At 61.3% G+C, this 57,671-nt stretch carries 49 protein-coding genes, 1 tRNA gene and 1 pseudogene (1 of these 51 running past the window's edge); 27 read left to right on the top strand and 24 right to left on the bottom strand.

What is annotated here, in order from left to right; all coding sequences use genetic code 11:
* From P8L30_01570 to P8L30_01510, 13 genes are all read left to right on the top strand, one after another.
* A protein-coding gene (locus P8L30_01570; GenBank protein ID MDG2238887.1) for a methylmalonyl-CoA mutase family protein crosses the window boundary here: on the top strand, positions 1-1,472 show its 3' portion. Its footprint begins 250 nt before the window's first position; only the last 1,472 of its 1,722 coding nucleotides appear in the window; its start codon lies off the left edge, out of view; it ends in the stop codon at positions 1,470-1,472.
* Positions 1,473-1,483: 11 nt separating this feature from the next.
* Entirely contained in the window at positions 1,484-2,167 is a 684-nt protein-coding gene (locus P8L30_01565; GenBank protein MDG2238886.1) for an HAD-IA family hydrolase, read from the top strand.
* Positions 2,168-2,279: 112 nt separating this feature from the next.
* On the top strand, positions 2,280-2,696 hold the full coding sequence (locus P8L30_01560; protein MDG2238885.1) for a cobalamin B12-binding domain-containing protein: 417 nt from the start codon (positions 2,280-2,282) through the stop codon (positions 2,694-2,696).
* Positions 2,697-2,715: 19 nt separating this feature from the next.
* On the top strand, positions 2,716-4,341 hold the full coding sequence (locus P8L30_01555) for an acyl-CoA carboxylase subunit beta (GenBank protein MDG2238884.1): 1,626 nt from the start codon (positions 2,716-2,718) through the stop codon (positions 4,339-4,341).
* 103 nt (positions 4,342-4,444) lie between these two features.
* The gene (locus tag P8L30_01550) at positions 4,445-4,696 is read left to right on the top strand and encodes a hypothetical protein (protein ID MDG2238883.1); all 252 of its coding nucleotides are present in this window, start codon (positions 4,445-4,447) and stop codon (positions 4,694-4,696) included.
* 84 nt (positions 4,697-4,780) lie between these two features.
* The gene (locus tag P8L30_01545; protein MDG2238882.1) at positions 4,781-5,623 is read left to right on the top strand and encodes a hypothetical protein; all 843 of its coding nucleotides are present in this window, start codon (positions 4,781-4,783) and stop codon (positions 5,621-5,623) included.
* Between the two features lie 27 nt (positions 5,624-5,650).
* Positions 5,651-7,147: an ATP-dependent DNA helicase gene (locus P8L30_01540; protein ID MDG2238881.1), complete on the top strand. Its 1,497-nt coding sequence runs from the start codon at positions 5,651-5,653 to the stop codon at positions 7,145-7,147.
* Positions 7,148-7,166: 19 nt separating this feature from the next.
* Positions 7,167-7,337 (top strand): acyl-CoA dehydrogenase family protein, encoded by a 171-nt coding sequence (locus P8L30_01535; protein ID MDG2238880.1) that lies wholly within the window; start codon positions 7,167-7,169, stop codon positions 7,335-7,337.
* A gap of 256 nt (positions 7,338-7,593) precedes the next feature.
* A complete protein-coding gene (locus P8L30_01530) occupies positions 7,594-7,797 on the top strand; it encodes an acyl-CoA dehydrogenase family protein (protein MDG2238879.1) in 204 nt (67 codons plus the stop codon).
* A gap of 304 nt (positions 7,798-8,101) precedes the next feature.
* Positions 8,102-9,682, top strand: a complete 1,581-nt coding sequence (locus P8L30_01525) for an Rne/Rng family ribonuclease (protein MDG2238878.1) — start codon at positions 8,102-8,104, stop codon at positions 9,680-9,682.
* Positions 9,683-9,772: 90 nt separating this feature from the next.
* A complete protein-coding gene (gene rplU, locus P8L30_01520) occupies positions 9,773-10,087 on the top strand; it encodes a 50S ribosomal protein L21 (protein MDG2238877.1) in 315 nt (104 codons plus the stop codon).
* Positions 10,088-10,123: 36 nt separating this feature from the next.
* A complete protein-coding gene (gene rpmA, locus P8L30_01515) occupies positions 10,124-10,378 on the top strand; it encodes a 50S ribosomal protein L27 (GenBank protein ID MDG2238876.1) in 255 nt (84 codons plus the stop codon).
* A gap of 235 nt (positions 10,379-10,613) precedes the next feature.
* Positions 10,614-11,570 carry a lytic transglycosylase domain-containing protein gene (locus P8L30_01510; protein MDG2238875.1) on the top strand — a complete coding sequence of 319 codons (957 nt, stop codon included), beginning with the start codon at positions 10,614-10,616 and terminating at the stop codon, positions 11,568-11,570.
* 19 nt (positions 11,571-11,589) lie between these two features.
* Here the strand turns inward: P8L30_01510 and P8L30_01505 are convergent, their stop codons facing one another.
* The 9 genes from P8L30_01505 to P8L30_01465 all read right to left on the bottom strand — a co-directional run bounded on the left by P8L30_01505 (position 11,590) and on the right by P8L30_01465 (position 19,814).
* Positions 11,590-11,907, bottom strand: coding sequence for a chorismate mutase (locus P8L30_01505; GenBank protein ID MDG2238874.1), 318 nt, complete (start codon positions 11,905-11,907; stop codon positions 11,590-11,592).
* Positions 11,904-13,361, bottom strand: a complete 1,458-nt coding sequence (locus P8L30_01500; protein ID MDG2238873.1) for a sodium:solute symporter family protein — start codon at positions 13,359-13,361, stop codon at positions 11,904-11,906. The genes P8L30_01505 and P8L30_01500 overlap by 4 nt, the downstream gene beginning before the upstream one ends.
* On the bottom strand, positions 13,361-13,582 hold the full coding sequence (locus tag P8L30_01495; GenBank protein MDG2238872.1) for a DUF3311 domain-containing protein: 222 nt from the start codon (positions 13,580-13,582) through the stop codon (positions 13,361-13,363). The genes P8L30_01500 and P8L30_01495 overlap by 1 nt, the downstream gene beginning before the upstream one ends.
* On the bottom strand, positions 13,579-14,526 hold the full coding sequence (locus P8L30_01490; protein ID MDG2238871.1) for a class A beta-lactamase-related serine hydrolase: 948 nt from the start codon (positions 14,524-14,526) through the stop codon (positions 13,579-13,581). The genes P8L30_01495 and P8L30_01490 overlap by 4 nt, the downstream gene beginning before the upstream one ends.
* 88 nt (positions 14,527-14,614) lie before the next feature.
* Positions 14,615-15,412 (bottom strand): enoyl-CoA hydratase-related protein, encoded by a 798-nt coding sequence (locus tag P8L30_01485; protein ID MDG2238870.1) that lies wholly within the window; start codon positions 15,410-15,412, stop codon positions 14,615-14,617.
* 11 nt (positions 15,413-15,423) lie between these two features.
* Positions 15,424-16,278: a 3-hydroxyacyl-CoA dehydrogenase family protein gene (locus P8L30_01480; GenBank protein MDG2238869.1), complete on the bottom strand. Its 855-nt coding sequence runs from the start codon at positions 16,276-16,278 to the stop codon at positions 15,424-15,426.
* The gene (locus P8L30_01475; GenBank protein ID MDG2238868.1) at positions 16,275-17,471 is read right to left on the bottom strand and encodes an acetyl-CoA C-acyltransferase; all 1,197 of its coding nucleotides are present in this window, start codon (positions 17,469-17,471) and stop codon (positions 16,275-16,277) included. The genes P8L30_01480 and P8L30_01475 overlap by 4 nt, the downstream gene beginning before the upstream one ends.
* A 9-nt stretch (positions 17,472-17,480) precedes the next feature.
* Positions 17,481-18,935 carry an aldehyde dehydrogenase family protein gene (locus P8L30_01470; GenBank protein MDG2238867.1) on the bottom strand — a complete coding sequence of 485 codons (1,455 nt, stop codon included), beginning with the start codon at positions 18,933-18,935 and terminating at the stop codon, positions 17,481-17,483.
* 78 nt (positions 18,936-19,013) lie between these two features.
* Positions 19,014-19,814, bottom strand: coding sequence for an enoyl-CoA hydratase/isomerase family protein (locus tag P8L30_01465; protein MDG2238866.1), 801 nt, complete (start codon positions 19,812-19,814; stop codon positions 19,014-19,016).
* A gap of 307 nt (positions 19,815-20,121) precedes the next feature.
* On the opposite strand from P8L30_01465, the gene P8L30_01460 reads away from it, so the two are divergent.
* The 3 genes from P8L30_01460 to P8L30_01450 are packed head-to-tail and all read left to right on the top strand — an operon-like array spanning position 20,122 to position 23,186.
* Positions 20,122-21,477 carry an NfeD family protein gene (locus tag P8L30_01460; GenBank protein MDG2238865.1) on the top strand — a complete coding sequence of 452 codons (1,356 nt, stop codon included), beginning with the start codon at positions 20,122-20,124 and terminating at the stop codon, positions 21,475-21,477.
* Positions 21,478-21,509: 32 nt separating this feature from the next.
* Positions 21,510-22,502, top strand: a complete 993-nt coding sequence (gene floA, locus P8L30_01455) for a flotillin-like protein FloA (GenBank protein MDG2238864.1) — start codon at positions 21,510-21,512, stop codon at positions 22,500-22,502.
* Positions 22,503-22,514: 12 nt separating this feature from the next.
* Positions 22,515-23,186 carry a hypothetical protein gene (locus P8L30_01450; GenBank protein MDG2238863.1) on the top strand — a complete coding sequence of 224 codons (672 nt, stop codon included), beginning with the start codon at positions 22,515-22,517 and terminating at the stop codon, positions 23,184-23,186.
* 10 nt (positions 23,187-23,196) lie between these two features.
* Here the strand turns inward: P8L30_01450 and acnA are convergent, their stop codons facing one another.
* Positions 23,197-26,007 (bottom strand): aconitate hydratase AcnA, encoded by a 2,811-nt coding sequence (acnA, locus tag P8L30_01445; GenBank protein ID MDG2238862.1) that lies wholly within the window; start codon positions 26,005-26,007, stop codon positions 23,197-23,199.
* Positions 26,008-26,258: 251 nt separating this feature from the next.
* Here acnA and P8L30_01440 point away from each other — a divergent pair.
* The 4 genes from P8L30_01440 (at position 26,259) to P8L30_01425 (ending at position 30,930) form a co-directional block, all read left to right on the top strand.
* Positions 26,259-26,341 (top strand) — tRNA-Leu (locus tag P8L30_01440).
* A 270-nt stretch (positions 26,342-26,611) separates the two neighbouring features.
* Positions 26,612-27,922 carry a citrate synthase gene (locus P8L30_01435; GenBank protein ID MDG2238861.1) on the top strand — a complete coding sequence of 437 codons (1,311 nt, stop codon included), beginning with the start codon at positions 26,612-26,614 and terminating at the stop codon, positions 27,920-27,922.
* An 88-nt stretch (positions 27,923-28,010) separates the two neighbouring features.
* Positions 28,011-28,892 carry an MBL fold metallo-hydrolase gene (locus P8L30_01430; protein ID MDG2238860.1) on the top strand — a complete coding sequence of 294 codons (882 nt, stop codon included), beginning with the start codon at positions 28,011-28,013 and terminating at the stop codon, positions 28,890-28,892.
* A 52-nt stretch (positions 28,893-28,944) separates the two neighbouring features.
* On the top strand, positions 28,945-30,930 hold the full coding sequence (locus tag P8L30_01425) for a M1 family metallopeptidase (protein MDG2238859.1): 1,986 nt from the start codon (positions 28,945-28,947) through the stop codon (positions 30,928-30,930).
* A 408-nt stretch (positions 30,931-31,338) separates the two neighbouring features.
* On the opposite strand, the gene P8L30_01420 is transcribed toward P8L30_01425, so the two are convergent.
* Positions 31,339-34,827 carry a DNA polymerase III subunit alpha gene (locus P8L30_01420; GenBank protein ID MDG2238858.1) on the bottom strand — a complete coding sequence of 1,163 codons (3,489 nt, stop codon included), beginning with the start codon at positions 34,825-34,827 and terminating at the stop codon, positions 31,339-31,341.
* 537 nt (positions 34,828-35,364) lie between these two features.
* On the opposite strand from P8L30_01420, the gene P8L30_01415 reads away from it, so the two are divergent.
* The 3 genes and pseudogenes from P8L30_01415 (at position 35,365) to P8L30_01405 (ending at position 36,057) form a co-directional block, all read left to right on the top strand.
* Positions 35,365-35,502 carry a hypothetical protein gene (locus P8L30_01415; GenBank protein MDG2238857.1) on the top strand — a complete coding sequence of 46 codons (138 nt, stop codon included), beginning with the start codon at positions 35,365-35,367 and terminating at the stop codon, positions 35,500-35,502.
* A gap of 90 nt (positions 35,503-35,592) precedes the next feature.
* Positions 35,593-35,787: a hypothetical protein gene (locus tag P8L30_01410; protein ID MDG2238856.1), complete on the top strand. Its 195-nt coding sequence runs from the start codon at positions 35,593-35,595 to the stop codon at positions 35,785-35,787.
* Between the two features lie 21 nt (positions 35,788-35,808).
* Positions 35,809-36,057 (top strand): annotated as a pseudogene (locus tag P8L30_01405) (OsmC family protein).
* Positions 36,058-36,069: 12 nt separating this feature from the next.
* Here the strand turns inward: P8L30_01405 and P8L30_01400 are convergent.
* The 9 genes from P8L30_01400 to P8L30_01360 form a co-directional block, all read right to left on the bottom strand.
* Positions 36,070-36,345: a hypothetical protein gene (locus tag P8L30_01400; GenBank protein MDG2238855.1), complete on the bottom strand. Its 276-nt coding sequence runs from the start codon at positions 36,343-36,345 to the stop codon at positions 36,070-36,072.
* 171 nt (positions 36,346-36,516) lie between these two features.
* Positions 36,517-37,551 (bottom strand): class II fructose-bisphosphate aldolase, encoded by a 1,035-nt coding sequence (gene fbaA, locus P8L30_01395; protein MDG2238854.1) that lies wholly within the window; start codon positions 37,549-37,551, stop codon positions 36,517-36,519.
* Between the two features lie 210 nt (positions 37,552-37,761).
* A complete protein-coding gene (locus tag P8L30_01390; protein ID MDG2238853.1) occupies positions 37,762-38,556 on the bottom strand; it encodes an SDR family NAD(P)-dependent oxidoreductase in 795 nt (264 codons plus the stop codon).
* A gap of 8 nt (positions 38,557-38,564) precedes the next feature.
* Complete coding sequence (locus P8L30_01385; protein MDG2238852.1) at positions 38,565-39,998, bottom strand: sodium:solute symporter family protein; 1,434 nt, start codon at positions 39,996-39,998, stop codon at positions 38,565-38,567.
* Positions 39,999-40,127: 129 nt separating this feature from the next.
* Positions 40,128-41,762 carry an amidohydrolase family protein gene (locus tag P8L30_01380; protein ID MDG2238851.1) on the bottom strand — a complete coding sequence of 545 codons (1,635 nt, stop codon included), beginning with the start codon at positions 41,760-41,762 and terminating at the stop codon, positions 40,128-40,130.
* A gap of 90 nt (positions 41,763-41,852) precedes the next feature.
* Complete coding sequence (locus P8L30_01375) at positions 41,853-42,941, bottom strand: P1 family peptidase (GenBank protein MDG2238850.1); 1,089 nt, start codon at positions 42,939-42,941, stop codon at positions 41,853-41,855.
* A gap of 19 nt (positions 42,942-42,960) precedes the next feature.
* Positions 42,961-44,919 carry a PQQ-binding-like beta-propeller repeat protein gene (locus P8L30_01370; GenBank protein MDG2238849.1) on the bottom strand — a complete coding sequence of 653 codons (1,959 nt, stop codon included), beginning with the start codon at positions 44,917-44,919 and terminating at the stop codon, positions 42,961-42,963.
* Complete coding sequence (locus P8L30_01365; protein MDG2238848.1) at positions 44,919-45,608, bottom strand: hypothetical protein; 690 nt, start codon at positions 45,606-45,608, stop codon at positions 44,919-44,921. Before P8L30_01365 ends, P8L30_01370 begins: the two co-directional genes overlap by 1 nt.
* 292 nt (positions 45,609-45,900) lie before the next feature.
* A complete protein-coding gene (locus P8L30_01360) occupies positions 45,901-47,487 on the bottom strand; it encodes an alkaline phosphatase D family protein (protein MDG2238847.1) in 1,587 nt (528 codons plus the stop codon).
* A 57-nt stretch (positions 47,488-47,544) separates the two neighbouring features.
* Between P8L30_01360 and P8L30_01355 the strand changes: the two genes are divergently transcribed.
* Complete coding sequence (locus P8L30_01355; GenBank protein ID MDG2238846.1) at positions 47,545-48,597, top strand: alcohol dehydrogenase catalytic domain-containing protein; 1,053 nt, start codon at positions 47,545-47,547, stop codon at positions 48,595-48,597.
* A 17-nt stretch (positions 48,598-48,614) separates the two neighbouring features.
* The gene (locus tag P8L30_01350) at positions 48,615-50,255 is read left to right on the top strand and encodes a M28 family peptidase (GenBank protein MDG2238845.1); all 1,641 of its coding nucleotides are present in this window, start codon (positions 48,615-48,617) and stop codon (positions 50,253-50,255) included.
* Positions 50,256-50,264: 9 nt separating this feature from the next.
* On the opposite strand, the gene P8L30_01345 is transcribed toward P8L30_01350, so the two are convergent.
* Together P8L30_01345 and P8L30_01340 are read right to left on the bottom strand one after the other, a co-directional pair.
* Positions 50,265-50,927, bottom strand: coding sequence for a hypothetical protein (locus P8L30_01345; protein MDG2238844.1), 663 nt, complete (start codon positions 50,925-50,927; stop codon positions 50,265-50,267).
* On the bottom strand, positions 50,924-53,251 hold the full coding sequence (locus P8L30_01340; GenBank protein ID MDG2238843.1) for a hypothetical protein: 2,328 nt from the start codon (positions 53,249-53,251) through the stop codon (positions 50,924-50,926). The genes P8L30_01345 and P8L30_01340 overlap by 4 nt, the downstream gene beginning before the upstream one ends.
* A 101-nt stretch (positions 53,252-53,352) precedes the next feature.
* Between P8L30_01340 and P8L30_01335 the strand changes: the two genes are divergently transcribed.
* Both P8L30_01335 and P8L30_01330 read left to right on the top strand, forming a co-directional pair.
* Positions 53,353-55,125, top strand: coding sequence for a GAF domain-containing sensor histidine kinase (locus tag P8L30_01335; GenBank protein MDG2238842.1), 1,773 nt, complete (start codon positions 53,353-53,355; stop codon positions 55,123-55,125).
* Positions 55,122-55,778, top strand: coding sequence for a response regulator transcription factor (locus P8L30_01330; protein ID MDG2238841.1), 657 nt, complete (start codon positions 55,122-55,124; stop codon positions 55,776-55,778). Before P8L30_01335 ends, P8L30_01330 begins: the two co-directional genes overlap by 4 nt.
* 132 nt (positions 55,779-55,910) lie before the next feature.
* Here the strand turns inward: P8L30_01330 and P8L30_01325 are convergent, their stop codons facing one another.
* Both P8L30_01325 and P8L30_01320 read right to left on the bottom strand, forming a co-directional pair.
* Positions 55,911-56,279 carry a nuclear transport factor 2 family protein gene (locus P8L30_01325; protein ID MDG2238840.1) on the bottom strand — a complete coding sequence of 123 codons (369 nt, stop codon included), beginning with the start codon at positions 56,277-56,279 and terminating at the stop codon, positions 55,911-55,913.
* Positions 56,280-56,558: 279 nt separating this feature from the next.
* On the bottom strand, positions 56,559-56,825 hold the full coding sequence (locus P8L30_01320) for a hypothetical protein (GenBank protein ID MDG2238839.1): 267 nt from the start codon (positions 56,823-56,825) through the stop codon (positions 56,559-56,561).
* Positions 56,826-57,671 lie beyond the last annotated feature (846 nt).

Here is a 57,671-nt window from a genome sequence, read left to right as displayed (position 1 = left end):
CACGGGGGCCTTATTCCACGATGTACCGCACTCGCCTCTGGACCATGAGGCAATTCGCCGGCTTCGCTACGGCAGAAGAGACGAACGAGCGGTATCACTATCTGCTTGCGCATGGGCAGACCGGACTCTCAGTCGCGTTCGACTTCCCCACGCTGATGGGGTACGACTCCGACCACCCGCGCTCGCTCGGTGAGGTCGGTGTGTGCGGTGTGGCGATATCGTCGCTGGCCGACATGGAGCGACTGTTCGAGGGCATCCCCCTCGATCAAGTGTCGGTGTCCATGACCATCAATGGTCCGGCGATCATTCTCTTTTGCTTCTACGTTGCGGCTGCCGAGCGGCAGGGCGTGTCGCCTGAGGTGCTTCGTGGGACTGTTCAGAACGACATCCTGAAAGAATACCAGGCACAGCACGCCTGGGTGTATCCACCCGAGCCTGCCTTGCGACTGATCGTCGACATGTTCGAGTGGTGTAGCGAGCACACCCCCAAGTACAATCCGATCTCGATCTCGGGCTATCACATTCGTGAAGCAGGGGCGACCGCAGGCCAAGAATTAGCCTTTACCCTGCGTAACGGATTTGAATATGTGGAGCGTGCGGTCGCAGCGGGCCTCGACATAGATGCGTTTGCCCCGCGGCTCTCGTTCTTCTTTGACGTGCACAATGACTTTTTCGAAGAGATTGCGAAGTTCCGTGCCGCCAGGCGTATTTGGGCGAAGGGCATGCGGGACAAGTACGGCGCGAAGAACCCCGACTCCTGGCGGTTGCGCACACATGCGCAGACGGCCGGTGTGAGCCTCGTGGCCCAACAGCCCGAGAACAACATTGTCCGGGTCGCCTATCAAGCGATGGCGGCGGCCCTTGGTGGTACCCAGTCGCTGCACACCAATTCCATGGATGAGACGCTCGCGCTTCCCACGGAAAAAAGCGTCCGCATCGCTCTTCGCACTCAACAAGTCTTGGCCTTCGAGTCCGGAGTGGCGGACACCATCGATCCGTTAGCCGGATCGTATTACGTGGAAACGCTGACGGACGAGCTCGAACAGGAAGCCATGGAGATCTTCGAACAGATCGACGCGCTCGGAGGTGTGGTGCCCGGTATCCATGAGGGCTGGTTCCAGAAGGAGATCGCGGGCTCTGCGATGCGCCAGCAGCGTGAGATCGAATCAGGCGACCGTGTCGTTGTGGGTGTGAACAAGTTCACCGAGGGGTCGGGTGGTATCGAGATCGACACCCTTCGCATCGATCCTTCGGTCGAGGCAGGTCAGGTCGAAAGCATGGCAGACCTGAGAGAGCGGCGTGATGCCGACGAAGTTGAGAGAACGTTATCGGCCTTACGTCACGCCAGTGGCACCGAGGACAACGTGGTCCCATTCATCCTCGACTGTGCCCGAGCATACTGCACTCTGTACGAGATCCGTGCGGCCATGGAAGACGTCTTCGGTTCGTACAAGGAGCCGGTGTTCTTCTGACCGAGGTTTCCATGGCTGTGCGAGCGGTCTTGTTCGATGCGGGAAACACGCTCGTATACCTGGATCAGGAACGGATGGCCGGCCTGTTTCTAGAGGCTGGGGTGGTGACTGATGCCGAGCAGGTGCGGGAGGCGGAACTCCGCGCTCGCGCGAAACTGCACGAGGGAATCCAGGCTGGCCAAGTCGGTACCGAACCTGAGCTATGGCATCAGTACTTCCTGGCGTTGTTTAAGGGCAGTGGCGTGCCGGATGACAGACTTGAAGACGTCGGCCTTCGGTTACGGGATGAGCACCACCGGGATCACATGTGGACTGGAACCGAGCCGGGCACGCACGAAGCGCTGGAAGAGCTCCGGAGCGCGGGGCTTCGCCTGGCCGTCATCTCCAACGCTGATGGTAGGATGGCCGACGTCCTCGACCGATGTGGCCTCACCACCTACTTCGACTTCGTCATCGACTCAGAGACTGTGGGCGTGGAGAAACCTGATCCTGCGATTTTTCTCGATGCCTGCCAGCGCTTAGAGCTGGAACCGAGTGAATGCCTCTATGTGGGGGATCTGTACCAAGTGGACTACCAGGGGTCGACGGCAGCCGGTCTCCAGGGAGTCCTCTTCGACCCGTTGAGGCTCCATGAAGGTCGCACTCCGCGAGTGTCGGATCTGGCCGAACTGACGACCCAATTGGTGGCGCGTTAACCCGAATCTGCGGTGAGTCGCTGGATCGGCACCTGGCTCCTCCCGGCGTAACGTGTGATCCGGTATCTTTTTAGCCTTCGGAGACACCCATCCGGCCTCTTCAGGAACGACCATGTCCGAGACCGACCGAAAGATTCGAGTACTGGTGGCCAAGCCTGGCCTCGATGGCCACGACCGCGGCGCGAAAGTCATTGCCAGCGCCTTCCGCGATGCCGGGTTCGAGGTCATCTATACGGGGCTTCATCAGACGCCCGAAATGGTGGTCAGCGCTGCGATCCAGGAAGACGTGGACGTCATAGCGATGTCCATCCTTTCGGGCGCTCACCTGACGCTCTTTCCGCGAGTGAAGGCGCTTCTGGATGAGGCAGGCGTGGATCACATGCTGTTGACCGGTGGCGGGATCATCCCCGAAGAGGACGTCGACTCCCTCGTCGATCTTGGCGTGGGGAAGTTGTTTGGTCCGGGAACTCGGACCACAGAAGCCATCGAGTACATCCGCGAGTGGTTCGCAACTCGGGAGACGGTTTGACCGGGACGGATCGCTTGATATGACGGATGCATCCGGGCCCGACCCCTCCGGACGTATGGCCGAACTCGCGTTCGAATTGCGGAAACTGCGTGACACACTTTACGACGGTGGCGGTGCGAAACGCATTCAGCTCCAGCACGATCAGGGCAAACTGACGGCTCGCGAGCGAGTCCACCTGCTTCTCGACGATGGAGAGCCGTGGGTTGAGTTGGGGCTTCTCGTCGCGCACGACCTCTACGACGGTCAGGCGCCGGGCGCCGGCGTGGTCACTGGAGTCGGCAGGGTTGCGGGGAGGGAAGTGGTCGTCGTGGCAAACGACGCCACCGTGAAGGGGGGATCTTGGTGGCCCGAGACGATTACCAAGATGCTTCGAGCTCAAGAAGTGGCCATGCGTTGTCGCGTTCCGATCGTGTATCTGGTTGATTCAGCGGGTGTGAATCTTCCGCACCAGGGAGGTGTCTTTCCGGGTCAGTACGGGGCTGGACGGATCTTCTACTACAACTCGATCATGCGTCGCTATCTACGCATTCCTCAGATCGCAGCTGTTATGGGGCCGTGTATCGCCGGTGGCGCGTACCTCCCGGCGCTGTCTGATGTCATCCTGATGGTCGAAGGGACGTCGTTCATGGGCCTTGGAGGTCCGGATCTCGTAAAGGGCGCGACCGGCCAGACAGTGGGGTCAGAGGAGTTGGGCGGAGCTCGAGTCCACACCGAAGTCGGTGCGGTCGCTCACTACATGCTGAAGGATGACCCTGCCTGTTTAGTGAAGATCCGGCAATTGGTGGCAGATCTCCCCGTTGAGGATCGGTCTGAGAATCGCACCCCGACGCCGCCTAAGCGTCTGGCGTATGAGCTGTATGACCTACTCCCGGACGACCACAGGCAGCCGTATGACATGAAGGAAGTGCTCGAGTGCATTTTGGATGGCGACGCGTTGGATGAATTCCAACCCGGACACGCTCCCGAGATGATTTGTGGCACTGGGTTCATGGACGGTCACCCTGTAGGCGTGATCGCAAATGCCAGGGGGATGTTCAAGAGCGACGACGGGCCCCCACGCTTGGGCGGCATCGTGTACACGGAGAGCGCACGCAAAGTGGCCTACTTCATCGAAACGATGAATCGCCACAAGACTCCGCTTTTGTTCGTTCAGGACGTCTCTGGATTCATGGTAGGACCTGAGGCTGAACACTCCGGCATCATCCGGGCTGGCGCTGAGTTCGTGGAAGCCATGGCCACAGCGACTGTGCCCAAGATCGTACTTACCGTGAATCACGCGTCGGGTGCCGGGTACTACGCGATGGCGGGGCAGGGCTTCGATCCCGACTTCATCATCTCGCTGCCTACTGGGCGCATGGGAGTGATGGAGGGATCAAGCGCGGTCGTCGCGCTGTTCAGTGGGCAACTCGAGAAACTCAAGGAAGCGGGCATGGTCCCGGACGAAGATCTGACCACACGTATGGACGAGGTCCGCGAGGAGTATGAGCGTCAGCTGGACGCGCGATTCGCTGCGGCGCGCGGCTTCGTGGACGAAATCGTGCTCCCTGAAGAGTTACGACCCGCGCTCGGCCTTCTGTACAAGACGGCACGACACAATCCTGGACCTCACATCGGTGCGTTCCAGATTCCCGGAGGGACACTTTGAGCGGCAAGGACGTGGTGCGTGTTGCCAGTGGACAGGGCTTTTGGGGCGATGACCTAGAGGCTCCCGTGCGGCAGGTCGAAGTCGGCCGGTTAGCCGGATCGCCGTGAGCACACCGAAGCCGTCGAATCGGCCAGGGCGCTTTCTTGAGTGGAAGGTCCGAATCTTCGGCGGGGGCGCGGTGCTCGCACTTGTGGGCATGTATTTCGGCGAGCGCTGGATGACGGGTCTTGCCATCGTCGTACTGCTTGCTGGACTCGTCATCCGGGTCGTCCTCGAGCGTAATCCTTCAGGCAGCCTTTACGCGGATGACGATGACGAACAGAACGACGTTGGGACTCCTAGCAGCGAAGCCTGATTCGGCTGTTACAAGCGGAATACGTCAAACTTCCTAGAGAGTCAGTCGTTCTATTTGGAAAGTTGTCATCACGGAGGTGACATCATGATGAAGCAAACATTCGCGCCACTCCTTTTGGCGCTATCGCTGATAGGCACGGCGGCCCCGACGGCCGCACAAGAATCGCTCGACTCGCTCCAAGAAGTGCGTCTCGTGGACGGTTCGACTTTATACGGAACCTTGGTTTCTGATGGCGATCCGATTCGCATGCGGCTGCTTTCCGGCGACGAGATCACGATCTCGAGATCGAGAGTCCGCAGCATCCGAAAGGCGAAGGGGACCGTCCGGAACGGCGAGATGTGGCGGGAGGACCCGAATCTCACGCGTCTCTTCTTCTCGCCCACCGCACGGACGATGCCGAAGGGGCACGGCTACGTCGCCGGATACGAGTTGGTGTTCCCGTTCGTAGCGGTAGCTCCGACGGACAATCTGCTCCTCGCGGGTGGAACGCCGCTATTCGGGGACCTGCTCGACGCTCGGGTGTTCTACTTCGCTCCCAAACTCAATGTCTATACGTCTGCACGCACGGACCTTGCGATTGGCGGGTTCTTCTTCCATGAGGTCGACGGGCACGACATGAAAGTCGGAGCGTTGTACGCGGCCGTGACACAGGGCTCGTCGGACGCGGCGGTTACGCTCGTCGTGGGGGCCGGATATGACGAAGACGGCTTCTTAGACACCCCTGTCGCGATGCTGGGCGGTGAGTACCGCGTGTCTCGGACCATCAAGTTGATCACCGAGAACTACCTGACGTCAGAGGTCTCACTGTTCACGCTTGGGCCGCGCTTCTTTGGCGAGCGCTTGAGCGCTGATCTGGGCATCGGATTTGTGGTGAGAGGCAGCGGAGTATTCACGCTTCCCATAGTGAACTTTGTGTACGTCTGGTAGACAAGGGTTGGCGCGTTCGCCCATGGGATGGCCCACTTCGGGAGGCCATTCTCATGGGTGGAATCTGATCCCGTTGAACTCCTCCAGCGTTACCTCGGATACCCAGGGTTCCGACCTGGACAGGAATCCCTTGTTAGGGCCGTAATCTCCGGTCGCGACGCCCTTGGCATCCTTCCAACTGGGGGTGGCAAGAGCGTCTGTTATCAAGTTCCTGCGCTAGCTCTGGGTGGCCTGACTCTTGTAGTGACCCCGTTGGTGTCCCTCATGGAGGACCAGGTTCGCCGAGCCAATGAGATCGGCTTACGAGCACGCCACCTGAGCGCCACTCAGTCTGCGACCGAACGGGACGCCACGGGTCGAGCGGCCCTCGGGGGCAACCTCGACGTCCTATTTGTGGCTCCAGAACGATTGGGCCTGGCCCCATTTCTCAAGCTGATCGAGGCCTGTGACATCCGGCTTCTGGCTGTGGATGAAGCCCACTGCATTTCGGAGTGGGGGCACGATTTCCGGCCGTCTTACAGAGAGATCGGTCGGGTACGTGATCGTCTGTCGTGTCCGGTTATCGCGCTGACGGCTACGGCCACTCCTGCGGTGAGGGACGATGTGTCCCGCAACCTTCGCCTTTGCGACGCGGAAACCGTCGTGCAGTCCTTCGATCGGCCCAATCTCGCCTGGTGGGTGGATCGCATTCCCAAGGGCGCGAACCGGGCGTCTGTAGTACACGGAGTGCTTCGGAGACGTCCTGGGATCGCGATCGTATATGCCCCGACCCGCAGGAGCGTGGAGGGAATGAGGGACGCGCTCGCGCGTCGCGGCTACAGAGTCGAGGCATATCACGCTGGCCTGCCTGGCCCGCAGCGCACCCAGGTCCTCGAGGGGTTCATGGCAGGTGATTGCAGAGTCGTCGTGGCAACAAACGCGTTCGGCATGGGAATCGACAAACCCGACGTTCGGACCGTCATTCACACGCAATTGCCCACGACTCTCGAGGCCTACTACCAGGAGGCGGGTCGGGCCGGGAGGGACGGGGGGGAGTCACTGTGCCTAGCGCTGCACCATCGATCTGATCAGAGGACTGGGATCCGGTTCCTAGAAGGCGTCCATCCGCCCCTTCGTCGTCTGCGCCGCGTGCACCGGAGGTTGTTGCGTTTGTCGGACAAACACGGTGTTGTGACCGCCGGCCTGGAGTCGTTGGCCTCCTTTGTGGGCCGAATCGACACACGAGGGCTTCTCGTGGCCGTAGCCGCGTTGGCACGTGTCGGGGGCATCCAAAGTCTGAGCGGCCCTCTCCCTGAAATGGGAACGGCAGAGGGGTGTGGCGGCTCTAAGCCTCTCCGCATCGGGATCCGCCGCCGACCTCAATGGGCCTTGGCCGTGGAATTGCGCCGGAATGGTCTGACTAAACTCGCCCGAGTTCGTCGGTACGCAACGACTGCCGGATGCCGGCGGGGCGCCCTCCTGAGTTACTTCGGGGAGTCGCCGTCCGACTTTTGCGGAAGCTGCGACAACTGCTGTCCCCATTGAACGAGACTCCTAAATTCTCATGCATCGCTACCGGACTCCTGACCACCGTGAGCTTCAAGCCCGGGTGCGGCGCTTTGCTCAAGAAGCGATTGCCCCGGTGGCTCGTGAGTTAGATGAGACAGCGGAGTTTCCGTGGGAGAACGTCAAGGCAATGGGAGAGATGGGCCGGCTCGGAGTTCCAGTGCCCTAAGGACCTCGGGGGCATGGGACTCAACTACTTGAGCTACGTCCTCGTGGTCGAGGAATTGGCTAGGTTCGATGAAAGCCATTCGATCTCAACGGATCCAAGATCTTCATCCCACATGCGGGCGTCGGCGAGATCTTCGGGGCAACGGCGGTGACGGATCCGGAGGCTGGATCTCGAGGAATTTCGAGCTTCATCGTCTGCAAGCCCACGATAGACACGGCTCGGGCTGAACGGAGATTCAGGCCGGACGGCATCTGGTATACTACGCTCCTGGTTAAGAAACCAAGGGGCTCCCTACTCCAAGGAGGCCGATATGGCGAAGTTGTCTTGCTCGGAGTTGGCAATGACGGCGTCGTTGGACGCCATTCAGGTGATGGGCGGGGACGGCTACACGAGCGATTGCCCTGTCGAGCGGATCATGCGAGACGCTAAGATCTGTGAGATCGGCGACGGGTACGAGTGAGATTCAAAGGTTGGTCATTGGGCGGCATTTAGGAGCCGAGCTTATGACGGACCCGATTGTAGAGCCTGTTCTTGCGAGCTCGACTGAGCGCGTTGGAGCGGAACTAACCTAAAGAGTCGAATCCTAGCGGTAGGGGACTGGGGCATTTTCGAGATCGTTCGGAAGGGCGCCGATTCCACCGCGCCCAGGATGCCGGAGGCCGCACGGTCGCCGAATTCGCTTTGCTAAAGTCGGCGGGCGGGTGCGGGACGCGAACGGGCCCGGATAGGGTGAAGCGGATCGACGCAGAAAAACGGAGACATACTTGAGGAGAGAAATCCTTGTAAGTGCCACCCCACAAGAGTCATGGGTGGCGCTGCTTGAAGACAACCAGTTGGTCCAGATCATGCTGGACCGTCCCGACCAAGGCAGAATGGTCGGAGATATCTTCCTGGGCCGCGTCGAAGCGGTTCTTCCCGGCATTCAGGCCGCTTTCGTGGACATCGGGACCGAAAAGGCAGGCTTCCTGCACGTATCGGATCTCAACTACGAAGACGAAGATCTCGAAGACGGCGACGACAATGGGGAAGCGGAAGGCGACGGCAAGAAGAGTGGAGGCGGCGGCGGGCGAGGTGGCAGGCGTCGTCCCACTAAGTACCCCTCCATCCAGGAGAACGTGCAGAAGGGTCAAACCATTTTGGTTCAGGTGACCAAGGAGCCCATCAGCACGAAGGGTCCTCGAATCACTGCGCAGGTGTCTCTGCCGGGGCGCTTCATGGTCTACATGCCGTATTCGACGCACGTAGGCGTGAGCAGGAAGATCGAAGGCCGGGACCACCGGTCGAAGCTCCGCAAGATGGCGAAGTCCATCGTGAAGCCGACGACCGGCGGAATGATTGTTCGCACGGTCGGGGAGGAAGTGACCAAGAAGAAGCTCGGCAACGAATACGGGCGACTTCACGAGAGTTGGACGAAGATCCAAGCTCGGGCCAAGTCCCAGAGCGCGCCCTCTCCCGTGCACCGGGAGGCACAGCTCATCAGCGGAGTGATCCGCGATCTCTTCAGTGACAAGTTCGACGCCGTGCGCATCGACTCGAAAGCCACCTACGACGAGGTCAAAGAGTACGTCGAGGGCGTCGATCCGGAGTTGCTTGAACGGATTCACCTCTATGACGGCCCAGGGAGTCTCTTCGACAAGTACGGCGTTGAAGAAGAGATCCAGCAGGTCTTCCAAGAGAAGGTGACCCTCAAGTCGGGCGGGCACATCGTGATCGAGGTCACGGAGGCGCTCGTCTCGATCGACGTGAACACCGGGCGTTTCACGGGGAAGGGCAAGAAGGACCCCGAACAGACGATCCTCAAGACCAACCTCGATGCAGCCCGTGAGGTCGCCAAACAGCTTCGCTTGAGGGACATCGGCGGCATCATCGTCGTCGACTTCATCGACATGGAGTCGAAGGAGCATCGAGAGATGCTCGTCCATGAGATGCGGACTCAGCTCGGCCGTGATCGAGCGCGGACCAAGGCTTACGACGTCTCAGCGCTGGGCTTGATTGAGATGACTCGCCAACGCGTGCGCCCAAGCTTGTTCCAGTCTCTCACTTCGATCTGCGGTTCGTGTGGCGGCACTGGGCGTATTTATACGCCGGCGACGGTCGTGCGGCGCATCGAGCGGAGCCTAACGCGAGTAGCGTCGGCGAAGGACGAAAAGCTGATCGTGGTTCGGGTTCACCCCGAGGTCGCTCTACGTGTGATGGAAGAAGAGCCGGGCCTATTGAAGAGGCTTCGAGGCAGCACCCGATTGCAGTTGGCTCTGCGCGATGACCCTAGAATGCGGGTCGATGAATTCCGCCTCCTGGCCGGTCCGGCTGAGACCGATGTCACCGACAAATACGTAGCAGCCTAAAGGAGTGCTGAATGCCTTGACCGTTCGTACGAACAAGCCGACATTTACAGGCTCTACATCGAAGGCCGAGAAACGTTGGGAAGAATAGATATGTACGCAGTATTTCAGACTGGTGGAAAGCAATTCAGAGCTGAGGCAGGCTCGCGTTTTCGCATTCCTACGCTCGACATTGAGCCTGGGGCCTCGGTCACGTTTGACCATGTGCTTCTCGCTGGTGACGGCGAGGACAAAGTCATGGTAGGCACGCCCATCGTTGAAGGTGCGTCGGTTACGGCCGAGGTGCTCAGACACGGTCGTGGCGACAAGGTGATCGTCTTCAAGCGGAAGCGCCGGAAAGGCTACCGCAAAAAGCAGGGCCATCGCCAGAACTTCACGGAGATCCTGGTCGATTCCGTCGCGCTCTAAGCGACTCGATCGTGTTCTGATAGAGGGTAGTAACGAATGGCACATAAAAAAGCGGGTGGTTCCAGTCGAAACGGGCGCGACAGCAATGGGCAGCGCCTCGGCGTGAAGCGCTTTGGGGGGGAGCCGGTTAGTGCCGGCAGTATTCTCATCCGTCAGCGCGGCACCCGTTTCCACGCCGGTCGCAACGTCGGGAAGGGCAAAGACGACACGCTCTTCTCCAAGGTCGACGGTGTAGTGAAGTTCGAACGCATGCGTGCGCGGAACGTCATCTCGGTTTATCCGGGCGAGTAGTTTCCAAAACGCTTTCAGAGGTCCGGATCCGGAGGTTTTCAACCTGCGGACCGGACCTCTTCGCATACGTCGACTATGTGCTCTGCTCCCGATCGGGGACGCATCCATAAGTCGGCTGTAACGCCTCACCTTCCTGCGGGATCCAATAGAGGCACAACAAAGGGATCCAGCGACATTGCAACAAGTTGGTGCGATTGTTCGTACAGGAAGACGGCGATAGAGAAGGAGGTGGGCAATGTCTACCAAGAAAAACGATGGGTCTCTGACCCGTTCTGATAGATGGTGGGGTCTTACGCCGCTGCTGTTGGTGCCATTCCTCGTTTGGGGTGGAGAAAAGGCTGAGACTACTGTGGCGTCGGTGCCGGTCACGATCGAAGCACTGGGCACGGAGTTACCGCTCCACGTGAATGCGCGTGTCGAGCGCTGGATGGAGCGATTCCAGGGACCCCAAAAGGCCGCGTTTGAGACACTGTTGGATCGTCGTGGCGTCTGGGGCCCCTTGGTGCGCGGCAAGCTCCGTGAGCGCGGAATGCCCGAGGAGCTGCTCTACCTCGCGATGATGGAGTCTGGGCTGAAGCCGCGCGCGGTTTCTTCTGTCTCTGCCGTCGGTCTGTGGCAGTTCATGAGCCCGACCGCGATTCAGTATGGACTCAGACTGAACGAGTACGTCGACGAGCGTCGTGACCCCGTGCGGGCGACGGATGCCGCCCTCGACTACCTCCAATGGCTCCACGAGCGATTCGACGGATCGTGGTACCTGGCAGCTGCCGCATACAACGCCGGCCCTGGTCGGGTCCAGCGCGTGCTGAGGCGTCATGCTGAGGGCCGGTCGGGTGAGGAAGACATCTACTGGGAGGTTTTGGATCACCTTCCACGCGAGACGCGTGAGTATGTCCCCCGGTTGATCGCTGCGACGATCCTTGGAGAGGATCCGTCCGAATACGGATTCGTAGTGACTTCGGCTGAGACCTATCGGTACGAGACCGTATTCGTGCCGGGAGGCACGTCGCTCTGGAAGGTCGCCGACGTTCTCGGTGTCCAGATGTGGGAGCTTCGCAATCTAAATCCGCACCTGTTACAGGCGATCACGCCCCCGGGTCAGATCTACGGCGTCCGCGTGCCAGTTGGCGGTTCGTCACTCGTCGTGGCGTCGATTGCGCGCGAAACCGCGGTCAGACGCGCAGACGACTAGGAGCCGGGCCGGGCGCGACTCATTCGTCCGAAGCAGATTCGTCCGAGAGGGGCTGGCCCCAGCGGGTTTGCTCCTCTTGTGCGTCCCGGGCCGACGCGATGATTCGCCACACGACGTCGCGGGTGAGTTCTTCGTCTACACCCAGTTCGCGGGCAATGTCGGCGGCTCTCCGCACGACTTGAGCTTCCTGAGGGGGGTCCATCACAGGGAGGCCGAGCGCTTCCTTCGCGTGCCCGATTTCGATGGCCAGGTCACGACGCTTTCCGATCAGGCCAATGAACTCCTCGTCCAGCGCGCGGATTCTCTCCCGCATGTCGGCCAGCTTTTCGTGGCTCACGAAAAGAACCCTTTCAGATGCTCTTCATCTTGACGCTGGGTCATCAGACTGGCGCCTACCAAGACGGGCACATGGACCATTAGAGCCAAGATCCCTTCGTGCATGTCGTACGGTTTCAGCTCTGGGTTGGTGTAGAAGAAGAATGCTGTAGCCGTTCCTGCGATCAGTCCCGTGATCACACCCGCGGTTGTGGCACGCTTCCAATACATGGCTGCGACTACCGGCGGAGCGAGCTGAGAGATGATCCCGTAGGCGGTAGCTAGGAGCTGAACCAGCGACGACTCCGGATCCATCGCGAAGTAGTACGCGATGGCGCCGGTCAGCAAGACGATGACTTGCATTAGGCGACGCTGTTGGTGCTCTGTGAGGGGCATGAACTTCGCGACCCCGTCCCCAACGAATACGGATGCTGAGGCGTGCAGAAGGGCGTCGCCGGTAGACATGGACGCCGAGAGTGCTCCGGCACAGAAAAGCCCCACGACGACGGCGGGCAGGTCGGTCTCCAGGATCATGAAGGGCAAGATGAAGTCCGACGAAGCCGGCTGCCCGGCGAACATCACACCCGCAAAGCCGATCAGTAATACTGGAATCAGGAAGAGCTGGAACGTGGGAAAGAGGATCACCGTGCGGCGCAGTGTGTCGTCGTCCTTGGCGGTGAACGCCTTCATGAACAGATGTGGCCACATCATGAGTCCGATCGCGCTCACGAGAATGAACGTAGAGAACGCACCCCAGCTCCATGGATCTCCTGCCGCTGTGAGCCCCGGTGGAACCAGAAGTTCCGGCCTGGCTACTGCGATCTGTTCGAACATCGGCCCGATGCCACCGTACAGTCGATGGGGCAGATACAGACCCAGCGACCAGGCGATGATCACCATGAAGACACCCTGGAAGGTGTTGGTCCACCCTACGGCCATCGCTCCGGATCGGAGGACGTACAGGATCACGATCCCGTAGGCCACGAACGAACCGAGCCAGAGGGGGACGTGGCCGTCGGTCACGGCTTCAATGACGATTCCGGCGCCACGCATCTGCAGTGTGACGTAAGGCACGAAGGCGACAAGGCTGAGCACGGCGATCATCGCCGACAGTCTCTTGGACGGGAATCGTCCGGTGACCAGCTGCGCTTGGGTCACATACCCGAACTTTCGGCCGAGCAAGGCTGCCCGGGGGCCCATCCAGTAGAAGGGCGCCATCCCGAGCGCTCCGTACGCCAGGATGTAGAAGGCTGCTGCGCCTCGCGAGTAGGCCCAGCCTGGACCACCAAGGAAAGCGAAGGCACTGAAGACCGACGCCCCGGTGACGAAATACATGACGAGGAGACCAAAGGACCGATCGGCGGCGACATAGCCGGCCACACTGTCCGTTTGATTCCGGCCCGCCATGAGGCCGATGGTGAGCGTCAGCGCCAGATAGAGGACGATGATGATCGTGACGACAACCCATTGCTCCATCAGCCCTCACCTCCGTCTCGGTAACGCTTTTCGACGCGATCCAGCAGGTAGAGGACCACAACACTCCCGGCGATCCAGGCGGAGATCCACGCCAAACTGAAGGGCAGTCCTAGGATGAAGGGCTCAATACGGGCGAAGAGTACGAGCCCTGGCCAGGTCACTGCCAGCGCCATCAGGATGAAATAGATCGTCGTGAGCACGCGCGCGGTCTTGAGGCTCATTGGATACCTCCGCGGACGCGCCGCTTCACCGCGAGGGGCACCCGCGTCCCGTATTCAGTAATGCCGGAGAGGCGAGAGAAGTAGTCGTAGGCGGCGGCGGATGCGGCTTCGACTACGGCTCCTCCGTTTCCGCCGTAGTTGGCCATCACGGAGATCACGTAGGGGCGGTCCGGTACGTCGACGAGGCCCCAGACCGTGGCGACGCCTGTGATACCGCCAGGCTTGAAGGCAACCGGTACGGAGCGGGGGATCGGTGTCCGGATCGGTCCGCTCTTGTAGATCTCGAGGATCTCGCGGACTCGGGCGCAGGCGGCTTCGCCCATGGGCAGGTCGCAGTCAGCGATCTTTTCCATGATGAGCGCGGCGTCTCGAGGCGTGGAGAGATTCTCGTTCCCGCGCGCGGATTCTTCCGGCTGGATCATCTTTCTCTGGAGCTTCGTCTCCGCTGCGCCGAGTGAGGCGGACAGGGCGTTGATGGCCGGCATGCCCAATTCATCGATCAGCACGTTTGTTGCCGTGTTGTCCGAGTGCAGGATCATATAGATCGCGTAGTCCTCGAGCGACAGCGCAGAGCCGCCGTCGGTGAGGACCTGAAGCACGCCGCTCCCCGCGGTGCGGACCTCGTCGGTCATCTCGATGCGCTTCGCCAGGAACCCTGGCTCCGACTCTGCACGCCGGAAGAGCTCGAGCAGGATGGGGATCTTGATCGCACTCGCCTGCGGGAACGCCAAGTCGTCCTGGACCACGAACCGTTCACCCGTCGTGAGGTCAAGAACGTGGATGCCGGCAACGCCTTCGTAGGCGTCGACGATGTGCTCCAGGCTACCTTGGAACTTTGTGCCGATAATTTCGAGATGAGCTTCCTGACTTGATGCCGGCGCGGCGAAGCTCGCCATGGCAAGCGCCATCGTGCAGGTGCCCAACAGGTGTCGAAACCTACGCATTCTGCCTCCGTGCAGTGATCACAGGGTAATCCTAGCTGAGGGGCCGCCTCTCCGCACGAAATCGGGGGCGGGACCGACTTGTGTGTGCCTACCGTCCCTTGAAGTTCGGCTTCCGTTTCTCGACGAATGCGGCCACGCCTTCCGCGCCATCTTCGGACGCGAAGGCATCCAGAAAGCGATCCTTCTCGTACACGAGACCTTCCGCCAGGGGCATCTCGAAGGCAGCCCGAATCGCGTCCTTCGCGAGCCGAAGTGCAACGGGGCTCCAACGCGTCATACGCCCGGCAAGATCGATCGCCTTGGCCAGGTGCTCACCTTCGCCAACGAGGATATCCACGAGGCCAATGCGGTGCGCTTCCTCGGCCTCCACAAAGTCACCCGTAAACGACATGATCGAAGCCCACCCGCGGCCGACCAGGCGCGCCAGCCGTTGCGTGCCTCCTCCGCCAGGGATGAGGCCAATACGAATCTCAGCTTGGCTGATACGTGCCGTCTTGTCGGCGACCCGAATGTCACACGCGAGGGCGAGTTCAGAGCCGCCCCCGATGCAGAAACCATGGATTGCAGCAATCACAGGCTTGGGGAAGTCGGCGACGACCTCGTAGATGCGCCGGCCGGAGTATACGGCGGCCTGTTCTTCGGGCGTGCGGGCATGAAACTCAGTGATGTCCGCACCGGCGACAAAGGCCTTTTCACCCATGCCGTGAATCACCACTGCGCGAACGGTGTCGTCGTCCGCCAGAGCGGCGAACGTCTCCTTGAGGACGGTCCGGACTTTGGCGTTCAGGGCATTCAGTTTGTCCGGCCGATTGAGCGTGATGACGGCGATGAAATCGTCTCGCTTCTCGATCAGAACGGGGGCTTCGTTGAATTCTTGCTCAGTCATGTTGGTTGTGCCTACCACTGGTAAAAGCCACTGCCGCTCTTCTTCCCAAGCTTACCCTCGGCGACCATACGCCGGAGCAGTTCGGGTGGCTCGAACGCGTCTGAACCGAGCGTTTCTTGAAGGTATTCAGCGATGCCGAGGCGAACGTCGAGGCCCACGAGGTCCGTGAGCTTCAGGGGGCCCATAGGGTGTCGGTAGCCCAGCTCCATAGCGGTGTCGATGTCCTCAGGGCTCGCGACGCCCTCTTGGACCATACGGATGGCCTCCATGCCCAGCACGATGCCCAGACGGGAGGACGCGAATCCAGGAGCGTCCTTCACCACGATCGGTTCTTTGCCGAGTCTGCGCGAAAAAGCCACGGCTGCGTCCCTTGTCGCATCCGACGTCTCGGCACCCCACACCACCTCCACCAGCTTCATGATGTGGACGGGGTTGAAGAAGTGCATGCCGACGACACGAGTCGGATCTGCGACGGCTGACGCGATCTGAGCGATGGAAAGAGAGGATGTGTTCGACGCGAGGAGGGCGTGATCCGGAGCCGCGGCGTCCACCGCGGAGAAGATCTTTGCCTTTAGCTCGATCGATTCAGGGGCCGCTTCGACGACGAGATCAGCACCCGTGACGGCCTCCGCGATCAGAGTCGTTGTCGTCAGGCGGTTGAGGACAGCGTCTCGCTCGTTCTCCGTGACCTTCCCGCGATCGATGCCCTTGTTCAGGTTGCCTTCGATGCGGGCTGCTCCGCTGGCAACGGCCTCGTCGTTGATGTCATAGAGCCGAACTGAGCACCCAGCGGCTGCGCAGACCTGTGCGATGCCGTGGCCCATGGTTCCTGCGCCGAGTACCGCGACGGTGTTGATGTCGCTCATGTGCGTTCCCACAACGTCGCGATGCCCTGACCGACCCCGATGCACATCGACGCGAGTCCACGCGATGCTCCTCGGCGTTTCATCTCATGCAGGAGCGTCACAGTGATGCGTGCGCCCGAGCAGCCGACTGGATGGCCCAGCGCGATGGCGCCTCCGTTGACGTTCACCGTCGCAGGGTCGAGTTCCAGCTCGTTCATGCACGGAATGGCCTGCGCGGCGAACGCCTCGTTGAGTTCGGAGATGTCGATGTCGCTGGTGGACCAGCCGGCACGTCCGAGGGCTTTTCGTGTCGCAGGAACAGGCCCAATCCCCATGCGCTGCGGTTCAACGCCTGATACGGCCCCAGACACGATCCGAGCCATGGGCTCCAGTCCCAGTTCACGCCCGCGTTCCGCGGAGACCACTAGGAGGGCTGCAGCCCCATCGTTGATGCCAGATGAGTTGCCGGCAGTCACCGTGCCGTCCTTCTTGAAGACCGGCTGGAGCTTGGCCAACGCTGACTCGGTCGAAGAAGGGCGGGGGTGCTCGTCCGTATCGACGACGACCGGGTCGCCCTTTCGCTGAGGGACACCAACTGGGATGATCTCATCATCGAACCGGCCAGCAGCCACCGCAGCGGCGGCTCGCGCTTGGCTCTCTGCGGCGAACGCATCCTGAGCCTCACGAGTCACAGCGAATTCCTCCGCGATGACCTCAGCGGTTTCGCCTAGGCCGATCGTCCATTCGGGGGCGAACGCCGGATTGGGGAAGCGCCAGCCAAGGACTGTGTCGGCGGTCTTCGGGTTCCCCCGGGAGTAGCCCACTTCCGGCTTGAGCATCACGAATGGAGAGCGAGACATGCTCTCCACGCCGCCTGCCACGAAGAGGTCTCCCTCGCCTGCGGCGATCGCGTGACACGCGGACATCACGGCCTGCATTCCGGACCCGCACAGACGGTTGATCGTCTGACCGGGCACGGTCACGGGAAGGCCCGCCCGGAGCAGCGCCATGCGGGCCACGTTCCGGTTGTCTTCGCCTGCCTGATTGATGCACCCCAAGAGCACGTCGTCGATCGCGCCAGGATCGACATCGTTCCGAGCCATGAGCGCTTCAATGGTCAGCGCTGCAAGGTCGTCAGGCCGCACCTTGGCCAACCCGCCGCCGTGCCTCCCAATGGGGGTCCGAACACCGTCTACGATCCATGCTTCACGCATCTGCTTGTCCTAGTCGAGCGAAACCCACACGCTCTTCACTTGAGTGTACTTCTCGAGCGCCGATTCGAAGCCCAAGTCGCGCCCGAATCCGCTCTTCTTGAATCCACCGAACGGCATTGCCGCGTCATACTGATTGTAGGTGTTCACCCACACGGTGCCCGCCTTGATCGCGGCTGCCACGCGGTGAGCCTTCCCAACGTCCCGTGTCCAGACGCCTGCCGCCAGGCCATAAATGGTGTCGTTGGCCTTGGCCACGGCGTCCGCTTCGTCTTCGAAGGGGATCACGGCCATCACAGGCCCGAAGATCTCTTCCTGAGCAATGCGCATACCGGGATCGACGTCTGCGAATACCGTGGCAGTCACAAAATTGCCCTTCCCGTCGACAGTCGATCGTTCGCCGCCGGTGAGGAGGCGTGCACCCTCTGCCTTCCCCGCATCGACATACTCCATTACACGATCCAGCTGAGCTTCACTGACGATCGCGCCGATGCGAGTCGACTTCTCCATCGGGTCACCGATGGTCATGCGTTCGGCGTTCGACTTCAGAGCTTCGAGGAAGTCATCGTAGACCGACCGTTGTACCAAGACGCGGGAGCCGGCCGCGCACACCTCGCCCTTCCCATAGAAGATGCCCTGGTTCGCTCCCTTCGCCGCGGCTTTCAGGTCCGCGTCGGCGAAGATCACGTTGGGCGACTTGCCGCCGAGTTCGAGCGAGATCTTCTTCAGCGTATCGGCCGACTCGCGCATAATGATCTTGCCCACCTCGGTAGACCCCGTGAACGCGATCGCATCCACGCCGGGGTGCCGAACGAGTGCAGCCCCAGCCGTCTCGCCGAAGCCCGGCACGACATTGAGCACGCCTTCAGGGAAGCCGACCTCAGCCACGAGTTCCGCGAGCCGGAGCACAGTGAGTGGAGTTTCCTCGGCCGGCTTGAGCACCACCGCGTTCCCCGTCGCCAACGCGGGCGCGATTTTCCAGCTCGCCATCAGCAGGGGGAAGTTCCAGGGGGTGATGCACCCGACAACACCGACGGGCTCTCTCAACGTGTAGTTGAGGTGGTTTCCCTTTACCGGGACGGTCGTACCCTGAACCTTGTCCGCGATGCCCGCGAGGTAGCGGTAGATCTCGACCACGAGCGGTAGGTCGGCGTATCTCGATTCGAAGAACGGCTTCCCGTTGTCCTGCGTCTCGAGCGTCGCGAGTTCATCGATGTTGGCTTCGATCGCATCCGCGAGCTTCCACATCAGATGGGATCGCTTGTGCGGGTTCATGCCGGTCCACTTCGGGTTCGCCATCGCCGCCTGCGCAGCAGCCACCGCTTGATCGATATCAGCGGCATCACCCTCGGCGACATTGGTGATGACTTCACCGGTGGCGGGATTGATCGACTCGAAGGACGCACCGGACGCGGCGTCGGCCCATTCGTTCCCGATCCACAGACGGTTCCGGACGGATGCACTCATTGGTCTTCATCTCATGAATAAAAGCGGGGTCCGGCACGTCGCCCGGACCCCGCTCGTTCGTCAGCACAACGCGGGGTCTTACTTCCCCTCGAACTCCGCCGTGCGCTTCTCTATGTAAGCGGAGAGGCCTTCCTTCGCGTCGCTGCTCGCGAAGAGCTGGGCCTGCAACTCGCGCTCGAGCGCGAGGGCCAACTCAAAGGGCAACTCGGCACCGGTCTGGACGGACCTTTTGATGAGCCCGACAGCTTTCGTCGCCTTTCCGGGGGTGCGGAACTGGCCGGCGTATTCCAAGACTTGAGCGAGGAACGAGTCTCTGTCCTCGGACTCGTAGATCTCGTTCACGATCCCAAAGTCATGAGCCTTGTCGAAGCCGTAGACCGAACCTTCAGCCATCATCTGGATCGCGCGGGACTTCCCGACGATACGGACCAGGCGCTGCGTACCACCCGTACCGGGCAACACGCCGAGCGCGACCTCAGGGAGTCCCACCTTCCCCGAGTCCTTCCGAGCGATGCGGATGTCTGCAGCCATTGCGATTTCGAGGCCACCACCCACGGTGTGTCCGTTGAGCGCCGCGATGACGAGCTTCGGAGTCTGCTCCAGGCGGTTGAGCGTCTCGTTGGCGTGCAGACAGAAGCAGTACTTCCAGTCCGGGTCGGCCTCGGCGAGCATCCCGATGTTGGCTCCGGCGCAAAAGAACTTCTCGCCTTTACCGGTGATGACGATGACCTCGACCTCTTTGTCGAAGCGTGCCCGGACGATGCACTCGTCCAGCTGGCGCATCATCTCGTGCGTGTAGGTGTTCGCAGGGGGATCGTCGAGCGTGAAGATCGCGATCTGATCCTGGACTTCGTATTGGACCAGTACCTTCTCGGACATCAGGACTTCCTTGAGAGATTGGAGGGTGTGCGACCCGGTTCGGGCCGCCCCGTATACACATGGATGGGAGGGGGTTCCGTCAGGGGAAGGTTACCCGAGCTCTGTCACGCCGGTCAAGCGAGGGTGGCGGCCCAGGGGCAGGTGGTACGAAGTTCCTCTCGTGACGTCTGGGGACCCGGACCGTATCGGGAAGTATTTCCAGGCGTGATCCGTACTCGGGATATGATCCAGATCGTCCGGATCGTCCTGCTGATTTGCCCCGCTTTGGTGAGCCCGGCCTCGACCGATTCGAGCCGAAGGAACTGCGATGAACCGTCGACAAAAGGTGTACTCACTTCTACTGGCCGTGGTCATCGGTCCGCTCGCGACGCCGATGCCCGCTCAGGACCCGGTCACCGTCTATCGCGTGCCCGTGACGGGGGTCATTGAACTAGGGGTCGCTCCTTACATCGAACGTGCGCTTCATGAAGCAGCCGAGATGGGGGCTGTCGCCGTCGTGTTGGACATCGACACGCCGGGCGGACGCGTCGACGCCGCTGAGCGCATTTCGGATGCTCTCGCGGATTCGGAAGTACCTGTCTACGCTCTCGTGAATCGACGGGCGTTTTCCGCAGGTGCGCTGATCGCGCTTTCCACGGACGGCGTGTATATGCGTCCGGGCTCGGTAATGGGCGCCGCTACACCGGTCGATGGGTCAGGGCAGAAGGCCCCGGAGAAGATCGTCTCGGCCATGCGGAGCGAGATGCGGGCCTTGGCTGAAGCGCGTGGGTTGGATCCTCAAGTCGCGGCCGCAATGGTCGATGAGGACATAGCGATCGAAGGTGTCGTCGAAGAAGGAAAGCTCCTTACGCTCACCACGGAGGAGGCCGTCCGGACCGACTACGCGCAGCAGATCGAAGACCTGGACGCACTCCTGGCCGACCTCGGCTACGAGAACGCGACGATCGTCACGACAGAGGTCAACTGGGCGGAGCAGATCGTTCGCTTCTTCTCACACCCGGTCGTTGCGCCCTTCCTGTTGTCTCTTGGCTTCCTAGGGCTGATCGCCGAAATCAAGACGCCGGCCTTCGGGATGGCCGGAGCCGCAGGTCTCTTGTCGCTCAGTCTTTTCTTCGGGTCCCACCTAATCGTGGGCCTTGCGGGGTTGGAGGAAATTCTCGTCTTTGCGGGAGGCATCCTCTTTCTTGGATTGGAGATCCTAATCGTTCCCGGTTTCGGTTTGTTCGGGTTGGTGGGTATTTTGGCAGTACTGGGCGGTCTCTACATGAGCCTTCTCGGCTCGGTCCCCACAACGCCGGACTTCACACAGGCGGGTATGGTACTCACGACATCGGCTTTGCTCATCTTGGTCTCTGTATGGGTCCTCGTGCGCACGCTTCCGCGCAGCTCACGCTTCGCGAAGAGCGGGATCTTCCTCTTCCAACGGACCGACCGCGCGCTTGGGTACGAGTCTGCTGAGGTACGTGCCGATCTCGTTGGCCAAGAAGGGAAGGCCATCACCGACTTGCGGCCGTCCGGTACCGCGCTCTTCGGTGATGAGCGCGTCGACGTAGTATCCGAGTCGGAGTGGATTACCGAAGGAACCTCGGTGCGGGTAATCAGCGCTGAGGGTTACCGGCACATCGTTAGACCCGTCACCGTCGACAAGCTCGAAGAGGCTTGAGGCGGACACACATACTGCATTGAGGCACCGTCATGGGTAACGAGTTACTCGCGTTCCAAGCATTCCTAATTCTCGCCGGAATTATCGGAGTTTCGGTCGTCCTGTGGGCGATCCCGGTTCGACTGTGGGTTGAAGCGATTTCCGCCGGTGTTCAGGTGAGCATTGGGACCCTGGTCGGGATGCGGCTGAGGAAGGTCTCTCCGCCGGCCGTGGTGCGGCCGCTGATTACGGCGACCAAGGCCGGCTTGGATCTCGACATCGATGCACTCGAAGCACACTACATGGCCGGTGGTCGTGTGGATCGTGTGGTCGGGGCACTGATCTCTGCGGACAAGGCGTCTATTGAGTTGGCCTTCAACCAGGCAGCAGCCATCGATCTGGCCGGACGTGACGTCTTTGAAGCCGTGCAGGTGTCGGTGAACCCGAAGGTGATCAACACACCGAAGGTGGCCGCCATGGCAAAGGACGGCATTCAGCTGATCGCTATCGCAAGGGTGACCGTGCGCGCGAACATCAACCGCCTCGTCGGTGGTGCCGGTGAGGAGACGATTCTCGCACGGGTCGGTGAGGGCATCGTATCCACGATCGGTTCCGCAATGTCGCATAAGGCTGTGCTAGAGAACCCCGACGCGATTTCCAAGACCGTTCTGGCGAAGGGGCTGGATTCCGGCACCGCGTTCGAGATCCTCTCCATCGATATCGCCGACGTCGACGTTGGGAAGAACATCGGTGCCGAACTCCAGACGGATCAGGCCGAAGCCGACAAACGTGTCGCGCAGGCGCGGGCAGAGGAGCGGCGTGCAATGGCCGTTGCGAAGGAGCAAGAGATGAAGGCGCTGGTGGGCGAGATGAAGGCCGAGGTCGTGAAGGCGGAGGCGCAGGTGCCGCTCGCTCTGGCAGACGCATTCCGCTCCGGGAATCTGGGTGTGATGGACTACATGAAGTACCAGAACGTCCAGGCTGACACGGCTATGAGGAAGGCGATCGCGGGGCCGGATGATAAGCCGGTCGACGACCTGGAGTAGAGAGGCGCCGTAATGGATGAGCTGATCTTCTTTGGCGTGATCATCGCCTTTTCGATCCTCGATTCGATCGTTCGTGGAAAGAAGAAAAGGCAGAAGGGCACGGACGGAATCCCCATCCCAGAAGCGCAGGCATGGGAGCCAGCCGAAGTCGAGGCGTACCAGCCTACGTACGATGAAGAGCCATCGTACGATGATGAGCGGCGCGTGAGTGGCCTCGAAGCGAACCGGCAGTATGCTGAACCGCCGCTTACTGAGCCGGAACTGGCGATTCCCAAGGATCTCTGGGAGGAGATCGCTGCGTTGGCCGGTGGGCGACTGCCCGTCGATCAGGCTCCTGAGCCTGAGGTGAATCTGCCCTTCGTGGTTGAGCCCCAGTTGCCGGTTGATCCAAGCGAATCTGAGCGGGCGCGAAGGCGGGCGCTGCGAGCCCAGCCGGCCAGGCGAGTAGAAAGGTCCATCGGACGGACGAAAGAGCATCGTGTCCACGGCTCACATAGGGGGTACGGGACCGATCCGTCCTCGAGGGCGCCGTCCGAGCAGGACGACTTGGACCCACTTGCCGAGACGCTGAGTCGCGATGCAGCGACGGCTCGCGCGCTCCTCCAGGGCCACGATATGCATTCGCTTCGTCAGGCGATCATCCTGCAAGAACTTCTGGGGCCACCCGCGGCGTTCCGCGAGTAGCCCCAGCGAGCTACATCTCGCCGCGCGCCATCTTCCTGAGCACCGTCTGTAGAATCCCGCCGTTCGTGTAGTACTCGACGTCGACGTCAGAGTCGAGACGCACCTTGGCTTGGAACGTCGTCTCCGTTCCGTCTTCGGCTGTTGCGACGACAGCAACGCTACAGCCTGGCTCGAGGCCGTCCGCTACTCCGGAGATATCGAAGGTCTCGCGCCCTGAGAGACCCAACGACTCGGCTGTTTGGCCGCCCGAGTACTCGAGCGGAAGAACACCCATGCCTACCAGGTTGCTCCGGTGGATACGCTCGAAGCTTTCTGCGATCACTGCCTTCACGCCCAGGAGGATCGTGCCCTTTGCGGCCCAGTCGCGTGATGAGCCAGTGCCGTACTCCTGGCCCGCGAGGACGACGAGCGGCGTGCCCGCTTCCTGATAACGCATGGCCGCGTCGTAAATCGGGATTTCTTCGCCGGTGGGGAAGTGCATCGTGTAGCCACCCTCCGTGCCATCCAGCAGGAGGTTCTTGATGCGGACGTTTCCAAACGTGCCTCGCATCATGACCTCGTGGTTCCCGCGACGTGAGCCGAAGGTGTTGAAGTCCCTCACTTCCACGCCATGCTCGCGCAGGTACGTCCCCGCCGGTTCGGCCTTGGGAATCGCACCAGCCGGTGAGATATGGTCTGTTGTGACGGATTGGCCCATCATCGCGAGGACTCGGGCCCCCTGTACGTCCTGCAGCACCGGTACGTCGAGCGACATACCTTCAAAGAAGGGAGGGTTCCGGACGTACGTGGAGTCCGGGTCCCACTCGTAGAGGCTGCTCTCTTCCGGCAGCGGCAACGCCTGCCAGTTCTCGTCGCCGGTCGAGACGGCGCTGTAGCGCTCCGTGAACATCTCGGGCTTAAGCGCGGAGGCCACAGTCTCCTTCACCTCTTCCGGCGTTGGCCAGATGTCGGCGAGGAAGACCGGTTTGCCGTCTGTGCCGTGACCCAGTGGCTCGTTGTACAGGTCGATGTCCATCCGGCCCGCGATCGCATAAGCGACAACAAGACCCGGTGACGCTAAATAATTGGCGCGCACCAAGGGGTGGATGCGGGCCTCGAAGTTGCGGTTTCCGCTGAGCACCGAGGACACGACCAGCCCATTGGCTTCGATGGCTTCGTGGATCTTCTCCGGAAGCGGGCCGCTGTTTCCGATGCACGTCATGCAGCCGTAGCCGACGACGTGGAAGCGGAGTTGCTCCAGGTAGGGCAACAGTCCTGCCTGAGTCAGGTAGTCCGTCACAACGCCGCTACCCGGCGCCAGAGCGGTCTTGACCCAAGGCTTCACGTCTAGGCCCTTCTCCACCGCTCTCTTGGCAAGGAGGCCGGCCCCGACCATGACGGACGGGTTCGACGTGTTGGTGCAACTCGTAATCGATGCGATGACGACGGTGCCGTCCCCGATTTCGTAGCTCTCACCGTCGGCTTCTACGGTGCACGCGCGTCCTGGCGCCGCCTGAGCGACTGCCACAGACTGCTCGGCTCCACCTTCGCCGTCCCAACTCTCGCCGGAGCCCTCGCCACCTTCTGCGCCGGCCGTGGCTGCGTCCGGCAGTGCAAATCCTGCTGGCGCAAGCGCTGGCAGGTCCTTCTCGAATTGTGACCGCATGTCCGCCATGCGAATCCGGTCTTGCGGCCGCTTCGGACCGGCGAGACTCGGCTCTACGGTCGAGAGGTCCAGTTCGAGCGTTGATGTGAACTGTGGATCTGGCGTCTCGTCTGTGCGGAAGAGGCCGAGTTCCTTCGTGATTGTCTCTACCCGCGAAACCAAGCCTTCTGACCGACCCGTACCGCGCAGGTAGTCGAGGGAAGAGGCGTCTACCGGGAAGAAGCCGATCGTCGCTCCGTATTCCGGCGACATGTTTGCCAGCGTCGCCTTGTCGGGAAGCGTGAGGTTACTGAGCCCGGCTCCGTAGTACTCGACGAAGCGGCCAACGACCCCGTGCGAGCGAAGCATCTCGGTCACGCGCAGGACTAGATCAGTCGCGGTCGCGCCCTCCGGGAGCGTCCCGCTGAGCTTCATGCCAACGACTTCAGGGAGGAGCATGTAGTAGGGCTGACCCAGGACCACTGCTTCTGCTTCAATCCCGCCCACGCCCCAGCCCACGACACCGAGTCCGTTGATCATGGTCGTGTGTGAGTCGGTACCTACCAGGGTGTCAGGGTAGGCCAGATACGTGCCCTCATGCTCACGACGGTGAATCACCGAAGCGAGGTATTCGAGGTTCACCTGGTGAACGATCCCGGTGCCAGGAGGCACGACAGAGAAGTTCTCAAATGCCTCACCGGCCCAGCGAAGTAGCGCGTAGCGTTCCCGGTTCCGCTCGAACTCGCGTTCAACGTTCAGACGGAAGGCATCGTGGAAGCCCGCGTAGTCTACCTGCACGGAGTGGTCGATGACCAAGTCCGCCGGAACGACCGGGTTGATGCGCTGCGGGTCGCCCCCGAGTGCCTTGAGGCCATCACGCATGGCGGCCAGGTCCACAACCGCGGGTACGCCCGTGAAGTCCTGGAGGACCACTCGCGTCGGCATGAACGGTACGTCGGCGCCCGAGTTGGTCGGTGACCAATCAGTGACCGCGCGCACGTGTTCCTGCGAGACGTAACTGCCACCGGCGTGCCGAAGGGAGTTTTCGAGCAGGATGCGGATGGAGAAGGGAAGGCGGTCGAGTGAGTCGACGATGCCGTCCTCCTCGAGTTTCCCAATTCGATAGAAAGACGTCGGCCCCTCGGGGAGGTCGACCGTAGTAAGCGCCCCGAAGGGGTCGATTCTAGGGTCAGCCAAGTTGACTCCTGGTTCGTGCGTTGATCGGCTACGGAGACCAATATGATGGTCGAAGTCCTGTGCGATGTCAGGCCCAGGCCGGATGAGTCCCGTGCGAAGCAAAGCTAGCTTCGGTTTATTGTAGGGAGTCTCTACCGATGCACGTGACAGCCAGCCGCGGAGTCCTGTTGTATTTCCTGGCGGGGTCAAGGTCCCGCGAATGCGGTTGCCTATCTTGGAGAAGGTGTAAGATTATTTGTCTCACGCACTTTGCCGGGGTGGCGGAACGGTAGACGCGGCGGCCTCAAAAGCCGCTGTCCGCAAGGACATGCGGGTTCGATTCCCGCCCCCGGTATGACAAAGGAGTCTCGGATCTCAGCTAGGTCCGAGACTCCTTTGTGTTGTTCTTGGCGTGTGTGGGGGCGGCGGGATCGAACAGAGGGTTCGAGCCGAGCGGGCCGTTGGCTTGTGCGCGCCAGCACCGGCACCGACTTCCGCGAGCCTAAGGCGGGCGCAGCCCAGGTACCAGACGGCGCGTCCCCTTGGGACGGCTGCACCGCGTCGGTATAATAAATCGCTGATGAGCTAATAAACGCCGAGCGCGCTCGGCCCCGTAGGAGACACCATGTCAGAAGACGGAGACGAGGGGGCAAACACCCTCTCGATCCGAGACAACCGGACCGGAAAGAACTACGAAGTCGACATTCAGAGCGGTGATGTGATCCGAGCCATGGATCTGCGCCAGATTAAGGTCGACGAGTCCGATTTCGGGATGATGTCTTACGATCCTGGATATACGAACACTGCCTCGACGCGCAGTTCGGTCACGTACATCGACGGAGGGAAGGGCATTCTCCGGTACCGTGGCTACCCGATCGAACAGCTCGCCGAGCGTAGCACGCACCTCGAGGTGTCCTACCTGCTCCTGAAGGGAGAGCTCCCGACTCAGAGCGAGTTGGACAGCTTTGTTCACGAAGTGACGTTCCACACGTACGTCCACGAGAACATCACCGACCTTCTGTCGGGCTTCCGGTACGATGCCCATGCCATGAGCATGGTCATGAGTGCCGTGACTGCTCTTTCGACCTTCTATCCTGAAGCCCGGGACATTGAAGATCCGGATGTTCGCTGGCGCCAGATCATTCGCCTCGTTGCGAAGATGCCGACGCTCGCGGCGTACGCGTATCGTCATCACCGGGGGCTGCCCTTCGTCTACCCGGAAAACGAACTCTCGTACACGGCCAACCTGCTGAACATGCTGTTCCGCGTCGGGACACGTGAATACAAGCCAAGCCCGGTCCTGGAGAGGGCGCTGGATGTCCTCTTCATTTTGCATGCGGATCACGAGCAGAACTGCTCTGCGACTGCGATGCGGGTGATTGGTTCGTCGCACGCGGATCCATACTCGGCGCTCGGTGGGGCAATGGGCGCTCTGTACGGCCCGCTTCACGGTGGGGCGAACGAAGCAGTTCTGCGCATGCTCCGTCGTATTGGGAGTGTCGACAACATCCCTGCCTTCATGGAAGGCGTGAAGAACCGCGAAGAGCGGCTCATGGGCTTCGGCCACAGGGTCTACAAGGCGTACGATCCACGGGCCAGCATCATCAAGCGCACAGCTGATGAAGTGTTTGAGGTCACGGGCCGTAACCCGATGCTGGACATCGCGTTAGAGCTTGAGAAGATTGCGCTGAATGAGGACTTCTTCGTCGAGAGGAACCTCTACCCCAACGTCGACTTCTACTCGGGGATCATCTATCAAGCGATGGGCTTCCCGGTCGAGCTCTTCCCTGTGTTGTTCGCCATCCCGCGGACCGTCGGGTGGCTCGCACAGTGGCAGGAGCATTTGAGCGATCCGGAGCAGCGGATCGCCCGTCCGCGCCAAATCTTCACCGGCAGCGACGAGCGGGACTTCGTTTCGCTCGATCAGCGTGGCTGATACGGCTGACCGTTGTTGAATCTGTAGTGAGAGGGCGTCCGCGAGCGGGCGCCCTCTTTCGTATCTGATATCCAAAGGAAGTCGAGGCATGGGCCAACCAACCTGCATTGATCTCAACCATCTGGAGCTCGAGGGCGCCATCGCCTGTTATTTGGTCGATGCCGAAGAGCCCACGATCGTGGATCCAGGCCCCACAACGTGTTTGGAGCTCTTGGTCGATGAACTGGCCGCGCGAGGAGTGGGCCCGAAGGACCTTCAACACGTTCTCTTGACCCACATTCACCTCGATCATGCGGGCGCTTGCGGGCACCTGGTGGACATCTTCCCCAATGCGACCGTGCATGTTCATGAAGACGGCGCGTCATACATGGTGGATCCGGAGCGGCTCGTGTCGAGCACGCGTCGGACGTTTGGCGATGCGCACGACAGGCTGTGGGGTGAGATGAAGGGAGTGCCGGCGGACAGGATCACAGCATGGAGTCCCGGAGATGCGGGGCCGTGGGCCGGAATTCGGACGATTTCCACTCCCGGACATATCGCGCACCACGTGGCGTATCTGGATGAGCGAGATGGCACTCTGTTCGCCGGTGATTCAATGGGGATTGTGCTCGCTGGGGGCCCGACGCACCCGGCGACACCTCCACCGGCGGTCGACTTGAGGGCTTGGGAGGGAACGCTCGAAGAGATCGGGATGATTGGTCCGGAGCGATTCGGCGCCACGCATTTCGGGATGCACGAGGGAGTAGATGTCCGCAGAGAACAGATGCGGTCCCGTTTGGCCGCGCTCGAGGCGCGGGTGAGGGTGGCATTGGCCGAGGACGACACGTCGGATGCCGAGCGCTTCAACGACGAAGTGATGGAAGAATTGGCGCCCTACATGGGCGAAGACCGTGTGAGACGGTACTTCGATATGTTCTCGGCAGCGACGGATTGGGCTGGCGTGGCGTTTTACTTGAAACGGAATCCCTGAGGCGGTTCGGACGCGAGTGCGGACCTCCCCTTTGAAGATTGGAGAAACATCGATGGTTCGAATCCCCTCGATTGCAGGTGCGGGCCTGTTTGCGGCGCTTCTAATGACCGCGCTTCCGGGTCAGTCTGCGGCACAGAATGGTGACACGCGTGTTCGGCGACCGATTCCGGCCCCGATCGTACTCCCCGCCAACTATCTGCAGTCCATGGAGCGCGGCTGGCGGAGCGAAGACGGGAGCCCTGGTCATGCATATTGGCAGCAGGGCATCACATATGATCTCACAGCTCGGCTCGACCCTGAGACAGGTAGGGTCACCGGCAGCGTGGCGATCGAATACGCGAACAACGCGCCCGCGAGGTATCCCACGCTGTGGCTCCACCTGCACCAGAACCTCCACAAGGAGGGTGCCCCACGGAATGCATCCCAAGAAATCACGGGCGGGATGACCCTGACTTCGGTGTCGGTGGATGGTGAGATGATGGAGGAAGTCGAGCTGAGCGATGGGCCGGGATACGAAATCGACGGATCCCTCATGCAGATTCGGCCTGAGCTCCAAATCGAACAGGATGACACGCTGGATCTCGAAATCGAGTTCGAGTTCACCGTTCCCCAGAACGGATCCGGCCGGATGGGCCATTCTGACCGCGAGATGTACTTCATCGCCTACTGGTTCCCGAAGATGGCGATGCTGGACGATCTCCGTCTCTGGGATGCGCAGCCGTATCTGGGTTCGTCGGAGTTCTACGACGGCTTCGCCAACTACACGGCGGAAATCTCTGTGCCTGATGGTTGGACGGTCATGGCGACGGGAGATTTGACGAATCCGGACGAAGTATTCTCGCCGATCACGCTCGAACGATTGGCTGAAGCGTCTACTTCGGACGAACTCGTGACGGTTGCTGGCCAGGCGGAGCGAGACGCGGGTACGGTGACGGCCTCCGGGACGGATGGGTGGCTCACCTACCGCTTCGAGGCGGATAACGTCCGTGACTTCACTTGGACGACCTCTAACATGCAGCGGTGGAACGCGACTTCGGCGCTCGTACCTGATCGGGACGAAGACGGGACCGATGATCGAGTGATGATCCATTCGTTTTGGCGTCCCGAACGTGCCCCTCTATGGGCCGAGCAGTGGTTGTACGGGAAACAGTCGATCGAGCACCATTCTGAACGGACCGGCTTTGCATACCCCTGGCCGCATATGACGTCCGTTGAAGGCGCCGACATCATCGATGGCGGGATGGAATTCCCCATGCTGACGCTCATCGGGCCCTACGAAGACAGTGAGGATCAGGCCTTGTTCAGCGTGACGTCGCACGAGCTAGGCCATATGTGGGTGCCGATGATCGTGGGTTCGAACGAGAAACGTCATGCATGGATGGATGAAGGGTCGACGACCTTCCTCGAGGACGAGAGCAAGATGGAGCTCTGGCCTGGTGTTGATCATCATCGGGTCGAGGCGGCCAACTACATCCAGGTAGCGGCGCTCGGGCTCGAGCAAAGCATGATGAGGCATGGCGACTGGTATGAGCCGGGCCCGGGCTATGGCACAGCTTCGTATCCGAAGCCCGCCACGCTCATGGCCGCGTTGCGCGAGCTCATTGGTGAAGAAACCTGGGATGAGGCCTACCAGGCGTTTATTTCTGAGTGGGCGTACAAACACCCGACCCCATGGGACTTCTTCGCGACGTTCGAGCGGTTCGCTGAACAGGACCTCGATTGGTTTTGGACGTCGTACTACTTCGAAACGTGGACGCTGGACCACGCCGTGGGCGATGTCGATGGCCACACGGGTGGCGGAGCAACCGTGACGATCGAAGACCGTGGCTTCGCGCCGTTCCCAGCCAAAGTGAGTATTCGCACGACGAATGGAGGCACGATCTTGCACGACGTGCCTGTGGATCACTGGTTGAATGGGAATACGAGTTACGACATCGAGGTGCCGGCGAGCGCTGGGTCGGTGACACGGGTGGAGATCAACTCTCGTGGTTATGCGCCTGATGTGAATCGGCGGAATAACATCTGGCCGCGAGGCTAGGGTTGGTGGGGCGGCCCCGAAGGAATCGTTTCTTTTCGGGGCCGCTCGCCTAACTGCGATCCGCGGCTTCGGGGCTCGCTAAGCGACGGCGCGCATCGGCTTTTTACCGCTTTTGGGGCTACACGGGCTACTCCGCGGCCTGGGCCCTACTCCTCGGCCTCGGCGCCTTCCGTCTTCGCGGCCAAGCCAACTAGGGTCTCACACGGGGCCCTGACGAAGACCTCATCCATGCCGTAGAAGGTCTGACGGCGTGGGACCAGCGTTTCTACCGAAGATTACACAGAAATCCCGGATAGTGGGGTACGACAAGTCATGATTTGGCTATTCGCTGCCAGAATCAACCCGGTCGTGTGCCTTGTGACCCCCAATGTGCCGGCGGGTCACCGCAGCTCCCACCGCAACATCCCACTACTTCCAGCTCTTAGCTCCAGGAGCGTGCTGCCGAAGCGCTGTCAGGTAGCTGAACGGCGTCGGACCCTTCTGGTCCGGGTCCGCCCAGGTGTCCATAACAGGGGGCAGGGCACCCGGAAGTTCTTCGATGTCCGACTCGGGGCCTTCGTGGACCATCGAAAGGCCGTTTCCCACATTCTCTGAAGTAGTGAGCCCAGCACCCTCCCTGGAGGTTTCGTAAGTACGCGAAAGTCCCCGGCGCCGTATGGGAGTTCCGGGTACTCGGAGAGCCTCTACTTCGTAGGCGATCACGTTGAGGGTTCCGCCATCTTTTTGGAGTTTTCCACGTACCGAAAGGAAGGGCTCCATACGCACTTGATTGCGGTCTCTTTTGTAGATATCAGGCTTCACAATCACGTTTATAGGACCGTACTCATCTTCCATCATAACAAAGACATAGCCATTTGCAGTTCCAGGCCTTTGGCGTGTGGTTACGAGCCCCGCAACACGAACCGTGCTGCCCTGCCTGAGGTGTGGAAGACGGTCCGAAGTAACGGTCCCAGCCGGTAATGAAGATTTGATCAGTGTGAGCGGATGGAGGTCGGCACTGAAGCGCATCATGCGGTACTCGGCGACCATTTGATCCGTGGGGTTCAATGCCGGAAACGCCAGGCTCGCATAGGGGTCCGCGAGGGCTAATTCAGTCTGCGCATGGTCGTCTCGGCCTCCGGTGCGGTCATTGTCGGTCTCGGGGCCGAGCCAAAGGCCTGCTTGCCACAACAATTCGCGCCTGGTCATGCCGAATTCTTCGAATCCGCCCACCCAAATGAGGTTTTCGATGGCTGGCCGCTTGAGCGAAGCTGGTGTTCGGCGCAGAAAATCGGGCAAAGACATGTAGGGGCCTCGTTTGTCGCGCTCTTCCACGATCCGTGTGGCGATGTCGGCGCCCCAATTCCGTACGAAACCGAGCCCGATGCGCAAATCGTCACCTTCCGCCATGCACTCGACCTGGCTGCGGTTGATATGGGGCAGCATCGTCTTGATGCCGTTCCGGCGTGCATCTCGGCCCAGGGCATCCAGCGAGTAGAAGCCCATGGGTTGGTTGTTGAAGAGTCCCACATAGAACTCGACGGGGTAATAATGGCGTAACCACGCGGATTGGTAGGCCAGGAGGCCGAACGCTGCAGCATGTGATTTCGGGAACCCGAACTCTGAAAAAGCCGTGACTTGCTGAAAGATCTCTCGAGCCGTGGTGTCATCGACCCCATTTGCTGCTGCACCGTCCCGAAACTCCTCCCAATGGGCTATCAGAGCCTCTTTGGAGCGTTTCCGGCTCATCGCGCGCCTCAGGGACTCGGCCTGACCGTCCGAAAAGCCTGCCAATGCTTGGCAAACGGTCAAAACCTGGTCCTGGAAGATGATGACGCCCAGCGTCTCCCCGAGCGGCTCTGCGAGGAGCGGATGCGGGTAGGGGATCTCATAGTTGGGATTCTCTCTGAGCATCTCCCGGCGCCGGACATAGGGGTTCACGGCGCCACCCACGATGGGCCCGGGGCGGACAATGGCGACCTGAACCGCCAAATCCTCGAGATTCCGGGGTCTGGTGCGCCTCAGCATCTGGATTTGGGCTCGAGATTCGACCTGAAAGAGCCCCACGGTGTCCCCAGAACAGACCCGATCGTAGATGATCTCGTCTTCGAAGTCGATTCGGGACAAATCAGGCGCTTCTCCATGCCGATCCGCGATCAGATCGATGCTCTCCTCGATGAGCGACAACATGCCGAGCGCGAGGAAGTCGATCTTGATAAAACCCGCGTCCTCACACGAGTCTTTGTCCCATTGGCACAACACGCGGCCTTCCCAGGCGGCGGGCTCGAGCGGGACGATTTCCACGAGCGGACGGCTGGAAATGATCATTCCGCCCACGTGCTGAGAGATATGGCGGGGCAGGCCGGCTACGTCTTCGGCCAATTCGCCTAAAAGCTTCCAAAGCCCGGCGTCCGCACGCTCTTTGAACTCCGGAAGTGAGGCGATTTCGTCGGCCAGGCCTGACGCGGAACGGTGTTCGGCCAGTTTTGAAAGCTTTTCGAGTTCTCCCATAGGCAAATCAAGGGATTTCCCGATCTCCCGGACCGCCGATTTCAGCCGATACGTGGGAAACGTGCACACGAGGGCCGTGTGCTCGAACCCGTATTTCTCATAGACCTTAAGAATGAGCTGTTCTCGAATGTCCCTGGGGAAGTCCAGGTCGATATCGGGGACGCTACGGAGTGCTTCGTTGAGGAATCGGCCCAAAAACAGGTTGTTTTTGACCGGGTCGATGTGTGAAAGGCCAATCAAATAGCAGATGATCGACGAAACCGAGGATCCCCTGCCTCGGCCTGGAGGGAGGCCAGAACGGGCCCGCGGGGCCTCACCGCGAACGTCCCGTGCGACGCTGACGGCTAAGTCCATGATATCGCGGTACACGAGAAAAAATCCCGCGAGCCCGTGGAGATCCACGAGCCTCAACTCCGTGTGTAGACGGTCTTCTGCGTCTTGTTGTTCTTTGCTGCCGTCTTTGTAGAGGGTCGTGATTTTCGCCAAACACATCGCGGCGAGTGATTCGATCGCTCCACCACGAGCCGATCCCTCGAAATCCGGGAATTCATAGCCCAGATCTTCGGTGAGATCGAAGGCGGCGCATCGTTCGGCGATAAGAAGTGTGTTCGTGAGTGCTTCGGGCCGACTTTCGAAGCGATGACGCATATCCCAGGGCTCGGGGAGGTGGAAGAGTTTGTTGGCCCTTCGGGCCCCGTGTGCTCCATCGAGCGTCGCGCGGTTCTTGATGGAAACGAGCACATCCTGCAGGCGATGCCGCTCGGGGCGGTGGTAGTGCACGTTGCTCGTTGCGACGACACCTAGGCCCATTCGGCCTGCCAGCCGCGCGAGCGTCTTGTTACGGGCGGTATCTCCTTTCACCGCATTGTCTTGCAGCTCCATAAACATGCTGCCGGGGCCAAAAACGTCGAGGAGTTTGCGGGTGAAGGCCTCGCCGTCCGCGACGGAGGAGCGCATGGCGGCAGCAACCGGGCTCTGCGCGCATCCCGACAGCAGAATCAGCCCTTCGGAGAGTTCCAGCAGGGAAGGCAGGGCCAAACGCGTGTCGCCACGCTCCGAACCCATGTGCGCTTCGGTGAGCAGGCGGCACAGATTGGCGTAACCCTGGGGCGTTTCGGCCAAGAGAGTGACGTGGTGGCCGCCTTCCGGCTCTTCCACGCCAGGAAAGCAGTCCCGAAGCGTGACTTCGGCGCCTGTGATGGGCTGGACGTTCACGCGCCTTGCGGCGTGAGCGAACTCCATGGAGCCGTAGAGGCCGTTGTGGTCGGTGAGCGCGAGGGCGGGGTAGCCAAACTCGGCTGCTCGCACGGCCAGTTCTTCAGGGTGCGATGCGCCGTCCAGGAATGAAAAGCCCGAGTGGCAGTGCAACTCGACGTAAGGAATCGACAAAAGGCTCCACTTCCGCACAGGCGCCTACCATCGGCGCGTCATCACCTGAGCGATTCTGGGTTTTGGCCGTTTGCGATCGCTCCCTCACTCTCCCCGAGCGCGGAAACCGAAGATAAACCGAAGATCGAGGAAGGGCAAGGAAATGAGTCCTCGCGCGATAGGCAAGCGGGCGCATCGTGAGCGCTGCTGTCATTCTGACGCTCGCTGGGCCGCAACGGGGCACCTGGTCTATGCACACACGAGCGGAGCGCTGTGGGCGGTTCCATTCGATGAGCCGCAGGCTACCGTCACCGGTCCGGCGATGTCTGGATTTTCGATTTGGACCGGGGCTCCGATACCCGGCCCTCAGAGGGCGCGAGCCGGCAACACAATCCGCCGGATGGCACACGCGTCGTGTACCGCTCGGATGACGACGTCAACGTGCGTGTGGTGGACCTTTCCGCGGAGGAGACAACCAGCTGTACGTGCGCACCTGGCCGAACATGCTGGGCGAGACGTTGGTCTCGGATTAAGACGGGCAGTTGACCGGCGCGATTTACCACCAGTGGTCCCCGGATGGGTCGGTCCTCTATCGATCAGAAACGCAACGAGGGTTTTGCGGCGTCGGTGAGCACGGATGATGGTTTCCGAGTCACCGCGACCCGCAAACTGCCGTTCACCGTCAGCAGCATCCGGACGGACGGCGGGGAGTAACTCGCAGGTCCGCTGGGGTTCGACTCCTCGCCCTCTTTCCATGGGGGTGTGCCCGGTCTACCATCGGGGCTCATCTCACACAGGAGCCTCATGTCCGACGTCGTCTACACCGCCGACATCAAGATCGAGCGGTTGAAGGGACCTCACCGGCACGCCTGGCTGCCCGCCCACGACGGTCCCGTCGAGTTCGGCGTGCACAGCGCGATCGCCGAGCACTACGGGGTCGACCCCGAGCGCCAGATCACGACCACCCTCGACTACATGATGGCCGCCGCGGGTGGCTGACTAGCGGGGACCTTCGGAGGCGCGCTGGAGGCGCGCGGGATCAATGCGAGTGACGGTGCCCTGATCGGTCAGGTAAAGGGCGAGGTCGAGAAGGAAGACGACGGCGTGATCGTGGTGAAACGGATCCACGTCACGTACCACCTCAAGGCCGGGGAAGAGCATCGTGAGACGGTGCAGCGGGTGCACGACATGCACGCGAACAAATGCCCTGTGTATCGATCGATGTACAAAGCCATCGACATCACGACGGACTTCGTGCTCAAGGCGTAGGCGACCGCTGGTTCAGGCGATGCGGGGCGGGCTCCAGAACGGGGCCCGCCCTTTTTTGTATCCGGGGTGCTCGTTCCCCAGGCGCTCCCGCAGCTCTTCGATCCAGTCCTGGACTCGGACGAACTCCGACGGCGCCGTGCCAACCTCGGTTCCGCCGACCGCGGCCAGCTTGTGCTTGAGGTCGTCCGAGAGGTAGGCGGTGGCCATCCCGCCTTCGCCCAGTTCCCCCTCAATGACATAACGGACTGAAAGGGCTTCGTTCAGGCGCTCAATAGGGGTCGAGCTCATACGTGTTCTGTTGTCATGGCCCTAGGTAAAGGGCTATTGGGGCGGCGGATCACTGGGGGGCACCGCGGCATTCACTGCCCGTTGGCGACGCGGAGGATCGGCTTCTCAGGGTGGTGCTGCAAGCAGGTTTGAGCTGAAGCTACGACCTGCGCTTCACGTGAGCGTTTTCGCTCAGACCTGCCCGAACAGCGTCTTCCCTGAACTCAGGAGATCTTCACAAGCGACGCAGACCCGAGCAGACATGCCCTCTTCGCCTGCCTTCAGGTACGAGCGGGGGTCGTACAGCTTCTTGTTGCCGATTTCTCCATCGATCTTGAGCACCGCGTCGTAGTTGCTGAGCATGTGGTCCGCGACGGGACGAGTGAACGCGTACTGGGTGTCTGTGTCCACGTTCATCTTCACGACGCCGTAATCCAGAGTTTCCCGGATTTCCGAGATTTGGGATCCACTTCCGCCATGGAAGACGAGGTCCATTTCGGCGTCCGCGCCGTACTTGGCGATGACCGCAGCCTGACCGTCCTTAAGAATCTCCGGCCGGAGCTTCACCGCGCCCGGCTTATAGTGGCCGTGCACGTTCCCGAATGTGGCCGCAAACGTGTACTGCCCAATGCCTTGCAGCGCTTCGTAGACGGTGACCATGTCCTCGGGAGTGGTGTAGAGCATGTCGTCGGGCATGTCTTCGGTTCCGGCCGCCCCGTCCTCTTCACCACCAACGACGCCGGCTTCGACTTCAAGCACGATCTCGTTTGCAGCACACAGACGCAGGTATTCGTCGCAAATCGCGATGTTTTCCTCGAGTGGCAGGATCGACGCGTCAAGCATGTGGTTCTGGAAGAGGTTGCCCTTTCCCGCCGCTCGCCGGGCCGCTGTAGCCTCGATGAGAGGCTTCAAGAAGCCTTCGGCCTTCTCGGGCTGACAGTGGTCCGTGTTGAGCGCGATCAGCACGTCATACTGCTCGGCCAGCATGTGGGCCGCTTCAGCGAGCACGATGCATCCGTAGGCCGCGTCCTTGTTGGCCAGACCCGACGCGAACTGGCCGGCTCCCGTCGAGAACTGGATGATCCCGTCCGACTTCGACTCGGCGAAGCCCTTCATGGCCGCGTTGAGCGTGATGATCGACGTGACGTTGATGGCGGGGTAGGCGTAGCTCGAGTCCTGCGCGGTCTTGAGCATCTGCTTGAACTGGGCGGGGGTCGCGATCGGCATGGCTAAATCAACTGACGTTGAGATGGGAGGTGACTCTGATCCGTCCCCCAATCTAGGCAGTTTTGGAGTGGGCTGCCTGACGGGGATGGTTCGATCCGGACCTATGGCCCTCCGCCTTCGTCGGTGATCGGTGTGCCGGTGGACAGCGCTGCGGTGATTCCGCACATAGTGGAGTGGGGCAGGAAGGAGGAGCGGCCGCCGAATCTTGTCCTACATGCCAGGCGGGCTGAATCGTCCGTCGATGGCCGTCCAGCCGCCATCGGCAAAAAGCACCGTGCCGGTTACATAGCTCGCGGCATCCGAAGCGAGGAAACACGTCGGGCCTGCCATTTCACTGGCGCTGCCCCACCGCCTGAAAATGTTCCGGTCGCCGTATGCATTGTACCAGTCCGGGATGTCCTTGATGGGTGCCGTCAGGGGTGTGTCGATAACACCGGGCGCAACCGCGTTCACGCGCACGCCTGAGGGCCCCAGCTCGGCTGCGGCTGTCCGGACGAGTTGTACGATGCCGGCTTTGGTGGCGGCGTACATCGACTGACCCGGCTCTACAACGAGCGAACGGATCGAGCTGAAGAGAATGATCGATCCGGAGCCTTGGTCCTTCATGATCCGTCCAGCGGACTGCAGGACGTGTGCGTTGCCCTTGAGGTTCACGCCCAATACCAGGTCCATCTCTTCATCGGTGTAGTCGAGCAGTGGTTTCCGGACGTTGATGGCGGGCGTACAGACCACGACGTCGAGCGAGCCTCTGTCGTTCGCGACGCTCTGGAATGCCCCCGTAACCGCGTTGCCGTCGACGATATCGACCGCGCCGGAATCCGCTTGCCCACCTGCGTTTCGGATCATCTCTGCCGTTTCGGCCGCTCCGTCCACGTTGACGTCGAGGCACCGGACATAGGCGCCCTGCTGGGCACACCCGAGTGCGACCGCTCTACCGATACCGGATCCGCCGCCGACGACAGCGGCGTTCTTACCTGCCAATGAGAACATGGACATAGGTGACATGTGTGAGGCTAGGAGTCAGTGTTTGACGCCGAGGGGCGTCGGACGAGAAAGACGAGCGCAAATGCGGCCGCGGACGCCACGATCCCAAGAAGTGTGGGGTCCAGCAAGCGGTTGGTATCTGTGATTCCGGAGAGCCGCACAGCGAAGAGTACTGAAACACCTGCTGCGATTCCGGTGAGGACCTCGGGGACGCCAGGCCGCCTAGTGTGCAGGCCGACGACAATGGGCACGAACAGACACACGGACATCACGGAATAGAAGACGGTGAGCTGTCCGAGCACTGTGGGATTCACCACCGCGAGCAGAACCCCGAGCACGCCGCCAGCCACCGCAGCCCAACGCGCCACTCTCAGCACGTCACGGTCCGACGCGTCCGGACGGACATATCGCTTGTACAGGTCCTTCGAGAGTGACGTCGACAGCATGAAGAGCACAGCGTCGGCTGAACTCACCTCCGCAGAGAAGACGGCCGCCAAGCCGAGAGCCCCCAGAAGCGGCGGGAGCCCTTGGGTCAGCACGGTCGGAACCGCGAGTTCGAAGTTTGCGCCCAGCTCTGGGTTGTAGACTCGCGCGATCATGCCGAGTAGCGCGGGCACGAACGCAAAGGCCATGAGCACGAGGCCTTGGACTCCGATGCCGAGGCGCAGCGAACGCTCGTCACGAGCTCCGTAGGCCTTCTGAAGCAAGCCTGGGGAGACCATGAAGGCCGGCACAAGGAGTGCGATCATGATGATGCCCGAGTTGGGACCGGTCAGAAAGTTGGACCATTCGGGGTGAGCCGGCGCGGCGGCTTGCACGGCGGCCCACCCTCCGGCGTTGGACAGCGCCATGGGCAGGGCGATCGCCATGCCAACGAGCAACACGATGAGCTGCACCATGTTGACCCAGGCTGTCGTGAGTAGGCCGCCAGCTGCGAAGTACGCGGTCATCACCACCCCGCCGATCACCGCCCCGACCCAACGGGGCGTCCCAAGAACCCACTCGAAGATCTGGGCCATGGCGATCAATTGGGCGGAAAGCACGGCTAGCGTGGCGACCCACAGCAGCATCGCGATGGTGGCGCGGACCGCGCTGCCGTACCGATGCTCGAGATAGTCACCCGCCGTGTACAGGCCGTTCTTCGTCGCCACACGCCAGATGCGCGGCCCGAGCCACATGGCCAGGAACAACGATCCGATTCCGGCTGAGCCCACCCACCACCAGGCTGACATACCGTCCCGGTACCCGAGCCCCGAGGCGCCGATGATCGAACCCGCCCCGATGTTTGCCGCCAAGAAGGTCGAGAAGGTGAGGCCAGGCCCGAGCTTCCTGTCCGCGACGAAGAACGAGTCCGCACCTTTGACCCGCCTCGAAATCCAGAGCCCGAGTGCGATCAGGCCAAGGGAGTACGCAACGAGGACTCCGAGTTGGAGGCCGACTGGGGCGTTGGGATCAGGGTTCACGGAGAGACGGCGCTCGGTGGCAGGGAAGAGGGCCTACGATGGGACGAGGCAGCGGTTTTGACTAGGTCCGCCCCGCCGAAGGCAACTACAGTCAGTTGGCAGCGAAGTGGGCCGATCCGGCCCCGAGCTCTACTCCCGCCCGATCAGCGGCTCGAACAACCCGTCGACGGGACTCGTCCAGCCTTCCTTAGACTCCTCGACCATCCGCAGCACCTCCTGGATCAGTACCCCGTTGTCGAAGACGACTCCGTCCTTGACGGTCCAGCGAACGCCACCTCGGCGGACCATTACGCCGTCGTCATCCACGTCTAGGGCACCGAAGCTGTAGAGGTACCGAAGGTTCTCGAGCGGGTTACCGTCCACGATCGCGAGATCAGCCGTGTACCCGGTCTGGATGTAGCCGAGGTCGGGCCGCTTGAGCGTGAGGGCGCTGTTGTAGGTGGCAGCGCGGATCACCTCCAGCGGCTCGAGTCCGCCTTCGTGCATTAGTTCGAGCTCGCGCACGTTGCCCAAGCCTGACGTGTTCCAGAGGTACGGGTCGTCCACGGCGTAGGAGAGATTCCCACCACGGTCGTTGAACGCCTGAATGAGCCCCTGCCACTTTCTGAAGGTGTCGGACCAGCGCTGTTCGTCCTTGGACGTCCAATCCCAATGGTGGGCCGCGTGAAACTCCGGGCTTGGGAAGTACCAGTCGATGAGTACACGGTGGGTGTACTTCTCATGCCACCCGAGACTCACCGCGCGGTTGAAGTCCCGGTTGACCTCATAGGCACTCATGGTGGGGATGAGGGACACGCCCGACGCAACCAGCCGGTCCACGACCTCGCCTTCGAGCAGGTCCTCGTCCGCCTCCTGCCAGACCGCTCCGGCCTGCCTGAAGCGGTGCGCTTCGTCGTTGTAGTTGTAGTCCACCGGAAGCGCGGGAAGAGCCCCTTCACCCAGTGCAGCCTCCGCGTAGCCGTAGTGGTGTTCGATCATGGTGACGCCCAACTCGGCGGCCCGCACGGCGTTTACCACGTTGAGGTCCTCGGGCGGGAGATGGACGGTCGTGATCCCGCCCGCTTCGTCGACGGCCTGTGTGACGGCCTGGAAGAGCTCGTCGTTCCACGCCAGGCTCCCGACGCGAACCACGTGTGCCTTCCCCGGGCCCACGACCTCGTCGATGAGGTCCGGGACCCGCGCGGAATCGTGCCAGGGCTCCATGACGTCGGCGGACGGTGCGTGACCGGGGTCACGCGCGCGCGGCGGACCCCATTCGGCGATCGGATACATGCGCGGGGCTGTGATGCGGTTCTCGTCCGACAAACGCTGCTGTTCGACTGCGGCGTCCCATCCACGGCCAGTACCGTTCACGATCGTCGTGACTCCGTGCGCCAGCTTGAGGTTGTAGATGTACTGAAGCGGGAGCGGCTCGGTGCGGACGTGCGCATGTAGGTCGATGAGCCCCGGCATGACATACATGCCGGTCGCGTCGATGACACGCTGAGCGCCGTAGTCTCCGGCGTCTGCGGGTCGGCCCGTCACCCCATTGTGAGAAACAATCTGATGGATCGTCCCGCCCTCGACGATGATGTCGGCAGGGCCGTAGGCCGGGCCTCCGTGCCCTGGGATGATCATCGCGTTGAGGATCGCGAGTCGGTCGAAAGGACCTTCGCGCGCTTCGTCGGAGAGCGTCTGGGCATTCCCGTCGCTCGATCCCAGAGAGATCGCTATGAGAAGCACAGCGAGAACGGTGAGGTGCCGAGCGATAGTGTCGTTGCGCATGGGGCATCCAGGGGAAGAGCGCGGTGTGATTCAAGGAGCCAGCGTATTCGGGTGAAGGCCGGACCGCCAGACGAGCCGTGGGGTCCTTGCCTAGCGCCCCAATTCCGACACGCTAGGAATGCCGGGCAGTCCTTTCGCCATGCGTACCGCCCTGAGGATCGCCTCGGCCATCACATCGGCAGCTAACGCACCGATGAGCGTGACGTTCGCAGGTCCGTCCATGGTCCCGGTCGCCAGTGAGAACACGGTGTCACCATCACCCATCGTGTGGGCGGGATAGATCGTCCGTGCGAACCCGTCCTGAGCCATTTGGGCCATCTTCGTGGCCTGAGCCTTCGTGAGCGTGGCGTTCGTCGCGACGAGCCCAATGGTGGTATTCTGGCCCAACGCATCCTGTGGCTCTTCGCCCGGGCCACCTGAATTGCGCAGGAGCAGGCGAGCGTCCGCCAATCCGCGTCCGTCTTCTGTTCGCACTCCAGCTATGACCTCGCCCGTGGCGTGATCGATGATGTCACCGACTGCATTCACGGCCACTGCGGCCGCGACCACGAGTCCGTTGTTCAGCGTGATCGAGGCGGTTCCGAAGCCACCCTTCATGGAGCGACCGCTTCCGCCCATCTTGCCGACCGTCGCGCCCGTGCCAGCGCCTACTGAGCCTTCAGCCGGCGAGTCACTCGAAGCCGCCTCAGCCGCCAGATACCCACACTCTGGGCCGGGCCGCACCTTCTGGTCGCCTTCTTCGAGTCCCAGGTCGAAGAGGATCGCGGCGACCACGATTGGCACGACTTTCCCGCGCCCCACCGGCCACCCGATGTCTCGCTCCTCTAGGTACTGCATGACGCCAGATGCCGCGTCCAACCCGAATGCGCTCCCGCCCGACAGCACGACTGCGTGTACCTGGTCGACCATGTTCACAGGGTCAAGAAGTGCGATCTCACGTGATCCTGGCGCGCTCCCGCGCACGTCCACGCCGCCCACGGCTCCACTGCGGGCGAGGATCACCGTGCAGCCGGTGGGACGCTCAGTGAGTGTGTGATGTCCGAGCTCGATGCCTGGAACCGCGGTGATGCCCCACGCTTCCATACCGGGTCCCTCCTGCGCTCGAATGGCACATGCCGATAAGACGATCGGGACCCCCGCGAGGAGGGCCCCGATCGCCAATGTTCTGATCCGCTTCATGTGCGGCTCCTTCCCTTCATCAGTTCGCGGGCAGCCGGAGCGCCGCGTACGAGCCCGGGAGTCCACCGCCACCAACCGACACAATGATGTACTGCACACCTTCGTGCATGAACGACATCGGTGCGGTGAGCGTCGGGGCCGGGAGTTCAACGGAGCCGAGGTGCATGCCTGTCAGCTTGTCCACACCATGCATAACCGGCGCCTGCCCGCGACCCTCGCCATACAGGAAGAGAGTCTTCGTCACGATCGCCGTCGCGTGCCCCGTGCTTCCCGTGTTTGGGATGTCGACTCCCTGCAGCGCTGGGTGGTCCTTGATGCGATCCGGCGTGAATCCGTTCGGGATCGACCACAGGGTCTCACCGGTATTCATGTCGATGGCTGTGATGCTCGCATAAGGCGGCTTCATGATGGGCAGCCCCTGCGGACCCCTGATACCACCTGGGCCAACGGTTACCCAGTCGACGTTCGAGTCGTCGTCCACATCGGTTCCCGGACGGAGCACCGGCGCGCTGCAGCCGCGTTGCGAAGCCGTGTACAGAATTCCGGAAACGGGGTCGACCACGGTGCCACCAGGGATGTTCGTGCCACCGTTTGCGCCAGGGCAGTGGATCGACGTCCCGACACCGTTTGCATCGGCTAATGCAGGCGGATTAAAGAGCGGGCCGAGTCGGTACTTCGAGGTGATCTCGAGTGCTTCGGCGCGGAGTTCAGGTGTGTAGTCGATCAGCATGTCCTCGGTGAGTCCCTGCATCTCGTACGCAGCAGGCTTCGTCGGGAACGGCTGGGTCGGAGACGTCCATTCACCAGGTACGTCCGTCTGCGGGACCGCGCGTTCCTCGATGGGCCAGATCGGCTCACCCGTCACGCGGTCGAGCACATAAACGAAGCTTTGCTTCGTGGTCTGCGCGACGATCTTGCGTGGCTGTCCATCGATCGTGACATCGATGAGCGCGGGCTGCGCGGGGTTGTCGTAGTTCCAGATGTCGTGATGGACCGTCTGGAAGTGCCAGCGACGTTCTCCCGTCTCGGCGTCGAGCGCGAGCATCGTCGTGGAGAAGAGATTCGCACCTGGATGGAACCCACCGTAGTAGTCGATGGTGGGCGGGTCGGTCGAGACGTACACGAGCCCGAGCTCCGGGTCGGCCGACATCGGTGCCCATGCGGAGACGTTACCCGTCCACTGCCACGCGTCGTTGAGCCACGTGTCGTTGCCGAACTCACCCTCCTGCGGGATGACGTTGAACGTCCATTTGTGGGCACCGGTCTTCGTGTCGAAGCCCATGATGTTCCCAGGGACGTTCTCCTGCATGTACTCGTAGTAGCCCTGCTCGTGAGAGTTACCGACGACGATCGTACCGTTGATGATCATGGGCGGGGTCGAGTTCGTGATGTACCCGATGGAATGATCGAGTCCTTCGTCGTGGTCATGCTCCCAGTCACCCAGGTAGGTGAGCAGGTCCACTTCTCCGCCAACACCGAAGTCCTCAATGGGATATCCCGTCTCCGCATCCAGGGCCCACAGGAAGAAGCCCGGCGTGATCACGTAGATCCGCTCCTGACCGTCAACGATGTCGTATGCGACGCCCTTGCCGTAGTTCTTCCGCATGGAGTCTTCCCACCGCTTCGTATTAGGCTCGCGGAAGGTCCACAGCGTCTCACCCGTGGCGGGGTCGATGGAAACCACCGTGCGCCTGGAACCGGCGACGGAGTACAGCTTGCCGTTCACGTAGATCGGCGTCGAACGGAGGAGGGGATCCGGACCGCCCGGGCTGTAGTTGTCGCCGCGCCACATCCACGCGACCTCGAGGTCTTCGAAATTGCTGGCGTCGATCTGGTCGAGTGGCGAATACCGGGTCGTGTGAGTGTCCGCGCCCCAAGAGCGCCACTCACCGACGGGTGTGCCGCGCTCGACGGCCTGCGCCGAAACGATGCTCGCGGAAATCGCGATGGCCGCGAGGGCCGTGAAGAGCTTTTTCATCAGTCGTTCTCCGTACGTGCTGCCTGTTGCGGCGCACCGTTTCCGTCAGTTGCGAAGCAGAAGAAGAATCCGTTTCCGCCAGATCCTTGTAAGTCCGTCTGGGAGCAGCCGCGTGAGTTGTGTGCGGAGTTCCAGGACGTGGGGTTCTCGCCGCCACCTTGGCGGTCGTGATGACCGACTCGCGTGGAACCCGCGCCGTTGCTCGTCCAGTTGTCACAGGCGGTGTAGCTCTCGTCTCCGACGTACGCCGTGCCGTCCAGATTCGAACCGGTCATGAGGTCGTGCATGTTGGGATCGTCACCGCGCCCGTTCACGATGGAGCCCTTCTCCGTGAGGATCGACTCCTTCGTGAGGTTGGCGTCGTCGGAGTGCAGATCCGTGACGTCGCGAGCGATCATGTCGCCGCTGAAGTTGTACCACGGTCCTGACCCGATCCGATCTCGGGCATTCACCGCCATGGTGCCGTTGCTCTCGAGCGCACTGAGGTATGCGCGCCACCTCAGGTCTCCGAAGCCGGCTGCGTACGCGAGGTCCTCGCAGTGCTGATCCGCACCCGCTAGGCCATCTAGGTTGGCTCCGTCACCAGGGCCTGCACTGGTGACGAAGAAACTCATATCCGCGTCTTGAGCCGAAACCGGTGCTGCGCCCGCGAATGCCAAAGCAGCGAGTACTGCGATCGCCTTCCTCAAAGTGGTGCTCCTGCTGAAAGTGATCGGCGGGCCGACGTATCCCGGGCCGCCTCCCTAATTCGTTCGGCCAATGTCCGACGGTGGGTCGAAACCGGCAAGGAGGCGCAGGCTTTGCCGGGCAACGACCCGCGATAGGTTGAGCGCCCCAGCACAGTGTCCGTCCCCATGTGGTGGCAGGGCTGGGACCCTCGATGAGGTGCATCAGCCTGACGAGTCATGTGCCATCCATGATCTAGTCGCGAGTGCCCAGGTCCTGGCCCTTACGACGCTGGATCTCGTCGGATAGGACGCGTCAGTCTTCCTGCGCTCCCGGACTCCCTGACTCGACCACGAAGGTCGCGCGCGTCGACAACGACCCACCCGGTTCTGAGACCTTGTCGACCACTTTGTATTCACTGGTCCATGTGTCCGGGGTGACGGTCGCGGTCACGTAGCCGCGCTGTCCATTGTAGAACTTGATGTGTGGGTTGTGGCTCAACGACGCCCGCCCGCCGTTTGTCATGTCTGCTCCGTCCCCACCGGAAGAGAGCGACGTCCCGACGAATTCCGTCCCCACCACAGGGGACGATAGGTCGTCGAAGTCGGTGTGGAGGTCTGCGACCCAATTCGAGTGAATGTCTCCGGTCAGCACCACCGGATTGTTGACCTCTGTCGACTCGAGGTGGTCCAGGAAGGCTCTGCGTTCCATTGGATATCCGTCCCACTTGTCCATGGCCCAGGTATCGTCGCCTTCGTCGGACTCGCCACGTAAGCGAGCCACCATCACCTGTTGCGCCATCACATTCCAACCGGCGCCTGAGACGGCGAGGCCTTCGAACAGCCAGTCACGCTGCGCGGCACCCAGAATGGACTGCTCCGGCGAGATGTGTTCCGCACAGGTAGGCACCCGCCCGTCCGAGCACGGCTGATCGCTCCGGTACTGACGCGTGTCGAGCACATTCATCTGTATGAGGTTGCCGAAGTTCAGGCGGCGAAAGACCTGCATATTCGGGCCGTCGCGCACCGTCGAGGTACGAAGCGGCATCATCTCGTAGTAAGCCTGGAAAGCAGAAGCACGCCGGAGCATGAGTTGTTCTGGACTCTGATCGTCCTGTGCGAAGACACTCGCCCAGTTGTTGTCCACTTCGTGGTCGTCAAAGGTCATGATCCAGGGCATCGCGGCGTGGGCCGCCTGCAGCGCCGGGTCCGATTTGTATTGGGTGTAGCGATTCCTGTAATGATCCAGCGTGACGATCTCAGGGCCCTCGTGGTGGCGAACCGTGTCCCCGTCATGCTCCGCGTACTCGTAGATATAGTCACCGAGGTGCACCGCGAAGTCGACGTCCTCCCGTGAGAGGTGCTCGAGGGAGGTGAAGTACCCCACCTCGTAGTGTTGGCAGGAGGCAAAAGCGAAACGGAGCTCATCGACCGTCGCCCCGACGGCGGGGGCTGTCTTGGCCCGCCCAACGGCGCTCACCTCCCCACCGACCATCCATCGATAGAAGTACCAGCGGTCCGGATCGAGACCAACGATCTCTGCGTGCGCGCTGTGTCCCAACTCGGGGGTCGCGAGCGTGGACCCTGTCTGAGCCATCCGCGTGAACCCCTCGTCATGAGCGATCTCGAAGTAGGCGCGTACGGGGTTGGCCAGTGCTCCTACTCCCTCGAGCGCCTCTCTGGCCAGACGGGTCCATAAGACCATTCCGTCGGGCGCTGGATCTCCCGAGGCGACCCCGAGCGTAAACGGGTACGAGGACACGCTCTCAAGGCCCCACTGGTCGCCTCCCCTGTAACACCCCGTAGCTAGTAACGCCGCCACACTACTGCTCAAACGCAGGAAGTCGCGGCGCGTGCCGTTTAGGTGAAAGAGGTCGTACCACTGAAGATCGGTGGTCTTCATTTCCAGCTCCGTCGTTTCGGGGTCGACGCAATGATATGTGTGCTGCATGTTCGGCGCATGAAAGCCATAACGTTCCAGGGCGTCGAGACACTCGCCTACGAAGACGTAGCCGAACCGAGCATCGAAGAAGCCACAGATGTGATTGTGCGTGTGACAGCGGCCGGTTTGTGCGGGTCAGACCTCCATCCGTACTTCGGTCGCGAGACAGGATTAGACGTGGGCACCGTCATGGGCCACGAGATGGTGGGTGAAGTCCTAGAAGTCGGCGGTGAGGTCACAGACTTTGTAGTTGGGGATCGAGTGGTCGCACCCTTCACCACGAGTTGTGGCGCCTGTTTCTATTGCCGAGCTGGACTGACCGCTCGGTGTGAACGCAGCCAGCTATTCGGTTGGGTTCAGGACGGAGTGGGCCTCCACGGCTGCCAGGCCGACTACGTCCGCGTGCCGATAGCAGACGGGACCCTTGTGCGGGTCCCCGAGGGCCTAGACGAGGCCGTCGCACTGCTGGCTGGGGATATTCTCTCGACTGCCACGTTCGGTGCGGAATTGGCTCGTGTGGGAAGCGGAGACACCGTGGTCGTTGTCGGGTGCGGGCCGGTCGGGTTGCTCGGGATCCGGGCCGCTTTCGAGCGAGGAGCCGCGTGCGTCATCGCCGTGGACAACGTGCCGAGTCGTCTCGCAGTCGCAGAGGCGTTTGGCGCCCAGCCGGCAAACTTCGCCGAAGAGGACCCATCTGAAATTGTGAGAGGATTCACCGACGGCCGGGGCGCAGACTCGGCGATCGAAGCCGTAGGCTCACCTGAGGCCACGCGGGCTGCGGCTGACCTCCTTCGCCTGGGAGGAACTCTGGCAGCGGTTGGAGTTCACGCTGAGCCCCACCTCGCGCTCTCACCCGGCGAGATCTATGATCGCAACCTGACCTACTCCGGTGGGCGATGCCCGGCGCGTCACTATATGCCGGCCTCGCTTGCGTTGGCCGTACGGGATGAGGCTTTGATCGGTACGCTCATCTCGCACCGGTTGCCGCTCTCGGACGGCATTGACGCGTACCGGAGCTTCGCGGCCCGAGAATCGGGCTGGACCAAGGTCGTTCTGCACCCGACCGACTGAAACAGAGAAGAGACCCAATGAACCTCCGTGCTACCTCCATCGTCGCGATCACTTCCCTCAGTCTCATTGCGTGCGATTCGGGCGTGCCCGGAAACAGTGCCATTTCGGAGTCGGCCCTGTCCGCGGATCTCCATGTTCTGGCCAATGACTCGATGGGTGGGCGTCTCGTGGCGTCGTCGGGACTCGACCAAGCGTCGGCCTGGATCGCTGATCGCTTCGAGTCCCTTGGGCTCGCTCCGGCCGGTGACCGGGGCGGGTATTTTCAGCGCTTCGGGTTGGCCTGGTTCAGCCTGGGAGTGGGGAATCGGCTGACCGTGGAGGGCGCCGGTCCAGGCCGGACCCCGGGGCAGGGTTGGACGCCCTCAAATGCGGGAGCGAGCGGTTCTGCGAGCGGTTCGGTCGTCTTCGCTGGCTTCGGGATCGTCGAACCGCGCTTGGAGCATGACGACTACCAAGGGGCCGATGTGAATGGCCGTATCGTTCTCATGCTGGAACGGGAGCCCGGCGTGGCGGACCCGAGCAGTCCCTTCGACGGAATCGTAACTGCGGAGGCGTCGCGGACATGGCGGAAGGTCCTAGCCGCACAGGAGCGGGGCGCGACGGCTGTGCTGTTCGTCAGGGACGTACACAACCGCGAGGACATCAACGACTGGCCAGCTGTCCATACTGGTGCGTGGCCGGATGAGCCTCGCCGCATCGAGCGGTTCACCCTTGAGGCGTGGGCAGAACAGATCACGATCCCTGCCGCGCAGATTTCCGCAGAACTTGCCGCGACGCTCGTAGAAGGCTCTGGTCGCACGCTCGAGGAACTCGCGGTTGAAGCCGAGAATGCCGAGGGGGGCCTCGGGGTGGTGGACCTCGGAAGCGCCCGTGCTGACCTTCGCACCGAGGTCGAACGCCATGTGTCGCCGGGTACCAATGTGCTCGCCATGATCGAAGGCTCGGACCCGGACCTGCGTGACGAAGTCGTCATCATCGGGGCCCATCACGATCACAACGGCATGGATGGGGAAGTCGTCTACAACGGCGCAGACGATGACGGATCTGGGACGGTCGGCGTACTCGCGATTGCGGAGGCGTATGCGCAGGCAGCGGCCAGCGGAGATTTGCCCGCGCGCAGTGTCATCTTCGCGATTTGGGATGCTGAAGAGAGGGGGCTGCTCGGGGCCTGGTACTACACGCAGCGGCCACTATTTCCGCTTCAGAGCACGGTGGCGAACCTCAACATGGACATGATCGGCCGGCACGAAGAGGTGCCCACCGACGGAGGTGGTCGCTTCCGTGGCCTCGACGTACAGAGTGCGGAGTCCAACTCGAATGCGACGAACATCCTTGGCTATTCCTACACGCCCGAGCTCGTGCAGATCGTTCAAGATGCGAACCGGTTCGATCTGACGCTTCGGCTTCGTTACGACAACAGTGCGTCGAACCTGCTACGGCGGTCCGACCACTGGCCGTTTCTACAGAGTGGGGTGCCCGCCGTCTGGTTCCACAATGGACTCCACCCGGACTACCACACGCCGAACGATACTCCGGACCGCATCGAGTACGAAAAGATGACCCGGATCGTGAAGCTCGTTCACGAGACGAGTTGGTCCTTGGCGAACGCCGTCGGACGGCCCGGTTTGGCTGGAATGGGATCGAGCCCTCCGTCCTGACCCCGTAAGCTATCCGTCGCGCGGAGCCGTCCACACTAACGCAGCGACAGAGCGAGCCGGACCGTCACAGTTGGCGTCTGAGAATCCGTCGAAGGATCCAACCCGCCGAAAATCCTCACGGATCACGCCGGGCAGTCGTCCGTTACCCGTCAGCACGTCGATCGGGCCGCCGCGAAAGAACTGTGATTTGTCGTCGGTCCCGGTACAGTGCATCTCGATGTACGCTCGGACGTACCCTGCACGGACGATTCGGAAATCACCAAGTGTCGGCTCGTCGGGTGGTGCAAGGTTCGCCAGAGAGAATTCCTCGAATTCTCTCTCGGGTGCCCCTGGTGTGAGGGGCTCCTTGGGTGAGTCACCGGGGAGAGGGATTCTCCAGTGACCTGTACTCACCGAGATGTGCGCGTTCAGGATGTTCTGTATTCGATCACGGAATTCATGATCGATGTAGATGCGATGTTCTGCCCAGGAGGCATATGCGACCACAGCGCCTGCCTCCACTTTAGGCAGGACGTGAACCGCACCGTCACTTAGGGCGACCAACTCGGAGGACGTCACGACGGCCGAGTCGTCCGACAGGTCGTCACTGCGCGGAGCGCATGCCGCCACCGAGGCCATGGCAAACATCACCAAGGCCAACTGCCTAAACATTGGGGGAAGCAAGGGACTCACGCCCCGGCTCGGGCTCCGATGTACGCCTTGATTGCCGCGTATTGTCCCGGCCCATCCAGTCCGGCCTCGTGGATTACGACATCGCCGGTTCCAGATCCCAGGAAGTGTCCGTGAATGAACGGGTGTTGGGTGTGGGCCCGTCCGAGTCCAGAAGCGACCCATCGGTACATGGTAGGGAGTGTGAAGCCGGTGATGCCCATGGCCCGTTGCGCTAATCCCTCCCCGTAGATGTCAGCCTTCTCCGTGTCATCGAGTCGATCGAACAACTCGGGACTCGAGACGTATACAGCCTCGACGTCGATCCCGTCTTCGAGGAGCTGAGGGAGGGCGCTCTGAACGAATGCGATGGCGACCCCTGATCCTTGGAGAACCACCGTTACGTCAGCTTCACCGCGTGCCTCGCGGAGCTTGTAGACGCCTTTCGTCGCCTCCAAGGCCGGAGCGAGTCCAAGTCCTTCCCGGTCGAGCACTGGCTCTCCCGGTCGAGTCACAAACGGGATGATCACCGCCGGGGCGGCTCTGAATGCGGCCGCCACCAACGGCCATATCTCCTGAGGTTCCCATGGCGTGAGCGTAATGGCGGTGCCCGGCGGGTAGTTCTCGGCGTGCAGCTGATAGGCCTGGGGATCCGCGTGCGTCGGCCCGTCTTCGCCCGTCTTCATACCCGCATGGCCACACTGGAGAATGAAGGGCCGGTAGGGCCCTGGGTCGATCTCCTGCCGCATCTGTTGGCTGATCGCGTGTACACGCGCCGGGATGTGGCCGAGCGGCGAAATGAACGCCCCGTAGGACGCGCCGATTCCAACGTGGCGACCGAAACCGGAGATGCCCGACAGGATACATGCGAGACCGTCTTCGCAGATGCCACCCACGCTCAGCGAACGTGCGCCGAGATTGTTCTGGTAATGCCAGAAGCCCTCAGGGAAGCCCTTGGCGCCGCCCGAGACCGCCGTGGAGTCCAAGAGGTCCGCTGCGCCGAGGAGCACGCCTCCGCCAGATGCGTTGTTCAGGTAGCCGAAGACCGCACCGAGTTGCGTCCGGAGCGGCTTCTTCGAGCCGATCTCCAACTGGAGTTCGGGCGGCGTCTCATGCGGCGTGGCCACATGCAGGATGCCGTCGAGCGTGGGAGCACCGGGGCGAGGACCACGGCCGAAGGCGTTCAGCCGTTCCCGGGAAGTCGTCAGGCGATCTGACATCTCACCACAGAGAGTGGTGTCCTCTTCGAGCTTGCCTCGGATGCGGGTCAACGTGTCCCAATAACATGCTTCGACTTCTTCCAGGCTGGACGGATCGTCGGGTGTGGCTAGGTCCGCTGCTTCGTCGCCGAACAGAGGCGTCATGGTCTCTCGCCAGGCGTCGCTCCCCATTTTGTGTCCACCACCGTGCGACTTCTTTCCGGTGATGCCGTACTGCCATCCCTTCTCCGTCCGGTACACTACGGCGGTTGGTTGGCCGTTATCGAATTCGAGCGCTCGCTTCTGGCCGGTCATCACCTGACCCATGTCGAAGCCATCCTTCACGTGCACGACGTTCCAGTCATGCAGGTAGAAGAACTCCATGGGATCCCACTGCACGTATTCGCCCGGCGCGTCATCCTCCCGTGTCACTTGGTCTGAATCGATGGAGGCTTGGTTCCAATCCAAGTGGCAGATCGCGTTGGACAATCCCGAGGCACCGGCGGACGCGACGACCTCGTAGACTCGGCCCGGTGTGAGTCCGCCTTCGCCTTCGATCATATGGACGTACGGGGCCTTGTCGCCGTAGTAGTCAGCTGCGCCAAAGGCGAGCCCGATCGAACTGCCCATGCCTACGCCTGACGGACCCGTGGCCAGCCGCACGAAGGGGGTCATGGGTGTCGGGTGTCCGTCGAGCGCCTTCGCGTTGAATTGCTCAAACAACGGTGCCCCATGCGTGGGGTTTTTGCGGAAGCCGAGGAGGTCTTCGAGCCGCAAGCGCAGATGGTCTTCGGTGGGGAGGAGGTCACGGTTGCCCAGGCGCGCCACTTCGTCGCGAAGTGCCCACATGCCGTACAGGCCCGTCGCTTTGTGCCCCGCCGCAAAGGAGATTATGTCCGCGTCGTGTCGGTTTGGATCCCCCACGTCGTAGTCCATGGTACCGAACAACAGAGCCGTGAGGACGTGCCCCACCGAGACGGAGCCACCGGGGTGGCCGGACTGATGGAAATTGAACTGCGTCGCCACGATCGATCGATAGATCATGTCGAAGCGAGTCATGATCGCGAGGGATTCGCTCGATGCGATGCCATCGTCCGTGGAATCGACTTCCACCCAATCAGCCCTGCGGGGTCCGAAGGCTCGGCTCATGATTCTGCGGCAACTATCATGGGTGTGGTGCCCTTTATTCAGTACCTGTTCATAGAAAGATACACGGGACGTCGCGGCTTCCCAGGGGCTATATTGTCGCCATGGATCTGATGATTTCCGAGGCCGCCCGGGCCGAACTGCCAGCGGCATTCTTACAGTTGTTCGTGACGCTCGGCCTGGCACTTCTGTGCGCGATTTTGCATGCGCAGTATAGGAAGCCCTATTTCGCGTTGTGGGCGGCAGCTTGGCTTCTGTACGCCACACGCATCGGGTCGATCGTCATGTTGGTCCAGACCGGTGTGTCGTGGTGGCTCTTCTGGCATCAAGTCGTCACAGGGTGGACGGCGATCGCGCTCCTCTGGGCCGCGCTCGTTTTTTCGCAGCGGACGGCTTGGCGGACTTGGTATTGGCTGGCGGTGGCAGTTCCGCTGGTGTGGTCGTATGTGGCCATCTACATGCTGGAGTCGTTCTTCTGGGCCGCCGGGCCAATGGTGGTGTTTCTCAGCCTGACCACCGGCTGGACGGCGTGGGCGTTTTTACGCTACGACCGGCTCGTCGGTTCTCCGGCGGCGCGCTTTCTCGTAGCGGTACTCGTGTTGTGGGCCATCCACCATCTGGACTACCCGTTCCTACGTGCCCAGGGCGCGTGGAATCCGTGGGGGTACTACCTCGACATCTTCTTCGAGATGGGAATGGGGTTGGGAATTCTCTTCTTGGTCCTTGAAGACCTGGACCAGGGGTTACGTACCCTGACGTCCTTGTCCGGAGAACTCCAAGGGCGGGGTGTGGACGACGAACCGATGGCCGAAGCCATGCTCAGGCGGGCGCTTTCCTTAAGGGGCGTACATGGCTCGGCTCTGTACCTCGCGACTCCCTCCGGGGGAGCGTTCGTGCATGGCGCTGGGGTGGCGGCACTCTGGCCGTACGAAGGAGCGCCTGGTCCGGCGCTCGAGAGCTCCGAGTGGGTCCAGTCAACGGGTCTCCCAGCGCTCGAGCGAAAGCCCGATGAAAGCGGACGGATCGGGTGGAGTCATGCGTACACGGCTGCCTTACCCGTCATCCGAGACGATGACGTCGTCGGGGCGCTCGTAGTCGTAGGTCAGGCTCGTGATCCGTTCACGGTGCTTGACAACCGCTTTCTCTTGGCGTTTGGACAGCAGGTGGGAGCGGCGCTCGAGAATGAAGATCTCCACCGGAGCTTGGAGTCTCGTACCGAAGAGCTAGAGCGATTGCAGGCACGTATGATCCATCAGCACGAAGAGGAGCGGAACCGGCTGTGGCGCGAGTTGCACGATGAGACCGCTCAGGTCCTTGCCGCTCTGAATCTCCAACTAGGGCTCCTCGAGGAGCGAGCGGACACGAGTATGGCGCAGGGACTCGACCGGGCGAAGAAGTTGGCCGCCGAAGGGATCAAGAGTATCCGAAGCGTGACGCGAAACCTCCGTCCCATAGCCCTGGACGACTTGGGACTGATCCCGTCCCTTTGTGCCCTGGTGAGGGACTTCCAGAGCGACGATGCGTTTGTTGTGGACGTTTCAGCACCCGCGACGGTCCCTGCGTTGCATCCGGATGCCGAGTTGGTTCTCTACCGTGCCCTCCAGGAAGCGCTTTCGAACGCCGTGCGCCACGCTCAGTGTTCACGCGTCGAGGTTTCACTTGTCGTCGAGGACGAGCAGGTTCGTCTGTCTGTTCACGACAACGGAACGGGAATCCCGGAGGACGCGCTCGGGAAGCTAAGCAGTCGGGGCGGACTGGCTGGCTTGAGGGAACGGACCGTCGGAGTGCGGGGTGACTTCCAAGTCGGCAACCATGAGGATGGAGGTGTCGTACTTCGAGTCGGCGTCCCGAAAGTTCAAACTGAGGATGAGCCGTGAGTGAAGGATTGAGAGTTGTTATTGCGGACGACCACACAGTGGTGCGTCAGGGAATCCGAATCGTCCTCGAGGAGGTCCCTGGGCTCGAAGTCGTGGCCGAGGCCGGTGATGGAGCAGAGGCTCTGCGATTGATCGCGAAGTTTAAGCCGGACGTGGCCGTCCTCGACGTGACCATGCCCGCGAAGACTGGGCTCGAAGTTGCGAAGGAATTGCGCGACTCTGGCAGCGACCTGGGCATCCTCATTCTCTCTATGCACGACGACCCCGAATACGTGCTGCAGGCGGTGCGCGCCGGGGCAGACGGGTATGTGCTCAAGGACGTGGCACCTTCTGAACTCCGCGACGCGATTCAGGCCGTAGGGAGTGGCAAGGAGTTCTTTGCCGAGCGTGTCACCTACCAGCTCAGTGTGGGGCTTCGCGAGGAACTCGAGCGCGAGCAGAAACGGACTCGCATCGGGAGCCTGACGGGCAGAGAAGTTGAGGTTCTGGTCCGGATCGCGGATGGGAATACCAACCGTGAGATCGGCAAAGAGCTCGGGATCAGTCCGCGCACGGTGGAAACCCACCGAGAGCGTGTTATGGCGAAGCTGCGGGTGCGCACTGTCGCCGGCCTGACGCGCCTCGTTGTGGGGTATGGCCTCGGCCAGACGTAGATCTCCCTTTCACGACGCCCGTCGGGATGGACCCGTAGGAGATTCCACCTACTGAAAATGAGGTAACTCTCCGCATTACAGTGGGTGCAAATCAGTTAGAACAACGTAAGACGAACCAGTCGCGTTTTCTTGTTATTCGTTATCGTTCCAAATTACGCTGGAATAACGCCATGTGCCGTCCTCGCCTCGGCGGAAATGGTCAGCAAATTTAAATGAGATTGCTGTATCTTCTCCGTCCATGTCTACAGTCATGGCTCCGTTTCCGTGTCCGATGGCAATGTTTCCATCTATTTGGATGTTATCAAAATCGAAATTGAACTCACTCATGACTGGAAAGCCATCCAGAAAAGTTCTCAGATCGGGACCACTGACTCTTGGAGCTCCTGGCGGATCAAAAAATACGTCTTCGGTGCAGATGTCGAAAAGAGCGTCCCAGTCGCGGGCTAGACAAGCGCCCACCCATGGGGCAATTAGGGCTCGAATCTGTGCAGCAGCATCCATCACTACTCTCCTTTTTCAGGGGTTTTCACATAAAACTCCTGAGTCTACAACTATGTTTCATGCGATTTTCAGACAAAGGTACGTACTGTGTTGACGTATAGCTATACGCTATGAGCGTGTTAGGCTGAATATAAGTGCTCGGATGAAAAAGGTCTTGGAAAACTTCAGGTAGTTTTGTAGGTCGACGGATAGGCAACAGATCTTCTCCGCACCCAGTCGAACTCAGAAACAAAGCCAGCACTGACGAAAAGGTCCTGCGCATAGTCAACGGCAGCTAGGTCAACCGTTACTGCTAGGACACCATAGCGCGATCGCGGTAGCATCACGATCTGGGTTCTCAGTTAGTAACCGCTCAGACCAGTCCGGGCCTCCCATGAACAAAACTTGCACCGTATTGCCTCCGAGCTCGCCCGTCTCTTCGCGCAAACTATCCCACATGTCTACTTCACTCGTCCAGATTTCCGGACCCTCAGCATGGAGCATCGCCACCCGCTGGCAATCCTCAGACACGGTATCCGACTCAATCAGAACCTCAACGGAACTCATCGGCACAGGATAAGCCGACCGATCCATGAGTACCGAACTGTTAACTGAAACGCACCCAGCAAGACTGATGGTCATCAATGCGACTAACGGTTTCATCTCTGTCCTTTGACCTAAAGAGTAATGCCTTGGAACACAGTTATATGATTCATGTTCCGTGCCAAAGAGTTATGTTGTATATGATAATCATTTAGGCTACTCGGCAGCAAGCGTCATGTCCACTTTTAGGGACGCACTAACAAGGGCATCCGGGACACTTTATTGGTATCGCACTCTCCGGAAAAAGTGCGATAGGTCATGGACGAATACGGATCCAACTCATTCCGTCGCCTCGTTCTGAGCCCTGGATCGGAAGAACAGCAGCGATGTCACCATCAGCTAGGAAAAGAGCCGGGAAGTACTCCCCAGCTGCATCTCGCTGCCTATCAACCCCTTCCCCGACCCATGCATCAACGGAGAAGTGCGCGGAGAACCTGACTATGTCGCCTAGAGATCCCGGATCGAGGACAGATACAACGGATAGGAAATTCAACGCCCCAAATGAGGTGTTCAGCGAGCGGGGACAGCGCGAGGCATGGGACGAGGAGCATGGGGCTGCGGGGTTGGCCTGAAAGCAGAGGCGGCTGGAGTCGCGGCCTGTGCTGAGATGTGGGTGGGGGACGAGGGGATGTCGATATGGGCGGAAGCGAGCGGCCGGGTGGCCGAGGGTGTTCGGACAGACTGGAGGCGGGCGGCTCAGTCGTCGAAGTCGGCGGGCAACGACGGGTCGAACATAAAGTTTGGGATCGACTCGGCCTGGGTAGGATCGAAGGCCGGGGTCTGGTCGAGGAGGAAGTCTCCTTGGGGCGG

The sequence above is a fragment of the Longimicrobiales bacterium genome (assembly GCA_029245345.1).
Classification (GTDB): domain Bacteria; phylum Gemmatimonadota; class Gemmatimonadetes; order Longimicrobiales; family Gaopeijiaceae; genus CALFPJ01.
Note: the sequence above shows the minus strand (reverse complement) of the source record. Positions and strands in the feature narration are given on the sequence as shown.

Excerpts from the sequence above, each read along its gene's own strand:
- P8L30_01565 (MDG2238886.1), top strand. The coding sequence starts at position 1,484 with ATGGCTGTGCGAGCGGTCTTGTTCGATGCGGGAAACACGCTCGTATAC.
- P8L30_01560 (MDG2238885.1), top strand. The coding sequence starts at position 2,280 with ATGTCCGAGACCGACCGAAAGATTCGAGTACTGGTGGCCAAGCCTGGC.
- P8L30_01555 (MDG2238884.1), top strand. The coding sequence starts at position 2,716 with ATGACGGATGCATCCGGGCCCGACCCCTCCGGACGTATGGCCGAACTC.
- P8L30_01545 (MDG2238882.1), top strand. The coding sequence starts at position 4,781 with ATGATGAAGCAAACATTCGCGCCACTCCTTTTGGCGCTATCGCTGATA.
- P8L30_01540 (MDG2238881.1), top strand. The coding sequence starts at position 5,651 with ATGGCCCACTTCGGGAGGCCATTCTCATGGGTGGAATCTGATCCCGTT.
- P8L30_01535 (MDG2238880.1), top strand. The coding sequence starts at position 7,167 with ATGCATCGCTACCGGACTCCTGACCACCGTGAGCTTCAAGCCCGGGTG.
- rplU (MDG2238877.1), top strand. The coding sequence starts at position 9,773 with ATGTACGCAGTATTTCAGACTGGTGGAAAGCAATTCAGAGCTGAGGCA.
- rpmA (MDG2238876.1), top strand. The coding sequence starts at position 10,124 with ATGGCACATAAAAAAGCGGGTGGTTCCAGTCGAAACGGGCGCGACAGC.
- P8L30_01510 (MDG2238875.1), top strand. The coding sequence starts at position 10,614 with ATGTCTACCAAGAAAAACGATGGGTCTCTGACCCGTTCTGATAGATGG.
- P8L30_01500 (MDG2238873.1), bottom strand. The coding sequence starts at position 13,361 with ATGGAGCAATGGGTTGTCGTCACGATCATCATCGTCCTCTATCTGGCG.
- P8L30_01495 (MDG2238872.1), bottom strand. The coding sequence starts at position 13,582 with ATGAGCCTCAAGACCGCGCGCGTGCTCACGACGATCTATTTCATCCTG.
- P8L30_01490 (MDG2238871.1), bottom strand. The coding sequence starts at position 14,526 with ATGCGTAGGTTTCGACACCTGTTGGGCACCTGCACGATGGCGCTTGCC.
- P8L30_01485 (MDG2238870.1), bottom strand. The coding sequence starts at position 15,412 with ATGACTGAGCAAGAATTCAACGAAGCCCCCGTTCTGATCGAGAAGCGA.
- P8L30_01480 (MDG2238869.1), bottom strand. The coding sequence starts at position 16,278 with ATGAGCGACATCAACACCGTCGCGGTACTCGGCGCAGGAACCATGGGC.
- P8L30_01475 (MDG2238868.1), bottom strand. The coding sequence starts at position 17,471 with ATGCGTGAAGCATGGATCGTAGACGGTGTTCGGACCCCCATTGGGAGG.
- P8L30_01470 (MDG2238867.1), bottom strand. The coding sequence starts at position 18,935 with ATGAGTGCATCCGTCCGGAACCGTCTGTGGATCGGGAACGAATGGGCC.
- P8L30_01465 (MDG2238866.1), bottom strand. The coding sequence starts at position 19,814 with ATGTCCGAGAAGGTACTGGTCCAATACGAAGTCCAGGATCAGATCGCG.
- P8L30_01460 (MDG2238865.1), top strand. The coding sequence starts at position 20,122 with ATGAACCGTCGACAAAAGGTGTACTCACTTCTACTGGCCGTGGTCATC.
- floA (MDG2238864.1), top strand. The coding sequence starts at position 21,510 with ATGGGTAACGAGTTACTCGCGTTCCAAGCATTCCTAATTCTCGCCGGA.
- P8L30_01450 (MDG2238863.1), top strand. The coding sequence starts at position 22,515 with ATGGATGAGCTGATCTTCTTTGGCGTGATCATCGCCTTTTCGATCCTC.
- P8L30_01435 (MDG2238861.1), top strand. The coding sequence starts at position 26,612 with ATGTCAGAAGACGGAGACGAGGGGGCAAACACCCTCTCGATCCGAGAC.
- P8L30_01430 (MDG2238860.1), top strand. The coding sequence starts at position 28,011 with ATGGGCCAACCAACCTGCATTGATCTCAACCATCTGGAGCTCGAGGGC.
- P8L30_01425 (MDG2238859.1), top strand. The coding sequence starts at position 28,945 with ATGGTTCGAATCCCCTCGATTGCAGGTGCGGGCCTGTTTGCGGCGCTT.
- P8L30_01415 (MDG2238857.1), top strand. The coding sequence starts at position 35,365 with ATGGGTCGGTCCTCTATCGATCAGAAACGCAACGAGGGTTTTGCGGCG.
- P8L30_01410 (MDG2238856.1), top strand. The coding sequence starts at position 35,593 with ATGTCCGACGTCGTCTACACCGCCGACATCAAGATCGAGCGGTTGAAG.
- P8L30_01400 (MDG2238855.1), bottom strand. The coding sequence starts at position 36,345 with ATGAGCTCGACCCCTATTGAGCGCCTGAACGAAGCCCTTTCAGTCCGT.
- fbaA (MDG2238854.1), bottom strand. The coding sequence starts at position 37,551 with ATGCCGATCGCGACCCCCGCCCAGTTCAAGCAGATGCTCAAGACCGCG.
- P8L30_01390 (MDG2238853.1), bottom strand. The coding sequence starts at position 38,556 with ATGTCACCTATGTCCATGTTCTCATTGGCAGGTAAGAACGCCGCTGTC.
- P8L30_01380 (MDG2238851.1), bottom strand. The coding sequence starts at position 41,762 with ATGCGCAACGACACTATCGCTCGGCACCTCACCGTTCTCGCTGTGCTT.
- P8L30_01375 (MDG2238850.1), bottom strand. The coding sequence starts at position 42,941 with ATGAAGCGGATCAGAACATTGGCGATCGGGGCCCTCCTCGCGGGGGTC.
- P8L30_01370 (MDG2238849.1), bottom strand. The coding sequence starts at position 44,919 with ATGAAAAAGCTCTTCACGGCCCTCGCGGCCATCGCGATTTCCGCGAGC.
- P8L30_01360 (MDG2238847.1), bottom strand. The coding sequence starts at position 47,487 with ATGAAGACCACCGATCTTCAGTGGTACGACCTCTTTCACCTAAACGGC.
- P8L30_01355 (MDG2238846.1), top strand. The coding sequence starts at position 47,545 with ATGAAAGCCATAACGTTCCAGGGCGTCGAGACACTCGCCTACGAAGAC.
- P8L30_01350 (MDG2238845.1), top strand. The coding sequence starts at position 48,615 with ATGAACCTCCGTGCTACCTCCATCGTCGCGATCACTTCCCTCAGTCTC.
- P8L30_01340 (MDG2238843.1), bottom strand. The coding sequence starts at position 53,251 with ATGAGCCGAGCCTTCGGACCCCGCAGGGCTGATTGGGTGGAAGTCGAT.
- P8L30_01335 (MDG2238842.1), top strand. The coding sequence starts at position 53,353 with ATGGATCTGATGATTTCCGAGGCCGCCCGGGCCGAACTGCCAGCGGCA.
- P8L30_01325 (MDG2238840.1), bottom strand. The coding sequence starts at position 56,279 with ATGGATGCTGCTGCACAGATTCGAGCCCTAATTGCCCCATGGGTGGGC.
- P8L30_01320 (MDG2238839.1), bottom strand. The coding sequence starts at position 56,825 with ATGAGTTCCGTTGAGGTTCTGATTGAGTCGGATACCGTGTCTGAGGAT.